The following is a 54,779-nucleotide window of genomic DNA, read 5'->3' as shown; positions in this document are numbered from 1 at the left end:
GGCCGCCAGGCCCAGCGCCGCTGCGTCGAGCCGGTGGCCGGCGGCCAGCACCGTGCTGCCCTGCTGCACATCCTCGCCACGGCGGCGTATCCATTGGCCGGCCTTGACTTCAGCGTTGACACGCACCGCAGCCAGACCTTCACCGGGCACGGCCTCGCACTGCTCCTGCATCACCACCGCATCGGCGCCCAGCGGGATCTGCGCACCGGTGAAGATGCGCGCGGCCGTACCGGGCTGATGGACCGCGCCGACCACGCCGGCCGGCACCCGCTGCGCGACCGGCAGCACCGTGCCAGGTCTTGCCACATCGGCGGCGCGCAGCGCATAGCCGTCCATGCTGGTGTTGTCGGCCGGCGGCACGTCCAGGGCCGAGACCACATCGGCGGCCAGCACGCGGCCCAGGGCCTCGGCGGTCGGCAGCGTGTCGACCGCAGCCAGCGGCTCGACCGCGCCCAGCAGGCGCTGCAGTGCCTCGGCCAGGCTTTGCAGCGCGGGACGCATGGCTTCAGACATGGGCTTGGATGAAAGCTTTGACGGCTCCGGTATCGACCGGCATCACCGTGACGCGCTTGGGCAAGGCCTCGATGTTCTCGAGACCGGCCGGACGTGGCGGTTCGATGTCCAGCGCCTCGCGGATGGTGGCAGCGAACTTGGCCGGCAGCGCGGTCTCCAGCACCAGCATCGTGATGCCGGGCTGGCGATGTTCGAGCGCCACCTTCAGGCCGTCGGCCGTATGGGTGTCGATCAGCTGGCCGTAGCGCTGGTGGCACAGGCGTATCGTCGCCAGACGGTCGGCGTGTCGACTGGAGCCGGAGACGAAACCGAAGTCGGCGATATGGGCCTTCTCCTGGGCGTTGAGATCAAAACCACCGGCACCGAACAAGGCCTGGACCCGCGCGCCATCGCGGCCCAGCAGATCGAACACAAAACGCTCGAAGTTGCTGGCCTTGGAGATGTCCATAGACGGGCTGGAGGTCTCGTGCGTGTCGGCCGTGCCGCGCGGGCGGTAGACGCCGGTGCGGAAGAACTCGTCCAGCACATCGTTCTCGTTGGTCGCCACCACCAGCTGCGCGATCGGCAGGCCCATCATGCGCGCCACATGGCCGGCGCAGACATTGCCGAAATTGCCCGAGGGCACGGTGAAGCTGACTTTCTGCTCGTTGCTCGTCGTGGCCTGGAGATAGCCGGCGAAGTAGTAGACGACCTGGGCCAGCAGGCGCGCCCAGTTGATCGAGTTGACGGTGCCGATCTTGTGACGACGCTTGAAGTCCAGGTCGTTGGACACCGCCTTGACGATGTCCTGGCAGTCATCGAACACGCCTTCGACGGCGATATTGTGGATATTGGCGTCCTGCAGGCTGAACATCTGGGCCTGCTGGAAGGGGCTCATGCGGCCGTGCGGCGAGAGCATGAAGACATTGACGCCGGCCTTGCCGCGCATCGCATACTCGGCCGCGCTGCCGGTGTCGCCCGAGGTGGCGCCCAGGATGTTGAGCGTCTCGCCGCGCCGGCCCAGCTCGTACTCGAAGAACTGGCCCAGCAGTTGCATCGCCATGTCCTTGAAGGCCAAGGTCGGGCCGTTGGACAGGGCCTGCAGCGCCAGACCCGGCTCCAGGGCTTTGAGCGGCGTGATCTGCGGGGTGCCGAACACGGCCTCGGTATAGGTGCGGCGCGTGATCGCGCGCAGGTCCTCTGCCGGGATGTCATCGATGTACAGCGACAGGATCTCGAAGGCCAGATCGGCATAGGCCAGGCCGCGCCACTTCGTCAGCGTCGCGTCATCGACCTTCGGATATTGCACGGGCAGATAGAGCCCGCCATCGGGCGCCAGGCCCTCCAGCAGGATCTCGCAAAAGCGGCGCTCGCTGGATTTGTCATTCAGGTCGCCACGGGTGCTGATGTACTTCATCAGGCGAGTTCCTCTTTGCGGATGCGCACGATGGGCGCCAGCACGGTCGTCAGCGCCTGCATCTGAGCCAGGGCCTTGTTCATCCGGCCCTCGACGGTGTCGTGGGTCAGGATGATCAGGTCGGTCTGCTTCTCACCCTCGGCCGATTCCCGCTGCAGCACGGCGTCAATCGAGATGTCGTTCTCGGCCAGGATGGTGGTGATGCTGGACAGCACACCGGCCTGGTCGGCCACGCACAGGCGCAGATAGAAGGCGGTCTGCACCTCGTCCATGGCCAGGATGGGCGTGTCGTTCATCGCATCGGGGCGGAAGGCCAGATGCGGCACGCGGTGCTCGGGGTCGGCGGTGTGCAGCCGGGTGATATCCACCAGATCGGCGATCACGGCCGAGGCGGTGGGCTCGGAACCGGCGCCCTTGCCGTAGTACAGCGTGGTGCCGACGGCATCACCCTGCACCACCACGGCATTCATCGCGCCTTCGACATTGGCGATCAGGCGATTCGTCGGGATCAGCGTCGGATGCACGCGCAGTTCGATCCCGTTGTCACGGCGGCGGGTGATGCCCAAGAGCTTGATGCGGTAACCCAGTTGCTCGGCGTACTTGATGTCGGCGGCCTGCAGCTTGGTGATGCCCTCGACGTGCGCCTTGTCGAACTGCACCGGGATGCCGAAGGCGATCGCGCTCATGATCGTCGCCTTGTGCGCGGCGTCCACGCCCTCGATGTCGAAGGTCGGGTCGGCCTCGGCATAGCCCAGGCGCTGCGCTTCCTTCAGCACCACGCCGAAGTCCAGGCCCTTGGAGCGCATCTCCGACAGAATGAAATTGGTCGTGCCGTTGATGATGCCGGCGATCCACTCGATGCGGTTGGCGGTCAGGCCTTCGCGCAGCGCCTTGATGATGGGAATGCCGCCGGCCACGGCCGCCTCGAAGGCGACGATCACGCCCTTGGCGTGCGCGGCGGCAAAGATCTCGGTGCCATGCACGGCCAGCAAGGCCTTGTTGGCCGTGACCACATGCTTGCCGGCGGCAATCGCCTCCAGCACCAGGGCCTTGGCCACACCGTAGCCGCCGATCAGCTCGATGACGATGTCGATCTCGGGGTTGGCGATGACCTTGCGCGCATCATCGACCACTTCGATGCTGTCGCCGACGATGCTCTTGGCGCGTGCCACATCGAGGTCGGCCACCATGGCAATCTCGATGCCACGGCCGGCGCGGCCGCGAATCTCTTCCTGGTTGCGGCGCAACACATTGAAGGTGCCGCTGCCCACGGTGCCAATGCCCAAGAGGCCGACTTTGATCGCTTTCATCTGGTATCTCAATTCTGGATTAGGTTCGTTCAACGCCCGGCACGCTTGCGGTAATGCGCCAGGAAACGCTCGATGCGGCCCACCGCTTCCTTCAGGTCGTCGGAATTGGGCAGGAACACGAGGCGGAAGTGATCGGGGGCTGTCCAGTTGAAGCCCGTCCCTTGCACGATCAGCACCTTTTCCTCGGCCAGCAGCTCGTAGGCGAACTGTTGGTCGTCCTCGATCGGATAGATCTTGGGGTCCAGGCGGGGGAACATGTAAAGCGCCGCTTTCGGCTTGACGACGCTGACGCCGGGAATCTGGCTCAGCAGCTCGTAGGCGAGATCGCGCTGGCGGCACAGCCGGCCGCTCGGTGCGACCAGGTCCTTGATGCTCTGATAGCCGCCCAAGGCCGTCTGGATCGCCAACTGGCCCGGCGTGTTGGCGCACAAGCGCATCGAGGCCAGCATGTTCAGACCGGTGATGTAGTCCTTGGCATGGCGCGTCTCGCCCGAGACCACCATCCAGCCGGCCCGGTAGCCGCAGGCGCGGTAGTTCTTCGACAGGCCGTTGAAGGTCAGGCACAGCACATCGTCGGCCAGCGAGGCGATGCTGGTGTGGACGGTGCCGTCGTACAGCGTCTTGTCGTAGATCTCGTCGGCCATGATGATCAGCTGGTGCTGACGGGCGATCTCGACGATTTCCTTCAGCAGCTCGATCGGATACAAGGCCCCGGTCGGGTTGTTCGGGTTGATGACGACGATGGCCTTGGTGTTGGGTGTGATCTTGGCCTTGATGTCGGCGATGTCGGGGAACCAGTCGCTGCTCTCGTCGCAGATGTAGTGCACAGGATTGCCACCCGACAGCGCCACCGCAGCGGTGTAGAGCGGGTAGTCGGGCGCCGGCAGCAGCACCTCGTCGCCGTTGTCCAGCAAGGCGTTCAGCGCCATCACGATCAGCTCGGAGGCGCCGTTGCCCAGATAGACATCGTCGACCGTGACGCCATGGATCTGCTTTTCCTGGCAGTAATGCACCACCGATTTGCGCGGCGCGAACAGGCCCTTGGAGTCGGTGTAGCCGGCCGCAGCGGGCAGGTTGCGTATCATGTCCTGGACGATCTCGTCCGGCGGTTCCAGGCCGAAGGCGGCGATATTGCCGATATTCAGCTGGATGATCTTCTGGCCCTCTTCCTGCATCTGGCGCGCCTTGTCGAGCACGGGTCCGCGGATGTCGTAGCAGACATTGGCCAGCTTGCTGGACTTGGCGATGGGCTTCAAGACGGGACTCCTGGGGGCTTGGGGCTGCAAACGTAGAATTTAAACACAGGGTTTGCACCCGCCCCGGCCGACAGTGCCCGCACAACAGCATGAAGTTCCAACTTGATGAGCCGCAAGGCGGCAACAGCATCTCCCGCCACGACGGCCAGAACGTCTGGGTCAATGGCCAGCAGCATGGCGAGAGCCTGCTGGTGCCCTGGCGCGGCGAGGTGCAGGCCTGGGGCCTGGCGCGCTTCGAGGATCTGAGCGAAGCGCATTTCGAACAGATCCTGGCGCTCAAGCCCGAGCTGGTGATCTTCGGCAGCGGTGCCAGGATCCGTTTTGCCCGCCCGTCGCTCTACCGCAGCCTGATTGCCGCGCGCATCGGCGTCGAAACCATGGATCTGGCCGCGGCGTGCCGCACTTACAACGTGCTGGCCAGTGAAAGTCGCACGGTCCTGGCCGCCTTGTTGATAGAACGCCCCTGAGAGGCGGCCAAACCCGCTATGCTGGCAATCCCCCTCAGTGGCGACAAGAGGGCTTGCGGTTCAACGTATAATTGGCGGCTATGCCCACCCGGGCACACATCTTTACAGAACGCCACATGACGCCAGCGCTCAACAAACCTCTCCCGGACATTGAAGCTCTTGCCACCGGCGGCGTGAAGTTCACACCGCAAGCCTTTCTCGGTCAAGCCGTGGTGCTGTACTTCTACCCGAAGGACAACACGCCGGGTTGCACCACCGAAGCGATGCAGTTCCGTGACCGCCACAAGGACTTCGTCAAGGCCGGCGCCGTGGTGCTGGGCGTGTCGCGCGACAATATGGTGTCACACGACAAGTTCAAGCAGAACCTGGAACTGCCCTTCGAGCTGATCGCCGACACCGAAGAGAAGCTCTGCCATATGTTCGGCGTGGTCAAGAACAAGATCATGTACGGCAAGAAGGTCAAGGGCATCGAGCGCTCGACCTTCCTGATCGACGCCGCCGGCGTGTTGCGTGCCGAGTGGCGCGGCATCAAGGTCGCCGGCCATGTCGACGAGGTGCTGAAGGCCGTCAAGTCCTTCAAGAAGGAAGCCGCCTGAACCTTCCGGCGAGCTCTGCAGTATCCACGCGAAGCCGGCCCGGAGAGTCTTTCTGGCCGGCTTTGTTGCATCTTTGCCGCGCTGCAGCACCTGCCTCGGCCGTCATGAGGCTTTGTGCATAATGGCTTCCATGCCCGGTAGCCACGCAGCCAGATCCCCCCAAAGCCGCACAGCAGCCTGTGCGGCTTTTTGCTTTTTCGGCCCGGACATCTATCTTTTGCCTTTGACCTCCAGACCGTAAACGCGGCCTGCTCCACACCTCATGCCACTGCCCAAGCCTCCGACCAAACGCGCCAGCCTCCTCGAGCCCTCCGCCTTTGCCTCCACGCTGGCGGTCAGCAAAACACCCCAAACGATTCCCAGCCGCGCTGCGGCGATAGAGACGGTGGCCGCTCCCAGCGTCGTTGCATCCTCGACCAAGGCGCAGAACAGAGCGCCGACCAAGTCTGCGGCCAGGAAGCAGGCGCCGGCCGTCGCGCCGAGCCCGCAGCCCAGCCTGGCCCTGGTCACGCCCAGCCCGGCGCCGGTCTCGCAAAAAGCCGCCAAGCCCAAGGCCGCCGCCAAGCCGCGTATCGCCGGCCCGGCCAAGCTCTTCGTGCTGGACACCAATGTGCTGATGCACGACCCGATGTGCCTGTTCCGCTTCGAGGAGCACGACATCTATCTGCCGATGATCACGCTCGAAGAGCTGGACGGTCACAAGAAGGGCATGACCGAAGTGGCCCGCAATGTGCGCCAGGTCAGCCGCGACCTCGATGCGCTGGCCGCCAGCCTGCAAAGCAGCACGCTGGAAGAAATGGCCCAGGGCCTGCCGCTGGACCACACCGGCCACCGCGAGGCCGGTGGCAAGCTGTTCTTCCAGACCGGGCTGATCGACACGCCGCTGCCGCAAGGCCTGCCGCAGGGCAAGGCGGACAATCAGATCCTCGGCGTGGTGCAGGCACTGCAGCGCCAGCAGCCCGGCCGCGAGGTGGTGCTGGTGTCCAAGGACATCAATATGCGCATCAAGGCCCGCGCGCTGGGCCTGCCCGCCGAGGACTATCGCAACGACAAGACGCTGGAAGACTCGGACCTGCTCTACACCGGCGTGCAGGCGCTGCCGGCCGACTTCTGGGACCGCCATGGCAAGACCATGGAGAGCTGGCAGCAAGGCGGCATCACCTACTACCGCATCAGCGGTCCGCTGGTGCCCTCGCTGCTGATCAACGAGTTCATCTATCTGGAAGCCCCCGGCGCCGCGCCGCTGTATGCCAAGGTCACCGAGATCACCGGCAAGAGCGCCGTGCTGCGCACCCTGAAGGACTACGGCCACCAGAAGAACTCGGTCTGGGGCGTGACCGCGCGTAACCGCGAGCAGAACTTCGCGCTGAACCTCTTGATGGACCCGGACTGCGACTTCATCACGCTGACCGGTACCGCCGGCACCGGCAAGACCCTGATGACACTGGCCGCCGGACTGCAGCAGGTGCTGGACGAGCGCCGCTACTCCGAGATCATCGTGACCCGCGTGACCGTGCCGGTCGGCGAGGACATCGGCTTCCTGCCCGGCAACGAGGAAGAGAAGATGGGCCCGTGGATGGGTGCGCTGGACGACAACCTGGAAGTGCTGGCGCGCGGCGACAGCAGCTCCGGCGAGTGGGGCCGCGCCGCCACCAATGACCTGGTGCGCAGCAAGATCAAGATCAAGAGCCTGAACTTCATGCGCGGCCGCACCTTCCTGAACAAGTTCGTCATCATCGACGAGGCGCAAAACCTGACCCCCAAGCAGATGAAGACCCTGATCACCCGTGCCGGCCCCGGCACCAAGATCGTCTGCCTGGGCAATCTGGCCCAGATCGACACGCCTTATCTGACCGAGGGCAGCTCGGGCCTGACCTTTGCCGTTGACCGCTTCAAGGGCTGGGGCCACAGCGGCCACATCACGCTGGCGCGTGGCGAACGCTCGCGTCTGGCCGATTTCGCTTCCGAGGTCCTGTGACGCTGTATGTTTCGGATCTGGACGGCACGCTGCTGAACCCGCAGGCCGAGCTGTCCGCGTTCACCCGCGCCGGCCTGGTCCGGCTGCTGGACGAGGGCCTGTCCTTCACGGTGGCCAGCGCCCGCCATGTCTCGTCGATCGCCCGCATCCTTGGTAACCTGCCGCTGCGCCTGCCGGTGATCTCGGCCAACGGCGCCTATATCAGCGAGATGAGCAGCGGCCAGCATGAGCTGGTCCATGCGATGGACCCGGCCCTGGCCCAGGCCATCTTCGCGCTGATGCGCAGGCGCGGCTTCATGCCTTTTGCGGCCACCTACGGGCCGCGCGGCGACCGCCTGTTCTGGCAGTCGGTGCACAACGAAGCCCAGCTGGACTTCGTCGAGCAGCGCCAGCACAACGGCGACCCGCGGTTGCGCCACACCGACAATATCGGCGCCGAGCTGGTCGACCCGGTGGTGACGATGATTCTGATCGAGCGCGAGGCGCCGATGCGGGCGCTGATGGCCGAGATCCAGGCCCTGGCCGGTGACGCGATCGACATCCATCTGGCCGATGACCTCTACCGCCCCGGCTGGCCCTGGCTGACCCTGCATGACCGGCGCGCGACCAAGGACCAGGCGATCAAGACCCTGGCCCAGCGCTACAGCCTGCACGAGCGCGAGATCGTCGTGTTCGGCGACCAGGTCAACGACATCACCATGCTGCGTGCCGCACATCGCGGCATCGCGGTCGAGAACGCGATCGCCGAGGTCAAGCAGGAGGCCCATGCGGTGATAGGCCCCCACCACGAGGACAGCGTGCTGCGCTTCATCGAGACCGACTGGCGGCGCAGCCGCTGAGTGCTCAGCGGCGCAGCAACTGCCCCAGCAGCCCGCCCAGATCCACGCCGCCGCTGGGCAGCTGGCCATTGGGCGTCAGCTGGTCGACGATTTGCGGCAGCCACTGGCTCAGCTGCGCACCGGCCTCGCTGGTGGAGACGCCGGCCTGGCCGGCCAGCTGGCCCAGCAGATCGCCGCCCAGGGCCGAGCCCAGCTGTTCGCCCGAGACCGGCAGATTGGCGCCGGTCGAGACCCAGCTCTGCACCTGCTCGCCCAGGCCGGCGGCCTGCAGCTGCTGCAGGATGCCGGCCAGCCCGCCCTGGCCCGAGCCCTGATTGGCCAGCAGCGTGCCGATCAGGCTGACCCAGTCGACGCCGCCCTGCCCTTGCTGACCGTTCAAGGCCTGCTGGGCCGCGCCCAGCAAAGAATCCATCAAGCCCATGATTGCTCCCACAGCGCGGCGCGATCCGCCGCGCAGCAATTGTGGACGAAGCGCGTGACTATTCCTGCCCCATCGTGTCGCCGGCATCGGTCACACCCTCGTGGCGACGCAGCTGGGCAAAGATGAAGGCCGCCAGCGCCGCCATCACGCCGATCGACAGATAGGTGGCCTGGAAGGCCAGCAGCAGATCCGCACTGCGCTCGGCCCCGGAATAGAGCAGCAGGAAGGCGCTGGAGGTGGCCACGCCCAGACTCATCGACAGCTGCATCACCACCGACAGCAGGCTGTTGCCGCTGCTGGCGGTCTGCGCGTCGAGGTCGCCCAGGGTCAAGGTGTTCATCGCGGTGAACTGCATGCTGTTGACCATGCCGAACAGGCCCAGATGCAGGGCCAACCAGAGGTGCGAGGTGTCGCGGTCGACCAGGGCAAAGCTCGCGATCATCAGGCCCAGCAGCACCGTGTTGACGACCAGCACGCGGCGGTAGCCGGCCCGGCGTATCAGCTTGATCGCGACGGTCTTGGTCAGCATCGCGCCGAGCACCGTCGGAATCATCGACAGCCCGGCCACGCTGGGCGAAAAGCCCAGGCCCAGCTGCAGAAACATCGGCGTCAGAAAGGGCGTGGCGCCGCTGCCAAGGCGGGCGAACACATTGCCGATCAGCCCGATGCGGTAGGTCGGGATCGCGAACAGCCGCATATTGAACAGCGGCGCCGGCGCACGCGCCGCATGCAGCCAGTAAGCCATCATGCTGGCCATGCCGGCCACCACCAGCACGATGCTGACCGCGACGCTGATCACATGCTCGCCGAAACCCTGCAGCCCGACCGACAACAGCATCAGCCCGAGGCTGAACAGCACAAAGCCACTCCAGTCGAAGCGGCCGGGCGCTGCGCTCCTGAGCTGGGGCATATAGCGCAGGCTGGCCGCCACACCCAGCGCCCCGACCGGCAGATTGATCAGAAAGATCCAGTGCCAGCTGGCGTACTGCACCAGCAGGCCGCCGAGCGCCGGGCCGATCAGCGGCCCGATCAGGCCCGGCAAGGCGATGAAGGTCATCACCGGCAGGAACTCCTCCTTCGGAAACGCGCGCAGCACCGCCAGCCGCCCGACCGGCACCAAGAGCGCGCCACCGACCCCTTGCAGCACCCGCGCCGCCACCAGCACCCGCAGCGAAGGGCTCAGCGCGCAGGCCAGCGAGCCCAGGCTGAACAGCACGATGGCCCAGATGAAGAGCCGGCGCGTGCCGAAGCGGTCCGCCAGCCAGCCCGAGGCCGGGATCAGCAGTGCCACGGTCAGCATATAGGCGACCACGGCCGACTGCATGCGCAGCGGGTTCTCGCCCAGATCGGCCGCCATACCCGGCAGCGCCGTGTTCAGGATGGTCGTGTCCAGCGTCTGCATGAAGAAGGCCAGCGCCACCAGCCAGGGCAGATAACGGCGCGTGGCCGGGTCCAGGGTGATGCGTTCGGCGTTCTCGGGCATGGCCCCGAGTATCGACAAAAACAAACGCCCGCACCGGCGGGGCCGGGGCGGGCGTTGCGAGCAGCGAACGCGACGTGCTTGCTACTTGCGCAGATAGTCGAAGAAGGCCTTGGCGTTGGGCTCGCGCTTCAGGAACTCATGGACCAGCTCCGGCGCGGGCTTCTGGCCGCCATTGCCCAGCACGATGTCGCGGTAGCGACGGCCGGTCTCGGGGTTGAGCTTGTCGGCCTTGAACTCGGTGCGCAGATCCATCGCCAGCACCAGGCTCCACAGATAGCCGTAGTAGCCGGCGCCGTAGCCGCCGGCCACATGGCCGAAGCCGGCCGGGAACATCGTGCCCGCCACATGGCCCAGCGGCGTCGCGCCTTCCATCTTGGCCCACAGCGCCATCGGCTCGGGCACGTCCGGGCCGTGCAGGGCCAGGTCGTAGCCGGCATACAGATGCTGGCGGCCATACTGCGAGCCCTTGGCAAAGTCCTTGGCCGCCTGGGCCTTGTCGACCAGCGCGTCCGGCACCGGCTTGCAGCTCGCGCAGACCTCGGCCATCAGCTTGAGCACCTGCTTGTCATAGACCCAGTCTTCCAGCATCTGCGACGGCGCCTCGACGAAGTCATGCATCACCGAGGTGCCGCCCTGGCTGGCATAGCGGGTCTCCGACAGATTGTTGTGCACCGCATGGCCCAGCTCGTGCAGCAGGGTCTCGACCTCGTCCAGGGTCAGGCCCTTGCGGTCGAAATTGACCACCAGCGCCGCGGTCGGCGTGCGGCCCAGGCGGGTCGCGCTGGAGCGCAGCGGCCAGACCGCCGCATGGTTGTACTTGCCCTCGCGCGGGTAGAGGTCCACATACATGGTCGCCAGCGCCTTGCCGGTGGCCGCGTCGCTGACCGCAAAGGCCTGCACCTCGGGGTGCCAGAGCTGAGCCTTCACCGGCGTGTAGCGCACGCCCATCATCTTCTCGACGATGCGCATCGTGAACAGCAGACTCTCCTGGGGCGGGAAGTACTGGCGGAAGGCCTCCTGGTCGACGCTGTAGCGCTGCTGGCGGATGCGCTCGCTGTAGTAGCTGGCGTCCCAGCGCTGCACCGTGGTCGCCTCGGGCGCGCTGCCCAGTTGCTCGGCCTTGGCGGCGCGCAGCTCCAGCAGGTCGGCGCGCTCGCCCTCGGTGACCGTGCTCTTGACCTCGTCGAGGAACTTCCAGGCGGTGGCCGCGTCCTTGGCCATCTTGCGGCGCAGATTGAAGTCCACATAGTTCGTGAAGCCGAACAGCTTCGCGTACTCGTGCCGCGCCTGGATGATCTCGGCCAGCAGCTTCAGATTGGCCGCCCCGCCCTCATTGGTCTTGGCCCGCCACATGCGCTCGCGCGCCGCTGCGCTGTCGGCGCTCTGCAGCACCGGGCCATAGCTCGGGTAGTCGACACCCAGCACGATGCGGCCCTCGGCATCGCGCGGCGCGCTCTTCCACACGCCCTCGGGCACACCCTTCAGCTCGGCCTCGGTGAACGCCACCTTGACGCCGGCATCGCGGATGTTCTTCTCGAAGTTCTGGTTCAGCTCGCTGAGCTTGTCGAGGATCTGCTTGGCGCGCTTGCGCTGCGCGGGCGGCAGGGCCACGCCGCCGTCCTCGAAGCCGCCCAGGCCCACCCGCACCAGCTCGCGGTCGATCGCATCGGCGGCGGGCGCGGACTTCAAGGCCCGGTAGATCTTCTCGTTCTGGCCGTAGCTGGAGCTGAAATCGGCCCAGCGCAGCGAGCAGGCCTGCGCCGCCTCGCGCACCGGCTTGTCGGGATGGACGTTGAGCACGAATTCGATCGGGTACTGGGTGTCCTCGATGAAGGCATAGAAGTCATCGTAGGCGGCCAGCCAGCCGGCATCGACCTTGCGGCGCTCCAGGCCGGACAGGCGCTGGCGGGCCGCGCTCAGGCCCTTGTCGCAGGCCGTCTTGATCTGGGCAGCGTTCTTGTACTGCGGGAAGGCCGGGCCGGGCAGGCCCGTGGCCTGAGGGGTCTGCGCCGAGGCGCTCAGGGCCAGCAGGCCGGCGGCCAGCAAGCAAGTCTTGTGAAGCTTCATGCGGTCATCTCCATTGACTGTGGCCGCGATGGCGGCGCGCGCGGATTGTGCAGCCTTGGCCGCCCGGTTGACGCAGTGATGCGATGAAGCACGAGGTCGAGGGGGCCAAGCGCGGACTCGGCGCGTCTCGGAACAGTTGGCAGGCGCGACTTCAATCACAGCCGATGCACAAGTTACCAATGCTTGCGCCAGCGCAAGCCCGCGCACAGGGGGATTGCCAGCAAAGCTGTGGTCCAATCCGGGTTAGTACCGACTTTGCACTGAAACGCCCCCGGGCTTACCCGTGAGCACTGCCCTTCTCGCTTGACACCTTTGACAGCCCCCCCATAAGCTGCGCGCCGACATCCATGTTCGACGCCAGCCGCCGCCCCCCTCACAGCACCCGATGGCAGCGCCTCTTGACGGCCTGCGGTCTGCTGCTGGCCGTCGCTGCGGCCCAGGGTCAGGCCTTGCCGCAAGCCCCGGCCCCGGCCGCCTCGCAGCCGGCGGGCGACGCCGTCAGCCGCTTCCTGCAGGAACGCGGCCTGCTGGGCCAGGTCTCGGTCGAGAGCGGCGGCCTGCTGGACCAGGTGCGCGACAAGGCCTCGGACCTGGTGCTGGCCTCGATGAATTTTCTCGGCGTGCCCTACAAGCGCGGCGGCAACTCGGCCGAAAGCGGTTTCGATTGCAGCGGCTTCACCCGCCACATCTTCGAGATGAGCGTGGGCCTGGTGCTGCCGCGCCGCGCCGACGAGCAGGCCAAGCTCTCCAGCCTGGCCCCGGTCAAGAAGACCGAACTCAAGCCCGGCGACCTGGTGTTCTTCAACACCATGCGCCGCACCTTCTCCCATGTCGGCATCTATGTCGGCGAAGGCAAGTTCATCCACGCACCACGCTCCGGCCAGAAGGTGCGGGTGGAGGACATGCGCGAGGCCTACTGGGCCAAGCGATTCACCGGTGCGCGGCGGGCCGACCTGGGCAGCGCTGCTGATGCCGGCGGCAACGCCAACACGCCGTCGCTGAACTGAGGCTGCGCGAGCGCTGGCCGTGCACCTGGGCTAGGTCCTTGCCTTCCAGTACCCCGGTCGCCTGCTGTGGTGAGCGATGGCGCTGATGCGTACCACGCCCTCTTCCGCTCGGTACAGGATGGAGAAGGGATACCGCCCGATCGGAAACAAACGTCGCCCTTTGGAGGTCGCTGTACCCAAGCCGGGGAAATCGGCAATCAGACGCAGCTTCGACTCGAAGGTCCTGAGAAAATCCTCAGCAGTAGCCGTGCTGAACTGCCGAACACAGAACGCCACCGCGCTTGCCAGTTCGGCTTCGGCCTCCGGCGTGAGGAGATAGTTCACTTCAGCGTGGCACGAATCCGAGATAGCGCTTCCGGCCCATCAACCCAGCTCGCTTGGCCATTGTCGATCCGCGCCTCGCGCTGATCAGCCTCGTCAGCCCAAGCCTCCTCCCACTCACGGTCATGACCGAGGCTGGCAAGCAGCCTGTCCACAATCCGGGAACGATCTGCCTGAGGCAGACTCAGCAGCTCCGCTTCAAGAACATCGACTGGGATAGGCATGACAAGACTCTTCAAGCTGGTGACGGTCTCAAGCATGCCACAAGAGGACGAAGCCAACTTGGCCGCCTCCACACACGCAGTCTAGATGGCAATGCGGGCATGAGTCCCCGCATGCTCACGCAGCAGGTACAACAATCCGCCACCATCGATCAGCTCAAGCGGCTTGTCTTTGGAAAAGTTGTACGCATCGACGCCATAGCCACTTGTGCAGACAAGGATGCCTTTGCTGGCACCTTCGTTGAGCATCGTGCCGTACAGATCCCTCACCGCGCTGACGCCGACCGTGTCCCTGTAGCGTTTGGCTTGGATCACCACCTTGCCGCCCAGTACCGGCCGTGTATCGAAGGCGACAGCATCAACGCCGCCATCGCGCGAAGAGCGCGTGAGCTTGGTCTCCAGCCCCATCTTGCCAAACAGGTTCGACACCAGGATTTCAAATTCGCTCGGCGTGAGGTCCATCAGATTCGGGCGTGACTCCAGCCCAGAGAGTGCGTCGCCTTGTTCGATAAAGCGCTTGTCGACCATGTTGAATTCGACAATAGGCTTGACCGCCTGGAGTTCGTCCGGGCGACTCGAAACCTGTGCACCCAGGTTGCGCAGGCAGGCAATCTTGTCCACCTTATCCAGGCGGATGTGCTCAAACTCGGCTTTGGTGGCACGCACCGAGACCACCGGCACGCGCACCTCACGGCCATTCGCCGGGTCAATCGTGTCCAGGATACCGGTGAAGGTGACCAGGTTCAGCGCCTGAGCTTGGTCCGCCTCGAAGAGCTCATGCAGTGTGCGCAGCGTTACCGCTGCGACCAAGTCCTGGTAAAGCTGCTTGGTCTCCGAAGCTTTTCGGTCCTTCGCCTCGATCACATCACGAGACTTGACGTAGCGGTACTCGGCTTCGGCGGGAACTACAGACACCAGGGGAAGCTCGTATTCGACGACCAACTCGGACGCCGCTGGGTTGTATGCCAGGCGAAAGCCCTGTGGAAACCCTTCCTCCGGGTACTCCGAGCGCGTGAGCACCATCTCGTTGTAAGCCACGATCGCCTCGGGCTCCTTGGACAAGTAGTCCGCCTCGAATTCGTCGACTTCAGCATTGCGACGCTGCTGATCCGCTTCGAACTCGGCCTTGCGTCGCTCATGATCATCCCTGGCCTTGGCGGCCTCTGCCTGCTTGACGGCCTCGGCACGATGAAAACTGGCCAGGTCAGCTTGGTGCTCAGACCGTGCCTGCTCGATCAATCGAGCCTGACGTGATGCCGCTCCAGGCACAAGTTTCTGAGCCCACGAAAGCGGCGGCACAGCACGCTCCTGAGAGGGCGTCGCTGGAGTTAGCTCCGTTGGCAGCTTGAAAGCCGCGAACCGGGTGCGGATCCGCAGAGACTCGAAACTGATCCGATCATCCGTACCGAGGGTATGGGCCAGGATGCTCTGGATCGCGTCGATCCGCTCCTTCACCTCGGCGTTGAGATCGTCAACTTCGCCTTGGCGATCTTGCAGGTACTGGGCTTTCGCCTGCTTAGCAGCCGTAGCATCCTCGCGTGACTGCTGCGCTAGTGCCATTCGCTGCTGACGCTCGACCTGCCGCCCCTGCGTCGCCGCTGCACGGACTGAGCGCTTGCGTTCGCGCTCGGCCGCAGCCATGGCGCGACCAGCCGCGCGCAGAAACCCCTCTACTCCCGACCTGCGTCCCATCCCGTAGCTCCTTGCCGCCGTCAGCGCAAAAGTACATTGGATGTGCGCCGGGCCGGCGCGTCAATCGCAGTTCATCCTTAGGCGCAAGCCCTCAGGCCGCAGGGCTGAGCAGGTGCGCAGGATCAGGTCTTTCATCTGCAATCAAGACCTGCCCCTATCTCCCCGATGAGCCTCGACCCTGCCCTCACCCAGGTGAGATGCCGCCTCCTCAGAACGCCGCAATCCCCGTCATCGCCCGACCGAGTATCAGCGCATGGATGTCATGCGTGCCCTCGTAGGTGTTGACCACCTCTAGATTGACCAGATGGCGGGCAATGCCGAACTCGTCGGAGATGCCGTTGCCGCCCAGCATGTCGCGGGCGACGCGGGCGATGTCCAGGGCCTTGCCGCAGCTGTTGCGCTTCATGATCGAGGTGATCTCCACCGCAGCCGTGCCCTCGTCCTTCATGCGGCCCAGGCGCAGGCAGCCCTGCAGGCCCAGCGTGATCTCGGTCTGCATATCGGCCAGCTTCTTCTGCACCAGCTGGTTCGCGGCCAGCGGCTTGCCGAACTGCTTGCGGTCCAGCGTGTACTGGCGGGCCTTCATCCAGCAGTCCTCGGCGGCGCCGAGGGCGCCCCAGGCGATGCCGTAGCGCGCGCTGTTCAGGCAGGTGAACGGGCCCTTCAGGCCGCGCACCTCGGGGAAGGCGTTCTCCTCGGGGCAGAACACCTCGTCCATCACGATCTCGCCGGTGATCGAGGCGCGCAGGCCCACCTTGCCGTGGATGGCCGGCGCGCTCAGGCCCTTCCAGCCCTTCTCCAGCACAAAGCCCCGGATCTGGCCGCCATCATCCTTGGCCCAGACGACGAAGACATCGGCGATCGGGCTGTTGGTGATCCACATCTTGGCGCCGCTGAGCGAGTAACCGCCGTCGACCTTCTTGGCCCGCGTGATCATCGAACCGGGGTCCGAGCCATGGTTGGGCTCGGTCAGGCCGAAGCAACCGATCCACTCGCCGCTGGCCAGCTTGGGCAGGTATTTCTGCTTGGTGGCCTCGGAGCCGAACTCGTTGATCGGCACCATCACCAGCGAGCTCTGCACACTCATCATCGAGCGGTAGCCGGAGTCGACGCGCTCGACCTCGCGGGCCACCAGGCCATAGCAGACATAGTTCAGGCCGGCGCCGCCGTACTGCTCGGGAATGGTCGGGCCCAAGAGGCCCAGCTCGCCCATCTCGCGGAAGATGCCGGCATCGGTCTTCTCGTGGCGGAAGGCCTCCAGCACGCGCGGCGCCAGGCTGTCCTGGCAGTAGGCGCGGGCGGCGTCGCGCACCGCGCGTTCGTCGTCCGTCAGTTGCTGCTCCAGCAAGAGCGGGTCGTCCCAGTGAAATTGGGCCTTGGCCATGGTCAGTCTCCTTTAGATACTACAAAAACTCGGGGCCATCCTAGCCCTGCACAGGCAACACCGCTGTCACCTCGATTTCAACCTTCGCACGGTCCTCCATCAGCCCGGCCACCTGCACCGCGCTCATCGCGATCCCGTATTCCTGGCCCAGAACCTCGCGGTAGGCCTGGCCCACCTCACGGCCGCGCGCGAGGTACTCGCGCTTGTCCAGCAGATACCAGGTCATCCGGGTGATGTGCTCGGGGCCTGCGCCGGCCTCGGCCAGCACGGCCTTGATGTTCAGCAGGGTCTGGCGCACCTGGGCGATGAAGTCGTCGCTCTCGAACTGGCACTGGCCGTTCCAGCCGATCTGGCCGGCGACGAAAATCTGCCGGCCCATGGCCGCCACACCATTGGCATAACCGCGCGGCGCGGCCCAGCCGGCGGGTTGAAGGATTTGCTTCGTCATGGTTTCTTGTCTCCTGCGGCTCGCTCCAGCGCGGCGCGCAAATCATCGGGAAAAGGGGTGGACTGATGCGTGTCCAGCGAGGTGCAGACCAGCACCTGCTCGAAGGCCACACGCTGGCCGTCGGGCCCGTCGAAGGAAATGGCCAGGCTCAGCGAGCTGCGGCCCAGCTTCTGAATCGCGATGCGCTGCGTCAGCACATCGCCCATGCGGCTGATGCGCTTGAAATCGCTGCTCAGATGCACGGTCGGCATACCGACGCGGCGCGGCCCCAGCAGCTGTGCATAGTCGACGCCCAGACCCTGGGTGAACCAGTCCTCGACCAGCGCATTTAGCATCTCGAAGTAGCGCGGATAGAACACGATGCCGGCCGGGTCGCAATGGCCGAAGCGCACCAGTTCCTGCCGCTCGAACACACAGGCGTTTGTCATTCGCTCAGACCCCCAGATAACGCTGCCACAGGCCGTGGTCGGCATCCAGCGCGGCCGAGTCGCCGGCCCAGACCACCTTGCCGCGCTCCAGGATGCTGTGCCGGTCGGCCAGGCGGATCAGGCGCCGCACATACTTGTCCACCACCAGAATCGTCTGGCCGGCCTCGCGCAGCCGATCCAGGCAGCGCCAGATCTCCTCGCGTATCAGCGGGGCCAGGCCCTCGGTGGCCTCGTCCAGAATCATCAGCTTGGGGTTGGTCACCAGCGCCCGGCCGATGGCCAGCATTTGCTGCTCGCCGCCGGAGAGCTGGTTGCCCATATTCGAGGCCCGCTCGCGCAACCGCGGGAACAGCTCGAACACCCGCTCGACATCCCAGGGCTGGCTCGCGCCGCTGCGGTTGCCGGCAAAGGCCTGCAGATGCTCGCGCACCGACAGGTTGGGGAAGATCTGCCGGCCCTCCGGCACGATGGCCAGGCCCAGGCGCGCGATGCGGTCGGCACTCCAGCCGGTGACGTCCTGGCCAGCGAAGCGGATGCGGCCCTGGCTCGGGGCCATCCAGCCGGTCAGGCAGCGCAGCGTGGTGCTCTTGCCCATGCCATTGCGGCCCAGCAGGGTCACGACCTCGCCGGCCCTGATCTGCAGGTCCAGGCCGAACAGCACCTGGCTGCTGCCGTAGCAGGCTTCCAGCCCGCTGATCTCGAGAATGGCTTCGCTCACAGCGCCGCCTCCATCTCATCACCCAGATAGGCCTTCTTGACCTCGGGATGCTCGCGGATCTCGGCCGGCGTGCCGCTGGCGATGACCTTGCCAAAAACCAAAGTGGAGATGCGGTCGGCCAGCCGGAACACCGCGTCCATGTCATGTTCCACCAGAAGCAGGGTCAGGTCTTGCGCGCGCAAGGATTGCAGCAGCTCGACCATGCGCTCCGATTCGTCCGGCCCCATGCCCGCCATCGGCTCGTCCAGCAGCAGCAGGCGCGGCCGCGCGGCCAGGGCCAGGCCCACTTCCAGCTGGCGCTGCTCGCCATGGCCCAGGCTACCGGCAGGTCGGTCTGCATGCCGGCCCAGGGCGATGCGCTCCAGCAGCGCAGAAGCCTCGGCATAGGCGGCTTCGTCCTTGACGGCCGCACGCCACCAGCTCGGCTGACCCGGCCGGCGCGCCTGCACCGCCAGCGCCAGGTTGTCCAGCACCGAGAAGCGCTTGAAGATGCTGGTGATCTGGTAGGAGCGCACCAGGCCGGCGCGCACTCGGGCGGCCATGCCGACAGGGGTCAGGTCTTGCCCGGCAAAGTGGATAAGGCCGGCATCCGAGGCCATCGCCCCGGAGATCTGGTGTATCAAGGTGGTCTTGCCGGCGCCGTTCGGGCCGATCAGCGCATGGACCTCGCCGGCGCGCACCTCGAAGGAGGCATGGTCGGTGGCGGCCAGCGCGCCGAAGCGCTTGACCAGGGACTCGACTTTCAGCAGCGGCTCAGCCATGGGCGGTCTTCCTTCTACGCTTGAACATCCCGACCAGGCCCTGGGGCGCGAACAGCACCACGCCCAGCAACACCACGCCCAGCGCCATCTGCCAATGCAGGGTGTAACCGGCGAGCACTTCTTCCAGCAGCAGGAAGGCCGCCGCGCCCAGCGCCCCGCCCCAGAGCGAACCGGCGCCGCCGAGGATGACCATGATCATCAGCTGGCCCGATTGCGACCAGTGCATGGTGTGCGGCGTCACCAGGCCGTTCAGATTGGCCAGCAGCGCGCCGGCCAACCCGGCGATCGCGCCGGCCAGCACGAAGGCCTGCCACTGCACCGCAAACACGCGGGCGCCGACCGCGCCCATGCGGGTCTCGTTTTCCTTGATGCCCTGCAGCAGCCAGCCGAAGGGCGAGTTGACCAGGCGCTGCAGCAGGCCCATCACCGCAACAAACAGCGTCAGCACGACCCAGAAGAAGATCGCGTCGTCCTTCAGATCGACACCCAGGGCCGAGCGCGCGGGCAGCGGCAAGCCGTCCTCGCCGCCATAGGCCTTCAGCGAGATCACCAGGTAATAGAACATCTGGGCGAAGGCCAGCGTGATCATGATGAAGTAGACGCCCCGGGTGCGCAGGCTGATCGCGCCGATCAGCGCGGCGGCCAGGCCCGACACCAGCATCGCCGCCGGCCAGGCAATCCAGGCCGAGGCCACGCCGGCGTCCATCAGGATGCCCACCGTGTAGGCACCCAGGCCGACAAAAGCCGCATGGCCGAAACTGACCATGCCGCCAAAGCCCAGGATCAGGTTCAGGCTGGACGCGGCGATCGCGAAGATCAGCAGCCGGCTGGCCACGCCGATATAGAACTCCAGGCCGAATGCCGTCAGCAGCGGCGGCAGTGCCGCCAGCAGGGCCAGCAAGGGCCAGGTCCACAGACCCAGGCCGCGATGATGGAGTTGACTGATCCGCATATTCATCATCATCCTCGGGCAGGGAACAGGCCCTGCGGCTTCCAGAACAACACCGCCGCCATCAAGACATAGATCAGGATCGACGCCAGCGCCGGTCCCAGATTCGAGGCCACCTCGGCCGAAGCCAGTTGGCGCAGCAAGGCCGGCAGCAAGGTGCGGCTGCAGGTATCGACCAGGCCCACCAGCAGCGCACCGACCAGGGCGCCACGGATCGAGCCGATGCCGCCGATCACGATCACGACAAAGGCCAGGATCAGGATGCTCTCGCCCATGCCCACCTGCACCGCCAGGATGGGCCCCAAGAGCGAGCCGGCCAGCGCGCACAGTGCCGCGCCGAAGCCGAACACCGCCGTGAACAACCAGCGGATATTGACCCCCATCGCGGTGGCCATCGCGCGGTTCGAGGCCCCGGCACGCACCCACATGCCGATGCGGGTGCGCGTGACCAGCAGGTAGAGCAGCCCCGCCACTGCCAGCCCGACACCGATGATCAGCAGCCGGTAGGCCGGATACATCAGGCCGGGCAGCAACTCGACCGGGCCCGACAGCGCGGCCGGCGTGTTCAAAAGCACCGGCTGCGCACCCCAGATCATGCGCACGCCCTCGTTGCAGATCAGGATCAGCGCGAAGGTCGCCAGCACCTGGCTCAGATGATCGCGGGCGTAGAGCCGGCGCAGCAGGCTCACCTCCAGCAGCATGCCAAAGGCGGCCGTGCCGACCAGCGCCGCAGCGATGCCCAGGCCGAAGGACCCGCTGGCCTCGGTCACGGCCGCCATCAGATAGGCGCCGACCATGTACAGCGAACCATGGGCCAGGTTGATCATGTCCATGATGCCGAACACCAGCGTCAAGCCGGCGGCCAGCAGGAACAGCATCAACCCGAACTGCAGGCCGTTCAAGGCCTGCTCGACAACGAGGATCCAGTCCATCCGAGGCTTACTTCATCTTGCAGCTGCTTGCGTAGGCATCCGCATGGTTGCTGAAGATCTTGCCGAGTGTCTTGTTGGTCACACGGCCCTGCGTGTCCTTGGTGATCACGCGCAGGTAGTAGTCCTGTACCGGGTACTGGTTGTTGTTGTACTTGAAGGGCCCGCGCACCGAGTCGAACTTGGCGGCCTTCAATGCCTTCAGCACCGCGTCCTTGTCCTCGATCTTGCCCTTGACATCCCGCACTGCGGCGGCAATCGACTGCGCCGCGTCATAGCCCTGGCTGGCATACAGCGAAGGCATGCGGCCGTAGTCCTTCAGGAAGTCGGCAACGAACTTCTTGTTGGCCGGGTTGTCCATGTCGTGCGCCCAGTGCGAGCTGTTGAACATGCCCAGCATCGGCTCGCCGACGGCCTTGATCACATCCTCGTCGGCCGAGAAACCGGGGCCGAACAGGGTCACATCCTTGGACAGGCCGGCGCCGACGAACTGCTTGATGAAGTTGATGCCCATGCCGCCCGGCAAGAAGATGTACATCGCATCAGGCTTGGCGGCGCGAGCCTGGGCCAGCTCGGCCGAGTAGTCCAGCTGGCCGAGCTTGGTGTAGATCTCATCGGCCACCGCGCCCTTGTAGAAGCGCTTGAAGCCGGTGATCGCGTCCTTGCCGGCCGGATAGTTGGGCGCCAGCACGACGACCTTCTTGAAGCCCTTGTCCGTCACCGTCTTGCCGACGGCCTCGTGCAGATTGTCGTTCTGCCAGGCGACGTTGAAGAAGTACGGGTTGCACTGCTCGCCGGCGTACTGCGAGGGGCCGGCATTGGCTGATACATAGGGCGTCTTGCTGTCGAACACGCTGGGGCCTACCGCCAGCATGATGTTGGAGAACACGATGCCGGTCATGAAGTCGACCTTGTCGCGCTTGAGCAGGCGCTCCGAGGTCTGCTTCGCGACATCGGGGTTCTGCTGGTCGTCGGCCGTGATCACCTCGACCGGCAGACCGCCGAACTTGCCACCCGCATGCTTGACGGCCAGATTGAAACCGTCGCGAATATCCACGCCCAGGCCGGCGCCGGGGCCGGACAGCGTGGACAGCAGGCCGATCTTGACCTTGTCCGCCGCCCAGGCGCTGCCGCCGGCTGCTGTCAGTCCCAACATCATCGCGGCATACAGAACAGCAAGGTTTTTCTTCTTCATACCAATCTCCGTAGGGGTGGGGTGGATGGTTCAGCCTTCTTGGCGCAGACGGAATCGTTGCAGCTTGCCGGTCTCGGTGCGTGGCAGGCTGGCGCGGAACTCTATCGCACGGGGGTATTTGTAGGGGGCGATGTTCGCCTTCACATAGTCCTGCAGCTCGCGCACCAGAGTCGGGTCTTGCCCCAGCTGCTCCTGCACACCGGGACGCAGCACGACAAAGGCCTTGACGATCTGGCCGCGCTCGGCATCAAGCACGCCGACCACGCCGCACTCGGCCACCTTGGGGTGGGCCAGCAAGGCGCTCTCGACCTCGGGGCCGGCGATGTTGTAGCCGCCCGAGACGATCATGTCGTCGGTGCGGGACTGGTAGACGAAGAAGCCCTCAGCGTCGATCAGATAGGCGTCGCCAGTCAGGTTCCAACCGTTCTTCACATACTGGCCCTGGCGGGCGTCGGCCAGGTAGCGGCAGCCGGTCGGCCCCTGGACGGCCAGCTTGCCGATCTGCCCCGGGGGCAAGACCTGGCCCTCGTCGTCCATCACGCAGGCGCGGTAGCCGGGCACCGGTGTGCCGGTGGCGCCGGGCTTGGCCTGCGCCTCGGTGTGCGAGATGAAGATGTGCAGCAGCTCGGTGGCGCCGATGCCGTCGATCATCTCGATGCCGGTGGCCTCCTTCCACAGCTGCCGGGTGGCGGCCGGCAGCGCCTCGCCGGCGCTGACGCATTTGCGCAGGCTGGCGATATCGTGCGCGCCCACTTGGGAAGCCATCACCCGGTACGAGGTCGGCGCGGTGAAGCAGACGGTGGCGCGGTACTGGGCGATGGCCGGCAGCAGGGCGTCGGGCCCGGCTTTTTCAAGCAGCACGGTCGAGGCGCCGACGCTCATCGGGAACAGCACCAGGCCACCCAGGCCGAATGTGAAGGCCAGCGGCGGGCTGCCGATGAAGATGTCCGACGCCACGGGCCGCAAGACATGGGGCGGCCAGCAGCGGCAGATCGCCATCACATCGCGGTGGAAGTGCATCGTGCCCTTGGGCTCGCCGGTCGTGCCCGAGGTGAAGGCGATGATGCAGCAGTCGTCGGCGGCGGTATCGACGTTGGTGAACTGAACGCTCTTGGTCGCCGCCATGGCTTCAAGACCGTCCATATCCTCGCTCCGATAAGGAGTCCACGTCACCACAGTCGGGCAATGCTCCAGCGCTTGGAGCAACTCATCCCATAGTCTTGAATCACACAAGGCATGACTGATCTCCGCCTTCTGTATGACCTGGCAAAGCTCCTTGGCGCGCAGCAGCGGCATCGTCGCGACCGCGATGGCGCCGACCTTCATGATCGCAAACCAGCAGGCCGCCATCTGCGGTGTGTTCGCACCGCGCAGCAGCACCCGGTTGCCGGGCACCACGCCCAGATCCTCGACCAACACGCGGGCGATGCGGTTGGCCTGGGCTTGCAGCTCTGCATAGGTCCAGCGCACCCCAGCGCCTTGCATGCACAGCCGCTCGCCCTGCCCCTGCTCGACCCAGCGGTCCAGCAGTTCGTGCGCGCAGTTCAGCCGCTCGGGAAATTGCAGCTCGGGCAGATCGAACACCAGCTCCGGCCACTGGTCCTTGGGCGGGAGGTTGTCGCGTGCAAAGGTATCCAGGTGGGCGGTGTAGCTCATGTCGTCTTCTCTTCAACCGTTTTTCAGTAGGTCTCGACCGATGATCAACTGCTGTACTTCGCTGGCCCCCTCGTAGATCCGCAGCGCGCGGATCTCGCGGTACAGCGACTCGACGATCTCGCCGCGCCGCACACCGCAGCCACCATGCAACTGCACGGCCGCGTCGATCACCTGCTGCGCGCCTTCGGTGGCCATCAGCTTGGCCATCGCCGCTTCGCGGGTGATGTTGTGGCCTTGGTCGCGCTGCCAGGCGGCGCGGTAGACCAAGAGGGCCGAGCTGTCCACCGTGCAGGCCATCTCGGCCAGCTTGGCCTGCGTCAGCGGGAGGTCAGCAAGAGTCGCGCCAAACATCTGCCGCTCGTGCGACTGGCGCAAACCTTCCTGCAAGGCGCGCCGCGCAAAGCCCAGCGCGGCGGCGGCCACCGAGGTGCGGAACACATCCAGCGTGCGCATCGCCACCTTGAAGCCCTCGCCCGGCGCGCCGATCATCTGGCTCTTGGCCACGCGGCAGTTCGTGAACTTCAGCCGCGCCAGCGGATGCGGGGCGATCACGTCGATGCGCTCGGCGATCTCGAAGCCAGGCAGGCCTGCGTCGACGATGAAGGCGCTGATGCCGCGCGAACCGGGCGCCTCACCCGTGCGCGCGAACAGCACATAGAAATCCGCGATGCCCCCGTTGGAAATCCAGGTCTTCTCGCCGTTCAGCAGATAGCCGTCGCCGTCTTCGGTGGCGCTGCACAGCATCGCCGCGACATCGGAGCCCGCCTCGGGCTCGGACAGCGCAAACGCCGCCAGCGCCTCACCCCGGGCCACACGGGGCAGATAGCGCTCGCGCTGCGCCGGCGTGCCCATCAGCGAGATCGCGCCCGAGCCCAGGCCCTGCATCGCGAAGGCGAAATCGGCCAGACCGTTGTAGCGCGCCAAGGTCTCGCGCAGCAGGCAGATCGCCCGCGTGTCGATGGCCTCGCCCTCGCCGGCCACCGCGTGGTTCAGCCAGCCGGCCGCGCCCAGGGCCTTGACCAGTTGCTTGCACTGGGCGTCGACATCGTCCTCCCCGTGTGCATGATCCAGGTGCGTGGCGCACCAGGCATCCAGCTCGCGTGCCAGTGCACGGTGCTTGTCGTCGAAGAAGGGCCAGGCCAGGTGTTTCTGATGCATCTCAGTTGCCCTCGAAGACGGGTCGCTGCTTGGCGACAAAGGCGTGATACGCACGATGAAAATCCCGGGTCATCATGCAGATCGCCTGGGCCTGTGCCTCGGACTCGATCGCCTCGTCGACGCCCATGGCCCATTCCTGGTGCAGCATCTTCTTGGTCATCGCATGGCCGAAGCCCGGCCCTTCGGCGATCTGTGCGGCCCAGGCCAGCGCGGTCGCTTCCAGCGCTTCGGGCTCGGCCAGCCGGTTCATGAAGCCCCAGCTCAGGCCCTCCTCGCCGCCGAGGCTGCGGCCCGAATACAGCAGGTCCGAAGCGCGACCCTGGCCGACGATGCGCGGCAGGATGGCGCAGGCGCCCATATCGCAGCCGGCNCCGAGGCTGCGGCCCGAATACAGCAGGTCCGAAGCGCGACCCTGGCCGACGATGCGCGGCAGGATGGCGCAGGCGCCCATATCGCAGCCGGCCAGGCCGACGCGGGTGAACAAAAAAGCGGTCTTGCTGCGCGCGGTGCCGAGGCGCAGGTCCGAGGCCATCGCGATGATGGCGCCGGCGCCGGCGCAGACGCCGTCGATGGCCGAGATCACCGGCTGCGGGCAGGCGCGCATCGCCTTGACCAGATCGCCCGTCATGCGGGTGAAGGCCAGCAGATCCGGCATGCTCATCTTTGTCAGCGGGCCGATGATCTCGTGCACATCGCCGCCGGAGCAGAAATTGCCGCCAGCGCCCTGCACGACGATGACGCCGACCTCGTCCACATAGCTCAGCGTGCGGAACAGATCGCGCAGCTCGGCATAGGACTCGAAGGTCAACGGATTCTTGCGCTCGGGCCGGTTCAGCGTGATCACGCCAACCGCGCCCTCCTGGCGCCAGCCAAAGTGCTGCGGCGCAAAGCCCGCCAGGCTGCGGCGATTGCCGGTTATCAAGTGCTTGTCCATATCGCTCACTTCCTCGTTGTCTCGGCCAGATGGGTCTTCAGACCCGCCAGTAGTGCATAAACCTGGGCCTTCTCCTCGGCGCTCCAGCCGCTGAGGAGCTCGACGATCCAGCCCTCGTGAGTCGCAGCCATGCGCTTGAACTGGCGCTTGCCGGCCGGCGTCAGCTTGACGGTGTAGGAGCGGCGGTCGGTCGCATGGGGCTCGCGCTGCACCAGGCCTTCGGCCTCCAGCTGGTCGGTGATGCCGGTGACATTGCCGCCGGTCACCATCAGGCGCTGCGAGAGCTCGCGCATCGCCAGGCCTTGCGGGTGCCGTTCCAGCTGTGCCAGCAGATCGAAGCGCGGCAAGGTGGTCGCGAAATCGTGGCGCAGGCGCTGGCGGATCTGGTCCTCGATGCGCGTCGTGCAGGCCAGCAAGCGCAGCCACAGCTTCAGCGCCTGGTGGTCCTGGTCATTGACGCGCGACTCGATGTCGGGGCTCTCATCCAGCATCACATCAGCTCCCCGCCGCAGACCGCGATCGCCTGGCCGGTGATCGCAGCACTGTCGCGCCGCGCCAGCCACAGCACGCTGGCGGCCACTTCCTCGGGCTGCACCAACCGACCCTGTGGATTGCTGGCGGCCAACTCGGCACGCGCGGCCTCGGCGCTGCGGCCCGTCTTCTCGCTGATCGTCGCCACCGCCTGAGCGACGATATCGGTCTCGGTATAGCCGGGGCAGACGGCGTTAACCGTCACGCCCTTGCGAGCCAGCTCCAGCGCCATCGCCCGCGTCAGCCCGAGCACGCCATGCTTGGCCGCGCAATAGGCCGCCACATAGGCATAGCCCTTCAGCGCGGCGGTGCTGGCCACATTGATGATGCGGCCGAAGCCGCGCTCGCTCATGCCCGCCATCACCTCGCGCGAGCACAGAAAAGTGCCGGTCAGATTGACATTGAGCATCTGCTGCCACAACGCCAGGCTGGTGCGATGCAAGGGCGCGGTCTCGACCTGGCCGGCGTTGTTGACCAGGATGTCGACCGGCCCTACCGCGGCAAAGGCCGCTTTCACGCTGGCCTCGTCGCCGATGTCGACGGTCTGCGGCACGACATCGCCACCCAGCACGCGCTGTTGCGCCTGAAGCTTTTCCAGATTGCGGCCCATCAGCGTGACGCGCGCACCCGCCGCCAACAGGCGCGCCGCCACCGCCGCGCCGATGCCGCTGCCGCCGCCGGTCACCACCGCATGCAGACCTTGAAGTTCAGTCACATCAAACTCCCAAGGCCTTGTTGACCTGCTCCAGCGCCGACATGCCCGCGCCGGCCGCCGCCTGGGCCCGCTGCCGCTCGAACTCGCGCTCCATCTGCAGCTTGCCGGACTGGTACTGCTGCGGCCAGTCCACCCCTTGGGCGCCCAGGTAGCCGATGCGCGCTGCTTCGGTCAGCGTCCAGGCCGGGTTGGCCAGATGCGGGCGGGCGATCGCGCACAGATCGGCACGGCCGGCCGCGATGATGCTGTTGACATGATCGGCCTCGGAGATCGCACCGACCGCGATCGTCGCGATGCCGACGCGGTTGCGGATGCTCTCGGAGAACGGCGTCTGCCACATGCGGCCATAGGTCGGCTTTTCCTTCTTGCTGACCTGGCCCGAGGACACGTCGATCAGGTCGGCGCCGGCCGCTTTGAAGGCCGCAGCGATCTGCACTGCGTCTTCAGGAGTGATGCCACCCTCGACCCAGTCGTGCGCCGAGATCCGCACCGACATGGGCCTGTCTTGCGGCCAGATCGCGCGCATCGCGGCGAACACCTCCAGCGGATAGCGCAGGCGGTTTTCCAGCGCGCCGCCGTACTCGTCGCTGCGCTGGTTGGTCAGCGGCGAGATGAAGCTGGAGAGCAGGTAGCCGTGGGCGCAATGCAGCTCCAGCCAGTCGAAACCGGCCGCCAGCGCGCGTTTGGTGGCGGAGACGAAATCATCGCGTACCCAGTCCATATCGGCGCGCGTCATCGCCCGCGAGACCTGGCTGACCCCGTCCAGATACTGCTGGGGCGAGGCGGAGATCAGCGGCCAGTTGCCACTCTCCAAGGGCTGGTCAATGCCCTCCCAGGCCACCCGGGTCGAGCCCTTGGCGCCGGCATGGCCGATCTGGATCGCGATCTTCGCCGTGCTGTGGGCGTGAACGAAATCGACGATGCGCTGCCACGCGGCGCCCTGCTCGTCGGTGTAGAGGCCCGGGCAGCCCGGCGTGATGCGCCCATCGGCCGATGGGCAGGTCATTTCGGCAAACACCAGGCCGGCACCGCCCATCGCGCGCGCGCCCAGATGGGTCAGGTGGTAGTCGCCGGGCAGGCCGTCAACGCAGGAGTACTGCGCCATCGGCGAGACGACGACGCGGTTTTTCAGCGTCAGGCCCTTCAGCGTGAACGGCGTGAACATCGGCGGCACGGCCTTGGCGATGCCGCTGCGCTGACCCAGCCACTGCTCGAAGCGCTCGACATAGCCGGCATCGCGCAGCCGCAGGTTCTCATGCGAGATGCGCTGCGATCGGGTCAGCAGCGAGTAGGCGAACTGTTCGGGCTCGAGATTCGCGTGGCGGGCTACGTTCTCGAACCACTCGGTCGAATTGCGCGCGGCGTTCTGGATGCGCAGCACCTCGATGCCGCGGGTGGCCTCGTAGTGCTGCAGCGCCGCTGTCAGGTCGCCGCCGTGGGCGCCGATGTCCCGCGCCAGGCCGATGGCATCCTCCAGCGCCAGCTTGGTGCCGGAGCCGATCGAGAAATGCGCGGTGTGGGCCGCATCGCCCATCAGCACCACCGGCGCGCGGCCGTTGTAATGCACCCAGCGCTTGCAGACCACGCGTGGGAAGCGTATCCACTGCGCCGAGCCGCGCAGATGCGAGGCGTTGGAGATCAGTGGGTGGCCGTCCAGCACCTTGGCGAACAGTTTTTCACAGAAGGCAATGCCCTCCTCCTTGCTCATCGCTTCCAGGCCGGCGGCCTGCCAGACCGACTCGGGCGCCTCGACGATGAAGGTCGAGTGTGTCTCGTCGAAGCGGTAGGCATGGGCCTGGAACCAGCCCCACTGGGTTTGCTGGAAGTCGAAGGTGAAGGCGTCGAAGAGCTTGGTCGTACCCAGCCACACAAAGCGGCACTGGCGCAGATCGATATCGGGCTGGTAGGTGGCGGCGTATTTCGTGCGCACCCGGCTGTTCAGACCGTCGGCCGCGATGATCAGGTCGGCGTCGATATCGGCGTCATCCTGCACATCGCTCTGGTAGCGGATGTTCACCCCCAGCTCGGTACAGCGGTCCTGCAGGATATTCAGCAATTTCATGCGGCCGATGCCGCAGAAGCCGTGGCCGCCCGAGACCTGGGTGCTGCCCTTGATGTGGACGGCGATATCGTCCCAGTGGTTGAAGGCGTCGAGGATCTGCCCGGCCGTCTTGGGGTCGGCCTCGCGCAGCGCCGCCAAGGTCTGGTCGGAGAACACCACGCCCCAGCCGAAGGTGTCGCCGGCTCGGTTGCGCTCCAGCACGGTGACCTCGTTGGCCGGGTTCTGCTGCTTCATCAGCAGCGCGAAATACAGACCGGCGGGACCGCCGCCTATGCAGGTGATGCGCATTCCTGGATCTCCAGAGTTGCGCCAACTTTAGGCATCGATAGTTTAGGTGTCAATTACTTTCGGCCTGTGCCAAACTCGGGACTTACCCGCGATGCCAGGCTGTGAAACATGCGACGGATCACGTCTTTCCGTCCTGTTGGAATTAACCGACACCACGGTCACAGCCGCCTTGTTAAGGTGCCGCCGCTGTTGAAAAGGAGTCCTCCATGAAACGACGCCTCTGGGATATTTCCCCCGTCGTGGCGAGCGATTCGCCCATCTTCCCGGGCGACGAGCCCTATGCGCTGCGCTGGACCGCGCGGCTGTCGACGCTTGAGCCGGTTTGTCCGGTCAATCTGAGCGCGATCACGATGTCGCCCCATGTCGGCGCGCATGCCGACGCACCGCTGCACTACGCGGACGGCGTGGCCAGCGCGGCCGAGGTCGATCTCGACGCCTATCTGGGCCCCTGCCGCGTGATCCATGCCATCAATTGCGGACCGCTGATCCGCATAGCCCATCTGCAGCATGCGGCGGCGGACCTGCCGCCGCGCGTGCTGGTGCGCTGCTGCGAGAAGGCCGACAACGTCTGGAACCCGGACTTCACCGCCTACGCCCCAGACACCGTCGAATGGCTGGCCGCGCAGGGCGTGCGCCTGATCGGCCTGGACACACCCTCGGTCGACCCGGCCAGCAGCAAGAGCCTGGACAGCCACCAGCAGCTGCTGCGGCTGGACCTGCGCGTGCTGGAGAACCTGGTGCTCGACGAGGTGGCCGAGGGCGACTATGAATTGATCGCGCTGCCGCTGAAGCTGGCCGGCGCCTGTGCATCCCCCGTGCGCGCCGTCCTGCGCGCACTTTGAAGCTGGAGTTGACGATGAAGACAAGAGATGAAGCGCTGGCGCGCGACGCCGCCGATCCGCTGCGCGGCCTGAAAGCCCAGTTCGATCTGCCCGCCGGCGTGATCTATCTGGACGGCAATTCGCTGGGCGTGCTGCCGAAGGCCACCGCCGCCCGCGTGCAGGATGTGATCACCCGGGAATGGGGGCAGGACCTGATCAAGAGCTGGAACACGGCCGACTGGATGCACCTGCCCGAGCGGGTCGGCGACAAGATTGCCCGCCTGGTGGGCGCGGCGCCGGGCGAGCTGATCGTTGCGGACTCGACCTCGCTGAACCTCTACAAGGTGCTGGCCGCCGCGATCCGCATCGCGCAGGCCGACGCCCCTGAGCGCAAGCTGATCGTCTCCGAGCGCAGCAATTTCCCGACCGATCTCTATATCGCCGAGAGCCTGTGCGCCCAGCATGGCCTGACCTTGAAACTGGTGGACAGCGTGGACGAGATTCCGGCGACGCTGAACGCCGAGTTGGCCGTGCTGATGCTCACCGAGGTCAACTACCGCACCGGTTACCGCCACGATATGGCGGCGCTGACCGCCGCCGCGCAAGCCGCCGGCGCGCTGACCGTCTGGGACCTGGCCCATTCGGCCGGCGCGGTGCCGGTGGACCTGAACGGTGCCAATGCCGACTTCGCAATCGGCTGCGGCTACAAATACCTGAACGGCGGCCCCGGCGCGCCGGCCTTCGTCTGGGTTCACCCGCGTCACACCGACCGTTTCTGGCAGCCGCTGTCGGGTTGGATGGGCCATGCCGCGCCCTTCCAGTTCACGCCCGGCTATCAGCCCGCGCCCGGCGTGCGGCGCTATGTCTGCGGCACGCCCTCGGTGATCGCGACCTCGGCGCTGGAATGCGGGGTCGACACCGTGCTGGCGGCCGAGCCGCTGGGCGGCATGGCGGCACTGCGCGAGAAGTCGCTGGCGCTGACCGAGGCCTTCGCGGCACTGGCCGAGCAGCGCTGTGGCGCCAAATCCGACAAAGACTTGGGCGTCTACGTCGTCTCGCCGCGCGAGCCGGCACGGCGCGGCAGCCAGGTCTGCCTGGCGCTGAAGGCACCGCTGGAGCAGGCCGGTTACGCCGTGGTCCAGGCCCTGATTGCGCGCGGCGTGATCGGCGATTTCCGCGCCGGTGATCCGGCCCGGCTGGACCAGGTGCCGCACATCCTGCGCTTCGGCTTCACGCCGCTGTACATCGGCTTCGCCGAGGTCTGGGACGCCATCGAACATCTGCGCCAGGTACTGGCCAGCGGCGAATGGCAAGAGGCACGTTTCAACGAGAAGTCGGCGGTCACATGAGTTGCCCTCTCCATCACACCGAAAACGTCGTCAAGGAAGAAGGCGCCCAGCTCGACTTCTCCAAGGACATGAGCTACGGCGACTATCTGCACCTCGACCAGGTGCTGTCCGCCCAGCATCCGCTGTCGCCCGACCACAACGAGATGCTCTTCATCGTCCAGCACCAGACCTCGGAGCTGTGGATGAAGCTGATGCTGCACGAGCTGCATGGCGCCGTGCGCCATGTCGCGGCCGACCAACTGCCCGAGGCCTTCAAGATGCTGGCCCGGGTCTCGCGCATCATGGAGCAGCTGGTCCATGCCTGGGATGTGCTCGGCACGATGACGCCGCCCGAGTACAGCGCGATCCGGCCCTATCTGTCCAATAGCAGCGGCTTCCAGAGCGCGCAGTACCGGCAGATCGAGTTCATGCTGGGCAACAAGAACGCGGCCATGCTCAAGCCCCATGCGCACCGGCCCGATCTGCTGGCCGCCGTGCAGCAGGCCTACGAGATGCCGTCGCTGTACGACGAGGTCCTGCGCCTGATGGCCCGGCGCGGCATCGCCCTGCCCGCCAGCCACACCGCGCGCGACTGGACCCAACCCTATGCGGCCGACGAGGGCGTGCAGGCCGCCTGGCTGCAGGTCTACCGCGACCCGAAGGCCTATTGGGATCTGTACCAGATGGGCGAGGAGCTGGTCGATCTGGAAGACGCCTTCCGGCTCTGGCGCTTCCGCCATGTGACGACAGTGGAGCGGGTGATCGGCTTCAAGCGCGGCACCGGCGGCACTGGCGGCGTCAGCTATCTGCGCAAGATGCTGGACGTGGTGCTGTTCCCCGAACTCTGGACCCTGCGCACCGAGCTCTAGAATCGCGGCTCAGCCCACAACGGCGCTCACGAGGCGCCATGCCGGAGACATCATGGACACCCGCAGCTCCCCCATCACCCTGCGCATCGAGCGCGTGCGCGACGCCCTGCGTGCCAGCGGCACCCATGCCGCCCTCGTGCCCTCGGCCGACCCCCATCTGTCCGAGTACCTGCCCGAGCGCTGGCAGGGCCGGCAATGGCTGTCGGGCTTCAGCGGCTCGATGGGCACGCTGGTCGTGACGCTGGAGCGAGCTGCGGTGTTCGCCGACAGCCGCTACTGGTCGCAGGCCGAGCGCGAACTTGCCGGCACCGGCGTCGACTTGGTCAAGATTCCGACCGGAGCGGCCACCCACTACATCGAGTGGATCGCCGAGCAGCTGCAGCCGGGCCAGGCCCTGGCGGTGGACGGCCAGGTGCTGGGCCTGGCGCTGGCCCAGCAGCTGCGCGCCGCGATGCTGCGTGCCGGCATCAAGCTGCGCACCGATGTCGATGTGGTCGAGTCCGCCTGGGAGGGCCGGGCCGGCCTGCCCGCTGCGGCCATCTATGAACACCTGCCGCCGCACGCGGCCGTCAGCCGCGCCGACAAGCTGGCCCAGGTGCGCGCCGGCATGGCGGCCAAGGGTGCCAGCCATCACTTCATCTCGACCGTCGACGATGTCGCCTGGCTGCTGAACCTGCGCGGCGCCGACGTCGACTACAACCCGGTTTTCCTGGCCCATCTGCTGCTCGATGCCCACAGCGCCACGCTGTTCGTCGGCGCCGGCAAGCTGCCGGCCGAGCTGCAGGCCCGCCTGGCGGCCGACGGCGTCGGCCTGGCCGACTATGCCCAGGCGCCGCAGGCCCTGGCCGCCCTGCCCGCCGAGGCCGTGCTGCTGCTGGACCCCAAGCGCGTGACGCTGGGCCTGCGCGAGGCGGCTCCCGACCAGGTGCGCGTGGTCGAGTCCATCAACCCCAGCACCCTGGCCAAGAGCCGCAAGACTGCGGCCGAGGCCGGCTTCGTGCGCGAGGCCATGGCACAGGACGGCGCCGCGATGTGCGAGTTCTACGCCTGGTTCGAGGCGGCGCAGGCGCGCGGCGAGCGCATCACCGAGATCACCATCGACGAGAAGCTGACGGCCGAGCGGGTCAAGCGCCCCGGCTTCGTGGGCCTGAGCTTCCCGACCATCGCCGGCTTCAACAGCAATGGCGCGATGCCGCACTACCGCGCCACGCCGGAGTCCCATGCCGAGATCCGGGGTGACGGCCTGCTGCTGATCGACTCCGGCGCCCAGTACCTGGGCGGCACGACCGACATCACCCGGGTCTGGCCGATCGGCCAGGTCAACGCCGCGCAGAAGCGCGACTACACGCTGGTGCTTAAGGGCATGATCAACCTCAGCCGCGCGGTGTTCCCGCGCGGCACGCTGAGCCCGATGCTGGATGCGCTGGCCCGCGTGCCGATGTGGGAGCATGGCCTGGACTTCGGCCATGGCACGGGCCATGGTGTCGGCTACTTCATGAATGTGCATGAGGGTCCGCAAAGCATCTCCAAGGCCGTGCCCGACGCGAACATGGCGATGGAGCCCGGCATGATCACCTCCAACGAGCCCGGCGTGTACCGCCCCGGCCAATGGGGCGTACGCATCGAGAACCTGATCCTCAACGTCCCACACGACACGCCCGAGCAGGGCCAGTTCGGCGAGATGCTGCGCTTCGAGACGCTGACCCTGTGCCCGATCGACACACGCTGCATCGACCTGAGCCTGATGCGCAGCGACGAGATAGCCTGGCTCAACGACTATCACGCCGACGTCCGCCAGCGCCTGAGCCCGCTTTTGGCTGGCGACGCACTGGCCTGGCTGCAGCTGCGCACCCAAGCGATCTGAGGACCGCCAACACCACCAGCAAGGGGCCTCGCGGCCCCTTTTTTTCGTTTCAGCCGCCAATCGCGGTAGCAATTGCTGACAGCCGCAGTCCTACAGGCACAAGCGCCACCTTCCGATTCTTCTGTCCCGGTCAGAAGCCTAGATTTGAGTCAGGCCCAACGGCCTTCTGTTGACGAAGCCCTCAGAACCTCAATCAAGGAGTAATGACATGAAAGTCTCGAAAACCCTGACGACGATTTCTGCTGCAGCGGCCCTGGTCGGCGCCATCGGCCTGGCCTATGCGCAGACCTCGGAACAGACCCCGGCGAGCACCAACAGCCAGACCCTGCCGACGCAGCCGGCAGCAGGCACCCAGCAACCGTCGACGCAAACCCCGCCGGTCGACAACAGCACGCCGGCGCCCATGAGCACAAGCCCGGCATACAACAGCGGCACCAGCAATGACAACGCGCCGCTGACCGAGCGCGCCCCGCGCGCTGATCGCAACTGAGCGCTGTGTTCATGATCTTCGGCCGCCCGCTCTGAGCAGCGTCGGTTGAACAAGGTCCCCAAGCCTCCCGGATCCGATTCCGCTGCGCTTCGGGACCTTGTTTTCTTCGCGCCCCACGCTCTGCCCCTTTGCGCACCGTGTACAAACCTTACCGCCCTCCCCCTCGCTTCGAGTTGCCGCCGCGTGCCGAACTGCTGGGCGGGCTCCGTCAGGGTCTGCTGCTGGGCACCGCCATCCTGGCCTTGATACTGCCACCGGACGGCTCGGGGCTGCGCAAGAGCAATGCCTTTGTCGGCACGCCGCTCGCCCAGCCAGCATCGCCCTCCGACGTTGCGCCCCGCCTGGCCGACTTCAGAGCCCAGCCGGCCTCCGAGCCCGCCCGCCGGGTCGCCAACTGGGCCGTCGCCTCGGGTGACCATGGCGCGATGTCCTTCGTCATCCTGGACAAGCTTGAGGCCCGCGTCTTCGTGTTCGACGCCCAGGGCCGTCTGCTCGGCGCCAGTCCGGTGCTGCTCGGCGCGGCGGTCGGTGACGACAGCGTGGCCGGCATCGGCAAGCGCCCGATTGCCGAGGTGCGGCCCGAGGAACGCACCACCCCGGCCGGGCGCTTCATCGCCGAACCGGGTCGCAATACGATGGGCGAGGATGTGATCTGGGTGGACTATGACGCGGCCGTGTCCATGCACCGGGTGCGCGCGCTCGAGCCCAGCGAGCGCCGGCTCGAACGCCTGGCCTCGCCCAGCCCGGCCGACAACCGCATCTCCTACGGCTGCATCAATGTGCCGCAGCGCTTTTACGAGGCCGTGCTGCGCAAGACCTTCCGCAGCCAGCGCGGCGTTGTCTATGTGCTGCCCGAGCTCAAGGCGCTGGACGCCGTGTTCGACAAGCTTCCCAGCCAGCGCGCCCCTGTCACGACGGCCCAGCTGAGCCGGAGATAAGAGGCCTTGGCCTGCTTGATCCCGTCTTGATCAGCCCGCCGCCTGCATACCATTGCCGCTATCGATACCGGGCCGAGCCCGGTTTGCGGCAACGCAGCAGACGACGGGGGCGGAAATGGGGTTCAGAGCCTGGATGGGCGTTTTTTGCATCGCTGTGCTCGCTGGCACCTGCCATGCCGGCGCTGACTTTGCCGGGGAGTCCGCCTCGCCGGCGGCCCGCAGCCAGGCCGACTGGGTGCTGAGCCAGCACGATCACCAGGGCCGCCCTTTCGCCATCGTCGACAAGCGAGACGCCCGGCTGTATGTGTTTGCCGGCAACGGCCGATTGCTGGGCGCCGCAGCGGCGCTGCTGGGTTCGGCGCCGGGTGACCATGCGGTGCCCGGCGTGGGCCAGCGCGCGCCGTCCGAAATCCTCCCCTTCGAGCGCACCACGCCGGCGGGCCGTTTTGCGTCCGAACCCGGCCGCAATCTGCAGGGCGAACAGGTGGTCTGGTTTGACTACGAGGCCGGTCTGGCCATTCATCGCGTGCGCCCCGCTGCGGCCAGCGAGCGTCGCCCCCAGCGGCTGCGATCGGGCACGCCCGAAGACAACCGGATCTCGCTGGGCTGCGTGGTGGTCGCGGTGGACTTCTACGAGACCGTGGTCGGCCCGGTGCTGGGCCGGCAGCGCGGCATCGTCTATGTGCTGCCCGAGAACCGGCCGGCGCTGCTGGCAGGCGGCGCGCTGGAAGCGGCAGCCCCGGCCCACTAGCGACCGGGCCCCTACATCTGCCGGAACAGGTGCAGATAGCTGCGGCTGACCGGCAGCACCTCGGCGCGGCCGCGCAGATGCAGATCGGCCGTTTCATTCGGACCGCGGGTCACATGGCTGATCGCGCGCATGCTCACCACCACCGAGCGATGCACCTGCACGAAGACCTGCGGGTCCAGCTGCTCGATCAACTCGCGGATCGGCGTGCGTATCAGGGCCTCGCCCTCGTTCCAGACCACCAGGGTGTACTTCTCGTCGGAGCGCATGAAGATGATGTGCTCGACCGGGATCAGCTTCAGGCTGGCGCCCACCGAGGCCCGCAGCCATTGCAGATAAGCCGGCGCCGGTGCCGCTGCCGCCACAGGCGTGCGCAGCCGGTCGGTCAGCTGCGCAATGGCGGCCTCCAGCGCCGCGTCGACCCCGGCGGCCGGCGCCGCGCCGCGCAGCCGCTCCTGCAGCCGACCCACCGTATCGGCCAGGCGGGCCGACTCGACCGGCTTGACCAGATAGTCCAGCGCGCCCTGCTCAAAGGCCTGGACCGCGTATTGCTCGTAGGCGGTGACGAAGACCAGATGGGCCCGCCGCGCCATCGCCCGGGCCGCCTCGACCCCGTTCAAGCCCGGCATATGCACATCAAGAAACACGATATCGGGCTGCAGGCGCTCGAACAGCGCCACCGCCTCGCGCCCGTTGCGCGCCTGCCCCAGCACCTGCAACTCGGGCCAGGCCTGGGCCAGGCCTCGCGCCAGGCTGTCGCGCAGCAGGGGTTCGTCGTCGGCAATCAGGGCGGTGGGTGCACGTAGGGTCATGGGCTGAACTGAATCTCGGCACGCAGGCCTCGGGGCAGATTCTCGGTCAGATCCAGGCGGGCCGAGGCCCCGTACACCACCTGCAGGCGCTCGCGCAGATTGCGCAGTCCGGTGCCCGCCCCCATCGGCTGAACCAGGCCGACGCCAGAGTCGCTGACCCACAGGCACACCGGCCCGTCGGGATCCAGCCGGTGGCCCGAGACCTCGATGCTGCCCCCCTCCTCGCTCGGGTCGATGCCATGCCGCACCGCGTTCTCCACCAGGGTCAGCAAGGCCATCGGCGGGAAACGCAGGCCCAGCAGCGCCGCAGGCACCTGGATCCCGTAGTTGAGCCGATCCGGCATGCGCAGATGCATCAGCTCCAGATAGGCCCGCACCAGAGCCAGCTCGTCGCCCAGGCTGGCCGCCTCGTCATGCAGGCGCGGCATCGCGGCGCGCAGATAGGCGATCAGGCTGCCCAGCACCGGCGCGGCCTGGGCCGAGCCGGTTTCGACCAGGGCACGCACATTGGCCAGCGTGTTGAACAGAAAGTGCGGCTCCACCTGGGCCTGCAGCAAGCGCAGCCGGGCGTCCAGGGCCCTGCGCTCCAGCTCGCTGCGCTCCAGCTCGAAGCGCAGGGCCTGGCTGCGCGCCTCGGCATCGCGTTGCCGGTACAGCGCCCCCATGGCCAGCAGCGGCCCGATCAGCAGGCCCGAGCCGGCGATCCACAGAAAGCCCAGCAGCCGCCCCTCGCTGCGCAGCAGGCTGCCGATATCGCCACCCACCGCCACCAGATAGACCAGCAAGGTGGCCACCGGCACGCTGAAGCCGACCACCAGCACCTGGAACAACCAGCGCGCCAGCCAGCTGGGCAGGCGTCGCGGCCATTGCCCCGCCGCCGAGAAGGCCAGCAGGGCCAGCAGGGCGACGAACAGCGTGCGCCCCAGCAGCACCGGCAAGGGCGTGATGAAAAGCGGCGTCAGCAGCAAGGCGGCGATCACGGCCACACCCGAGGCCAGGCCCAGGCGCCACGGCGTCAGGTAGGCGAGGAAACCCAGCCAGGCCTGGCGCTGGCTGGGCAGGGTCGGCCGCGTGGCTAGCTCGGGAAGATGTGCCTCATACATGCCCACACGATAGCGGGCGCCGGGTGTCGGACCAAGCCCGCGCGAGGCTTGACGCGACGAAGCACGGAATGACGGTACTTAGCGACGGATTTGCCGACCGCCTGGATCAGGCCCGCGCGGCGGACAGCGAGCCGCCGCCACACATCACGACATCGCGCCCGGCATTGACCGCAAAACGCAGCGCGTCGGACGGCGAGGCCCAGCCATAGCCGCCGGCCAGGTTCTCATCGCGAAAGGCTTCCTGACGCGGCGCCTGGCCACGCACCCGCATCACCACCACGGCGGCGACATAGCCAAAGGTGCGGGGCCGCTCGATCGCGCCGGCGTAGATGCGGAAATCTCCCGCGTCAACTTCCTCAAAGTGCATGTGATGCTCCTTTGCGGCGCCCACCGCCGCTGTGTGGGCATGACTATCGGTCCGACGGCCCTCGACGCCTATACGACTGAAGGGGGCCCTCGAAAGGGGGAGTCCCAGCGACAAGGACGACCACAAAGCAAAAAGCCAACCCTGGTGGGTTGGCTTTTGCATGATTCACCAGGTGAATCTTGGAGGAGAGGGGGGGATTCGAACCCCCGAGACGTTTCCGTCCGCCTGATTTCGAGTCAGGTACATTCAACCACTCTGCCACCTCTCCGAATTCTGGTGTCCCAGCAAGCTTGTCTTGCTGCGAGTTGAGCCCGCTAGTATAGCGGACTTTTTTCGGTTTCCAAGTCTTTGCTGGCTTTTCAGCCGCGCAAGACCTCGGCACCGCCCAGATAGGGGCGCAACACCTCGGGCACCGTGATGCTGCCGTCGGCGTTCTGATAGTTCTCCAGCACGGCCACCAGGGTGCGGCCGACCGCCAGACCGGAGCCATTGAGCGTGTGCACCAGCTCGTTCTTGCCCTGGGCGTTCTTGAAGCGGGCCTGCATGCGACGGGCCTGGAAGCCTTCGCAGTTCGAGCAGGAGCTGATCTCGCGGTAGGTGTTCTGTGCCGGCACCCAGACCTCGAGGTCGTAGGTCTTGGTCGAGCCGAAGCCCATATCACCGGTGCACAGCGTCAGCACGCGATAGGGCAGGCCCAGCTTCTGCAGGATGGCCTCGGCGTGGCCGACCATCTCCTCCAGCGCCTCATAGCTCTTGTCCGGATGGGTGATCTGCACCATCTCGACCTTGTCGAACTGATGCTGGCGGATCAGGCCGCGGGTGTCACGGCCGGCACTGCCCGCTTCCGAACGGAAGCAGGGGCTGTGGGCGGTCAGCTTGATCGGCAGCGCGGCCTCATCCAGCACCTGCTCGCGCACGGTATTGGTCAGCGAGATTTCCGAGGTCGAGATCAGGTACTGCTCGGCCGCCTCCTCGTCACCGCCACGCAGCACCCAGAACATGTCTTCCTTGAACTTGGGCAGCTGGCCCGTGCCTTCCAGCACCTCGCGGTTGACGATGTAAGGCGTGTAGCACTCGGTGTAGCCGTGTGCCTCGGTCTGCGTGTCCAGCATAAACTGCGCCAGCGCCCGGTGCAGCTTGGCGACCTTGCCGCGCATAAAGGTGAAGCGCGAGCCGCTGAGCTTGGCCCCTAGCTCGAAGTCCAGGCCCAGGGCCGCGCCCAGGTCCACATGGTCCTTGAGCTCGAAGTCGAAGGTCCGGGGACTGCCCCAGCGGCGCACTTCCACATTGCCGCTCTCGTCAGCCCCGACCGGCACGCTCTCATGCGGCAGATTGGGCACGCTCATCAGCATGGTGTTGAGTTCCTGCTGGATCGCGTCCAGGCGCTCGGCGCCGGCCTTGAGCTCATCGCCAATGCCGCCGACCTCGGCCATCACGGCCGAGGCGTCTTCACCCTTGCCCTTGAGCATGCCGATCTGCTTGGACAGGCTGTTGCGACGGGCCTGCAGTTCCTCAGTGCGCATCTGCACGCTGCGGCGCGAGGTCTCCAGCGCCTGATAGCGCTCGACATCGAGAAAGGCTTGCGGGCTCTTGCGGGTGTTCAGGCGCGCGACCACGGCGTCGAGGTCTTTGCGCAGCAGGGTGATGTCCAGCATGGGGGTGTCCTTGGTGTTCGTTCGATTCTATGAAAGCAAAACGGCGCCTCGTGCAGGCGCCGCGTCATGCGATAGGCGCCCGCTTCAAGATCGGGAGGAACTGTGCTCGGCCATCGACTTGTCGCCCAGGCCCAGCGGCAGCGGGAAGCGCACATGCTCCTCGACGCCGGGCAGGCTGCGCACCGCAGTGGCGCCCAGCGCTCGCAGGCGCGTGATCACCGCCTGCACCAGCACATCGGGGGCCGAGGCGCCGGCCGTCAGGCCCACACGCGAGCGGCCTTCCAGCCACTCGAGCCGCAGATCCTCGGCCGCATCGACCATATAGCCGGGCGTGCCCAGGCGCTCGGACAGCTCGCGCAGGCGGTTGCTGTTGGAGCTGGTCGGGCTGCCGACCACGATCACCACATCGACCTGGGGCGCCAGCACCTTGACAGCATCCTGGCGGTTCTGCGTGGCGTAGCAGATGTCCTGCTGCTTGGGCTCGCGCACCTGCGGAAAGTGCCGCTTGACCGCCGCCAGGATCTCGGCGGCATCGTCGACGCTCAAGGTGGTCTGGGTCACGACCGCCAGCTTGGCGGGGTCCTTGACACGCACATGGGCCACGTCACCGACCTCCTCGACCAGATAGATGCCGTCGCTGAGTTGGCCCATCGTGCCCTCGACCTCGGGGTGTCCCTTGTGGCCGATCATGATGAACTCATAGCCCTCGCGATGCAGCTTGGCCACCTCGACATGGACCTTGGTCACCAGCGGACAGGTCGCGTCAAAGACCTGGAAGCCGCGCTGGGCTGCCTCCTGGCGTACCGCCTGGCTGACACCGTGGGCGCTGAACACCAGGGTGGCACCGGGCGGCACCTCGGCCAAGTCCTCGATGAAGATCGCGCCGCGCGCCTTCAGGTCGTTGACCACATAGGTGTTGTGCACGAGCTCGTGGCGCACATAGATCGGCGAGCCGAACTTGACGTGCGCGCGCTCGACGATCTCGATGGCCCGATCGACACCGGCACAGAAGCCGCGCGGTTCGGCCAGGATGACTTCTTGGGGTTCGATCGGGCTCATCACAGCACTCCGATCACATGGACTTCGAAGCTCACCGGCTGGCCGGCCAGCGGGTGGTTGAAGTCGAACAGCAGCCAGTCCTCGCCCAGCTCGCGCACCACGCCGCCATAGCCGCCCCGGCCGTCGGGCGTCGGGAACTGCACCACGTCGCCGATGCTGTACTCCTCGTCCGGATCACCGAGCTCGCGCATCAGGCTGCGCTTGATGCGCTGCAGCAGCTCCGGATTGCGTTCGCCAAAAGCCTCGCCCGGCGCCAGCTCGAACTGGGTGCGCGTGCCTTCGGGCAGGCCGATCAGGCGCGCCTCGATGGCCGGCGCGAGCTCGCCGGTCCCCAGCGACAAGGTGGCGGGCTTGTCGTCAAAGGTATTGATCAGGTCGCCGCCATCGGGCCCTGCGAGTCGGTAATGCAGGGTCAGAAAGGATCCGGCTTGGATAAGGTTCATGGCACTTTGTTCGATAGACTCGCCGGATTTTAAGGCCCCGCGCCCCTGCCCTGCCCGCCATGCCGCTCAATCACCTGCCGCCCGACGCGCGCCCGCGCGAAAAGTTGCTCGCGCGCGGCCCCCAGGCGCTGGCCGATGCCGAGTTGCTGGCCCTGCTCTTGCGGACTGGCATCCAGGGCCTGCCGGTGCTGCAGCTGGCGCAGCAGCTGCTCGACGACTTCGGTGGCTTCAGCGGGCTCTTGCATGCCGGCGTGGCCGATCTGGCGTGCGTCAAGGGCCTGGGCCCGGCCAAGCGCGCCGAGATTGCTGCCGTGCTGGAGATCGCGCGCCGTTCGCTGCTGCAGGAACTGGCGCAGCGGCCGGTGTTCGACGCCCCCGAGGCCGTCAAGCACTACCTGCGACTCAAGCTCGCGCCCCTGGGCCATGAGGTCTTCGCGGTGCTGTTTCTCGACGCCCAGCACCGCCTGATCGCGATGGAGGAAATGTTCCGGGGCAGCCTGACCCAGACCAGCGTCTACCCGCGCGAGGTCGTCAAGCGCGGCCTGGAGCTGGGCGCGGCCGCCGTGATCCTGGCCCACAACCACCCCTCCGGCGTGGCCGAGCCCTCGCGGGCCGACGAGCTGATGACCCAGGGGCTGAAGTCGGCGCTGGCGCTGCTGGACATGCGGGTGCTGGACCATTTCGTGGTGGGCAGCGCCGAGGTGATCTCGATGGCCGAGCGGGGCTTGCTGTGATGAATGGCAAGTCGCTGCGCAGCCTGCAGGATCTCAAAAGCCTGCAGCAAGAGCTGGCGCTGGCGCGTCGGCTGGCCGAGGAGCGCGCCGAACGGGCGGCCGCGCAGGCGCGGTTGCTGGACCAGGAGCGGCGCATCTTCGAGCTGACGGTCGGCGATGTCATCGCGCTCAAGCCGACGCAGCAGCGGGTGCTGCACGAGCGCCGCCCCCCTGCCCCGGAGCCGCTGCAGCGCGAGGCCGACGAGCGGCTGGCGCTGCAGCAGGCGCTGTCGGACGATTTCGATGTCGACACCCTGCTGGAGACCGACGAGACCCTGTCCTTTCGCCGCCCCGAGATCAGTGCCGAGGTGGTGCGCAAGCTGCGCCGCGGCCACTGGGCCCTGCAGGCGCAGATCGATCTGCATGGCCTGCGCCGCGATCAGGCGCGCGAGGCCCTGGGCGGCTTTGTGCACGAGAGCGCGCGGCGCGGCCTGCGCTGCGTGCGTGTCGTCCACGGCAAGGGTAATGGCTCGCCGGGCCGCGAGCCGGTGCTGAAGGCCAAGGTCAGGCGCTGGCTGGTGCAGAAGCAGGAGGTGCTGGCCTTTGTGCAGGCGCGGGCCAGCGATGGCGGCAGCGGGGCGCTGATGGTGCTGCTGCAACAGGCCGGCTGATCAGAAGCCGATCAGATATTGCGCATCCAGTCGGCGGTGCCCATGAACGACTCGGTCAGGCGCTGCTGCAAGGCAGGATCGAGCTCGCACTCGGCCATCGCCTGCGCCATGCAGGCCACCCATTGGTCGCGCTCGGCGATGCCGATCTTGAAGGGCATGTGGCGGGCGCGCAGGCGCGGGTGACCGAAGCGCTCGATGTAGTGGTCGGGCCCACCCAGCCAGCCGCACAGAAACCAGAACAGCTTGTCGCGCGCGCTGTCCAGGCCGCCCGGATGCGCGGCGCGCAGCTGGGCATAGCCGGGCTCCAGGTCCATCAGGTCGTAGAAGCGGTCGACCAGGCGGCGCACCGCCGCCTCGCCGCCGACCCACGCGAAGGCCGTGGCCGGGGTGTTGTCGGAGTCCATCACGCCCTCAGCCGAGCAGTTTCAGCGCCAGTGCCTTGATGCCCTGGGCCGCCTCGCTGCCCGGGAAATGCTCGAGCAACAGCTGGCGCTTGAGCACCGCCTGGCGCACCGAGACATCGTTCCTGACCTCGCCCTGCAGCTCCAGCTTGAAACTCTGGCCGGGGATGGCGGCGACAAAGCGTTGCAGCACCTGCTGCAGCTGGCCGCAAATCATCTTGCCCTCGCCGGCACGCGAGGCCTGGTTGACGACCAGGCCCACATGGCGGCGGTCCTGCTGGGTGGCCAGCACCTTGATGGTGGCGTAGGCGTCGGTCAGCGAGGTCGGCTCGGGCGTCGCCACCACCAGCACATCGCTGGCCAGCGAGACCGCAAACAGCACCACATCCGAGATGCCGGCGCCGGTATCCAGCAGCACCCCGTCGAAGCGCGGCTTGACCAGCTCGACGATGGGGAGGAGCTTGTCGCGCACCTCGGGCGTCAGCCGCGAGTACTCGACCATGCCCGAGCCGGCCAGCAGCACCGAGAAGCCGCCGGGCGCCGGCAGGATGGCCTGGTCCAGCGTGGCCTTGTCGGTGAAGACGTCGTGCAGGGTCAGCTTGGGGTGCAGGTTCAGCACCACATCCAGATTGGCCAGGCCCAGGTCGGCGTCCAGCACCAGCACCTTCTGGCCGCGGGCGGCCAGCGCGGCGGCCAGATTGGCCGTGACGAATGTCTTGCCCACGCCTCCCTTGCCGCTGGTGACGGCCAGCGTGCGGGCACCCGGGCGCAGCCTGGCGCCGGACGGGTTTGCAGCAGGTGTTGTTGTATTCATTCACTATCCTGTTGCGTTACAGCGAACAACATGCCTTTTTCCTCGGCACTGACCAGGGAGTCGGTTTGCGGCTCCAGGCAGGCGCGGTTGCGGCCTTCGGCCTTGGCCCGGTAGAGCTGGCGATCGGCCCGCTCTATCCACAGCAGGGACGAGGAACGCACCCATTGCGGTGCAAAAGCACCGCCTAGGCTGACCGTGACCTGCAGCATCTGGCCCGTTGCCACCTCGACTTTCTGCTCGGCCACGCGCTCGCGCAGCCGCTCGGCCACAGTCGCGCCATAGGTGCTGGGGCAGTTGGGCAAGATGATGGCGAACTCTTCGCCGCCGACCCGTGCCACCGTGTCCATCGGCCGCACCGTCTGCGCGATGCTGCGCGCTACCGCCTGTATCACCATATCGCCGGCCACATGGCCGTAGCTGTCGTTGACGGCCTTGAAATGATCGATATCCACCATCAGCAGCAACGCAGGCTCGCCCGAGCGCGCAACCCGATCGACCTCGCGCGACAGCGACATCTCGAAGCTGCGGCGGTTGACCAGGCCGGTCAGCGCATCCTTGCTGGAGAGATCGCACAGCGCGTCCAGCAGGCCTTGCAACCATTCGGCGCTGTAGGGCTCGGCCTCGGGCAGCAAAGCGCCGGCCTGCTGCAGCAGCTGCAAGGCCAGGTCAAGCTGCAGATCGCGAGCATCGATCAGCGAAGGGGGGTGTAGGCTTGAGTCCAAGAGGCTCCCGAAGGTGTGGCGGCAGTCTAGCAGGGGGGTTATCCCGAAGAGGGGCGGAAATAGTGAGGGGTTCACCCGGCTGTTCACACTATCTTGGGCACTGGCCACCACAGACACTGGCGGCGGATGCAAAATCAATCCAGCGTGCGCGGTGCGCACAAAACCAATGACAACCATGGCCGCTTCACCCAATAACGCCTCATCCACCGAAGCCATCGACCATGAGTTCAATTTCAGCCGCGCTGACTTTGACCGGGTGCGCCCGCTGAGCTATAAACACGCCGGCATCAGCCTGCACGACGGCATGCATGCAATGGTTTACAGCCGGCTCTCGCGCCGGCTGCGCGACACCGGCCACCGCAGCTTCGCCAGCTATCTGCAGTGGCTGGAGGCGGCCACCGGCCCGCAGGCGGACCAGGAATGGCAGGAGTTCGTCAACTGCCTGACCACCAACCTGACCTCCTTTTTCCGCGAAGACCATCACTTCCATGCGCTGGCCGAGGACCTGAAGCCACTGGCCGGCAAGCCGCTGCGCATCTGGTGCTGCGCCGCCTCGACCGGCGAGGAGCCTTACTCGATCGCAATCAGCTGCAGCGAAGCGCTTGGCAGCAGTGCCTCGGTGCAGATCGTTGCCAGCGACATCGACACCAATGTGCTGAACACCGCGCGGCGCGGCGTCTATACCGCCGACGCCCGCGGCCTGTCGCCGCAGCGCCTGAAGAACTTCTTCATGCGCGGCACCGGCGCCAACGAGGGCCGCATCCGCGTCAAGCCCGAGTTGCAGAAATGGATAGAGTTCCGCAGCCTGAACCTGATGGACCAGCAATGGTCGCTGGGCGACCCCTTCCAGATCGTGTTCTGCCGCAATGTGATGATTTATTTCGATGCGCCCACGCAGCGCAAGGTGCTGGAGCGCATCCACCGGGTCATGAAACCCCATGGCCTGCTGTTCGTCGGCCATTCGGAGAATTTCACCGAGTCGCGCGATCTGTTCCGGCTGCGCGGCAAGACGATCTACGAAAAGGTCTGAGCGCGCGCCGCTCAAGAACTCCCCACCCTGGCCGATAAAGAATGATGAGCACGCCCCAGACCCAAGCCGGCAACGCCGGTGTGATCTCCAGCGGTGCAGGCGCGGCGCGCGTGGCGCAACTGAAGGCGCAGACGCGCAAGCAGGGCGAAGCCTCGTTCTTCTTCTACGACGCCCACTTCAAGAATGCGGCGGTCAAGATCCTGCCCGGCGAGTATTTCGTCGACAACGAAGACATCCTGGTGATGACCACGCTGGGCTCCTGCATCGCCGCCTGTCTGTGGGACCGGCATGCGATGGTCGGCGGCATGAACCACTTCATGCTGCCCGAGGGCGCCGGCGACTCGGGCCGCTACGGCTCGTTCGCGATGGAGTTGCTGATCAACGAGATGATGAAGCGCGGTGCAGCCAAGAGTCGGATGGAAGCCAAGATCTTTGGTGGCGGCGCGGTGATTGCCGGCATGAACACCATCAATGTCGGCGAGCGCAACACCAATTTCGTGATCGACTATCTGAAGACCGAGCGCATCCCCATCGTCTCCAAGGACGTGTTGGACGTCTATCCGCGCAAGGTCTGCTTCCTGCCGCACAGCGGCAAGGCCATGGTCAAGCGCCTGGCCCCCACCAATACCGATGCGCTGGTCCAGCAGGACCGCGCCGCCGCCCAGAAGGCTCAGCCGGTGGTCGCCACGGGCGGCTCCGTCGATCTGTTCTGAGCTCGCGACCCCGAGGAGAAGTAAATGGCCAAGACCAAAGTGGTGGTGGTGGATGATTCGGCGCTGGTGCGCTCCATCCTCACCGAGATCATCAATCGCCAGTCCGATATGGAGTGCATCGGCGCCGCCGCCGACCCGCTGGTGGCGCGCGAGATGATACGTAACCTGAACCCGGACGTCATCACGCTCGATGTCGAGATGCCCAAGATGGACGGGCTCGACTTCCTGCAGCGGCTGATGCGCTTGCGGCCGATGCCGGTCGTGATGGTGTCGACGCTGACCGAGCGCGGCGCCGAGGTCACGATGAAGGCGCTGGAGCTGGGGGCGGTGGACTTTGTCGCCAAGCCAAAAATCGGTGTGGCCGACGGCATCCGCCAGCTGGCCGACGACATCACCGACAAGATACGCATCGCGTCCAAGGCCCATATCCGTCGGGCACCGGCCGCCGCCGCGCCGACGGCCGGTGGCGCGCCGGCGGCGCCGGCCAAGCCGGTGACGATGGCCAGCCTGGGCCGCATGTCGACCGAGAAGATCATCTTCATCGGCGCCTCCACCGGCGGCACCGAGGCGACCAAGGACGTCTTGATCAATCTGCCGGCCGACTGCCCAGCCGTCGTGATCACCCAGCACATGCCGCCGGGCTTCACCAAGAGCTATGCGGCGCGGCTGGACGGCCTGTGCCGCATCCGCGTCAAGGAAGCGCAGGACGGCGAGCGCATCCTGCCCGGCCACGGCTATATCGCGCCGGGCGGCTTCCATCTGAGCGTCGAGCGCTCGGGCGCCAACTACATCGCCCGCGTGCAGGACGGCGAGCCGGTGAACCGCCACAAGCCCTCGGTCGAGGTGCTGTTCCATTCGGCGGCCCGCGTGGTCGGGCCGAACGCGCTGGGCGTGATGCTGACCGGCATGGGCGCCGACGGTGCCAAGGCGATGAAGGTCATGAAGGACGCCGGCTCCTACAACTTCGTGCAGGACGAGGCCACCTGCGTGGTGTTCGGCATGCCGCGCGAGGCGATCGCCGCCGGCGCGGCCGACGAGGTGCTGCCGCTGCAGCAGATCGCACCGCGCCTGATCGAGCGCCTGCGCAGCACCTCGGGCATGTCGCTGAACCGGGTTTGACCGGCGCTGCGCTCAGGCGTCGAGAAACAGCGACTGCAGATCGCTCAGGAAGTCAAAGCCGCGCGCGGTCGGCGTCAGCCGTGCCGGGTCGGCTTCGAGCAGGCCCTTGGCACGCGCCTGCTCCAGCGCCTTGGCGATGCTGGACGGCGGCAAGCCGGTGCGCTCCAGGTACTGCGTCAGCGGCACGCCCTCGCGCAGGCGCAGCGCATTGAGCATGAACTCGAAGGGCAGCTCGCGGCGGCCGACCTCGTTTTCATTCGATACCGCCTGGCCCTCGGCGGCCTTGGCCATATAGGCGGCCGGCTCGCGCCAGCGCACCTGGCGCAGCACGCGGTGCGGGAAGCTCAGCTTGCTGTGCGCGCCGGCACCTATGCCCAGATAGTCGCCGAACTGCCAGTAGTTCAGGTTGTGGGCGCAGCGGTGCGTCGGCTTGGCATAGGCCGAAACCTCGTAGCGCTCCATGCCCAGCGCGCCGGTGCGTGCGGTGATCAGGTCCAGCATCTCGCTGGCCAGATCGGGGTCGGGCAGCTGCTCGGGCGGCCGCGTCGCGAACACCGTGTTCGGCTCTATCGTCAGGTGATAGACCGACAGATGTGGCGGCGCATAGGCCAGCGCGGTATCGAGTTCGAGCGCCAGCTCGTCCAGGCTCTGGCCCGGCAGCGCATACATCAGATCGATATTGAAGGTCTCGAAGCAGTCGGCCGCCTCGGCAATCGCGGCCTTGGCCTGGTCGGCGTTGTGCACGCGGCCCAGGGCCTTCAGCTTGGCATCGTCAAAGCTCTGCACGCCGATCGACAGCCGCGTCACGCCGGCCTCGCGAAAGCCCTTGAAGCGGTCACGCTCGAAGGTGCCCGGGTTGGCCTCCAAGGTGATCTCGCAGCCGGGCTCCAGCGGCAGGCGGGCGCGCAGGTCCGAGATCAACTCGGCAATCTGCTCCGGCGCGAACAGGCTGGGCGTGCCGCCGCCGATGAAGATGCTGACGACCGGGCGGCCCCAGATCAGCGGCAGCGCCGCCTCGAGATCGGCGCGCAGGGCCGCCAGGTACTCGCGTGCCGTCTCGGCCGGCAGTTCCTTGCCGCCCTGCCATTCATGCGAGTTGAAATCGCAGTAAGGGCATTTGCGCAGGCACCAGGGCAGGTGCACATAGAGCGACAGCGGCGGCAAGGCGGCCAGGCTCAGGGTGCCAGGGCGCATCAGCTTGATCACATCAGCCATCGCGTCAGCCCAGGTGCCAGCTCTCGCGCATCTGCGTCGCCAGATCGGCGGCGGCCAGGGCCCGGTGGCTCAGCGCGTTCTTCTCCGCCGCGCTGAGCTGTGCGACGCTGCGGCCCAGCGAGGGGATGAAGAGCAGCGGGTCATAGCCGAAACCGCCCTCGCCGCTCAAGGCCGGCAAGACCTGACCCTGCCAACGCCCCATCGCGATCAGCGGCTCGGGATCCTGCGCCGAGCGCACCGCCACCAGCGCGCAGACAAAACGGGCCGCGCGCTGCTCGACGCCGGCCAGCTGCTCCAGCAGCACGGCATTGTTCTCGGCATCGCTCTTGGGTCGGCCGAACAGCGTCGCATAGCGGGCCGACAGCACGCCCGGCGCGCCACCCAGAGCCTCGACCGCCAGGCCCGAGTCGTCGGCCAGGGCCGGCAGGCCGCTGAGATTGGCCGCATGGCGGGCCTTGGTCAGCGCGTTCTCGACGAAGCTGTCGAAGGGCTCATCGGCCTCGGGGATGCCCAGGCTGCCCTGCGTGACGAGTTCGACGCCCAGCGGCGCGAACAGCGCCTGCAGCTCGGCGAGCTTCTTGGCGTTGTTGGACGCCAGCACGATCGTCTTCATGCCGCCAGCGCCGCCTTCTGTGCGGCCAGCAGCTCGCGGATGCCCTTCTCGGCCAGGTCGAGCAAGGCGTTCATCTCGGCGCGGGTGAAGGCCACGCCCTCGGCCGTGCCCTGCAGCTCGACAAAGCCGCCAGCCCCGGTCATCACCACATTCATATCGGTGTCGCAGCTCGAATCCTCGGTGTACTCGAGGTCCAGCAGCGGCCGGCCCTCCAGCATGCCCACCGAGATTGCGGCCACCGCGTCCTTGATGGGCGAGGTGCTGATCTTGCCCTGGCCGATCAACCAACTGACCGCGTCATGGGCGGCCACATAGGCGCCGGTGATCGCGGCGGTGCGGGTGCCGCCATCGGCCTGGATCACATCGCAGTCCAGCGAGATGGTGCGCTCGCCCAGCAGCTTCAGGTCGAACACGCAGCGCAGCGAGCGGCCGATCAGGCGCTGGATCTCCTGGGTGCGGCCGCTTTGCTTGCCGCGCGCGGCCTCGCGGTCGCCACGGCTATGGGTGGCGCGCGGCAGCATGCCGTACTCGGCGGTGACCCAGCCCTCGCCGGAGCCGCGCTTGTGCGACGGCACTTTTTCCTCGACCGAGGCGGTGCACAGCACCTTGGTCTCGCCGAACTCGACCAGCACCGAGCCCTCGGCATAGCGGGTGTAGTGGCGCGTCAGGCGCACGGGGCGCAGCGCATCGGCCGCGCGTCCGGCGGAGCGCGGCGCGTCGTTGATCTTGCTCATCGAAAATCCTTCAGGTTCTACTTTTGCTTGGAGGCGCTGCGCTGCCGGGCCTGGGCAATGGCCTCGTTGATCTCGCGCACCGATCGGTCGATCTCGGCCTCGTCCAGCTCGCCGCTCTTGCGCTCCTGCGCCTGGAGGGCGGCGGCCGCAGCCTGTATTGTCGAGGCGAAGCCCTCATCGCCGAGGTCCTGGGTGGAGATGGCGCCCTCGGGCTCATCCTCGCCCTCCCATTCGACGGCCAGCGCGGTGACATTGTCGCAGCGCGGCCCGCCATTGCGCAGCGCCTGCTCGACCAGCTCCGGCACCGCATCGGCAATCGGCAGTGCGGCCAGCTGCGTCACCAGCTCCGGGTCGCCCACCGTGCCCCACAGACCGTCGGAGCACAGCAGCAGCCTGTCCCCCGGCTCCAGCGCCAGCGGCCCGCTGATGTCCACCATCGGCTTGCCCGGGCTGCCCAGGCAGGTGAACAGCACATTGCGATTGAAGCGCTCGGCCCCGCTCGCGCTGCGGCCCAGCGCCTCCTGCAGCTCGGAATAGGAGTGGTCGCGGGTACGGGCGATCAGATGGCCGGCGCGCACCATATAGAGCCGCGAGTCGCCGCAATGGGCCCAGAACACATAGCCCCCCTGCAGCACGCAGGCGACCACGGTGGTGCGCGGCGTGTCGCCCAGGTTCTTGTCGGTGCCGTAGCGCAGCAGGGTCTGATGCGCGATCAGCACCGCGTCTTGCAGAAAGCGCGCCGGGTCGGCCAGGGTCGGCTTGGCATCGCGCTGGAACATCGCCGCCAAGGTCTGCAAGGTGATCTGCGCGGCCACCTCGCCCTCGGGGTGGCCACCCATGCCGTCGGCCAGCGCGAACAGGCCGGCCTCGCGGGTGTAGCAGTAACCCATGCGGTCTTCGTTCTTCTCCCGGCCCCCGCGTCGGCTGACCTGGTAGATGCCGAATTTCACGCCTTCGCCCCGGTCTTGAGATTCTCGAGCTGCAGCTTCAAGCGTTCGCTGAAGCTCAGCTTGGTGTAGCGCCTCTCGGTCTCACGGGCCAGTTCCTTTTGCAGCGCGAACACGCTTTGCGGCCGCGACAAGGGGTCCAGCGACATGCACCACTCCGTCACCTCGATCAGGTTGTCGGAATAGACATTGCGCAAGCGCGACAGGCTCAGCGCCAGCCGGTCCTTCTCCAGGCGCTGCGGCGCATCGTTGGGCGGATAGCCCTGCATGCCGGCGTAAATGCAGGCACCGATCGCGTAGATGTCGGTCCAGGGGCCCAAGGAGCCATCGCGGCGGTACATCTCGGGCGCGGCGAAGCCGGGCGTGTACATGGGCCGGATGAAATTGCCTTCCTTGCTCAGCACCTCTCGCGCGGCGCCAAAGTCCAAGAGCACGGCCTTGTTGTCATTGGTGATGAAGATATTGGCCGGCTTGATGTCCAGGTGCAGCATCTTGTGCTGATGGACGATGCGCAGGCCGCGCAGGATCTCGTCGTAGAGGCTGCGGATGGTTGACTCGCGGAACACCTTGTCGCGCTTGAGGTCGCGGGCGGTGACGATGAAATCCTGCAAAGTGTCGCCCTGCAGATAGTTCATCACCATATAGACGGTTTCGTTCTCGCGCAGGAAGTTCAGCACCGAGACCACGCTGGGATGCGAGATCTGCGCCAGCGAGCGGCCTTCCTCGAAGAAGCTGCGCAAGCCGAGTCGGTACAGCGGCTGCTTCTCGGGCTTGACGCGCGGCGTCAGTTCTCCGGGCGAGCGCTCGGCCAGGCTGGAAGGCAGGTATTCCTTCAGGGCAACGAGGTGGTGCTCGGGGTCTTCGGCCAGATAAACAACACCGAATCCGCCTGCTGCCAGCTTCTTGATGATCTGGTAGCCCCCTACCACCGTACCCGCAGGCAAGGGCGCCGGTTTCGGCTTTGACATAATCGCGTTTTGATTGCTACACCGATTGCGAGATGCCAGTCTACAGCATGACGGGTTATGCCAGCGCCAGCTCGCAACCCTCTTCCCACAGTGAAACCGGCACTCAAACCGGCGCGAGCGTGACGGTTGAACTCCGATCGGTCAATGGGCGTTTTCTCGACCTTGGCTTTCGCATGCCCGAGGATTTGCGCGGCCTGGAGCCGGCGCTGCGCGAGCTGCTGACCGCAGGATTGAAGCGCGGCAAGGTCGAGATGCGCATCAACACCCAGCGCGAGGGTGACAACACCTGGCCCCAACCCCAGCCCGAGCAGCTCAACCGGCTGGCCCGCCTGGAGTCCACCGTGCAGGGCTGGCTGCCCAAGGCCCAAGGGCTGTCGGTGCACGAGATCATGCAATGGTGCAAGGGCGGCGGCGTCACCGAAAAACTGGACGAGGCCACCTTGGAGGCCGCGCGCCGCTGCGTGTCAGGTCTTGCCGAGGCGCGCGAGCGCGAGGGCGAGAAGCTGGTTGCCATCCTGATGGAGCGCATCGGCCGGCTGCGCGAACTGGCCACCCAGGCCGAGCCGCTGGTGCCGGCCGTGGTGCAACGCCAGCAGCAGCGCTTTCTGGAGCGCTGGCAGGAGGCCCTGGTCGCGACCGGTGCGGGCCAGAGCATCCCGGAAGACGCGCTGCGCGAGCGCGCCCTCAACGAGGCTGCCGCCTACGCGATCCGCATCGACGTGGCCGAGGAACTGGCCCGCCTGCGCGCCCATCTGGAAGAGATCGCACGGCTGCTGAAAAAAGGCGGCGAGATCGGCAAGCGGCTTGACTTCCTGATACAGGAGTTACATCGCGAAGCCAACACCCTGGGCTCGAAATCCGCCGCGCTGGAGCTGACCAATGTCTCGGTCGAGATGAAGGTGGCGATCGAGCAGATGCGCGAGCAGGTTCAAAACATTGAATAAGCAGGCTGATATGGAATACCCCGGCAATCTCTTCGTCGTCGCCGCGCCCAGCGGCGCCGGCAAATCCAGCCTGGTCAAGGCCTTGCTTGAACTCGATGCCAAGCTGGCCGTCTCGATCTCGCACACCTCGCGCGCGCCGCGCGGCCAGGAGCAGCATGGCCGCGAGTACTGGTTCATCACGCCCGAGGAGTTCCGCGCCAAGGTCGAGCACGGCGACTTCTTCGAGTGGGCCGAGGTGCATGGCAATCTCTACGGCACCTCGCGCGCCGCGATCGAGGCGCGCATGGCGGCCGGCGATGATGTCGTGCTGGAGATCGACTTCCAGGGTGCGCTGCAGATCAAGCAGCTGTTCCCCTATGCGGTGCTGGTCTTCATCCTGCCGCCGTCCTGGGAGGAATTGCAGCAACGCCTGAATCGCCGTGGCGACACCGAGGCCGCCGTGATCGAGCGGCGCATGGCCAATGCGCGCATCGAGGTGGCTCAGGCGCACCGCTTCGATTTCGTCGTCGTCAACGCAGTGTTTGACACCGCTGTTTTCGACCTGAAAGCTATCGTCCACGCACAAAGGTTAAAATACGCTGCTCAGCGCCGGAATCGCTCCGCCGTCTTCCGCGCTCTTGATCTTCCCTGAACCACCCGTACTGGAAACAAAATGGCCCGCATCACTGTCGAAGACTGTCTGACCAAGATCCCGAACCGCTTCCAGTTGGTGCTTGCCGCAACCTATCGCGCCCGCATGCTGAGCCAGGGCCACACGCCCAAGATCGAGAGCAAGAACAAGCCCGGCGTGACCGCGCTGCGCGAGATCGCCGCCGGCGAAGTGGGCATCGAGATGCTGCGCAAGGTGCCGGTCTAAGCCCTCGCTGCACCCGCAAAAAGGCGCCTCAGCAGTCCGTGTCAATACTCTGACGCTAAGCTGAAGGCCTGAAGACAATGCCCTGCAACGCAAGTTGCA

57 protein-coding genes, 1 tRNA gene and 1 pseudogene are annotated in these 54,779 nt (G+C 66.5%); 20 read left to right on the top strand and 39 right to left on the bottom strand.

Going from position 1 to position 54,779, the window contains the following annotated elements; all coding sequences use genetic code 11:
- The 4 genes and pseudogenes from PO768_RS08845 to PO768_RS08830 form a co-directional block, all read right to left on the bottom strand.
- Positions 1–513, bottom strand: a pseudogene (locus PO768_RS08845) (molybdopterin molybdenumtransferase MoeA); the annotation flags it as partial.
- Positions 506–1,909 (bottom strand): threonine synthase, encoded by a 1,404-nt coding sequence (gene thrC, locus PO768_RS08840; protein ID WP_272645758.1) that lies wholly within the window; start codon positions 1,907–1,909, stop codon positions 506–508. The gene thrC and the pseudogene PO768_RS08845, both read right to left, overlap by 8 nt.
- The gene (locus PO768_RS08835; RefSeq protein ID WP_272645757.1) at positions 1,909–3,219 is read right to left on the bottom strand and encodes a homoserine dehydrogenase; all 1,311 of its coding nucleotides are present in this window, start codon (positions 3,217–3,219) and stop codon (positions 1,909–1,911) included. Before PO768_RS08835 ends, thrC begins: the two co-directional genes overlap by 1 nt.
- Before the next feature lie 29 nt (positions 3,220–3,248).
- Complete coding sequence (locus PO768_RS08830; RefSeq protein WP_272645756.1) at positions 3,249–4,475, bottom strand: pyridoxal phosphate-dependent aminotransferase; 1,227 nt, start codon at positions 4,473–4,475, stop codon at positions 3,249–3,251.
- A gap of 89 nt (positions 4,476–4,564) precedes the next feature.
- Here PO768_RS08830 and PO768_RS08825 point away from each other — a divergent pair, with 89 nt between their 5' ends.
- From PO768_RS08825 to PO768_RS08810, 4 genes are all read left to right on the top strand, one after another.
- A complete protein-coding gene (locus PO768_RS08825) occupies positions 4,565–4,942 on the top strand; it encodes an Mth938-like domain-containing protein (RefSeq protein WP_262967999.1) in 378 nt (125 codons plus the stop codon).
- 116 nt (positions 4,943–5,058) lie between these two features.
- Positions 5,059–5,538 carry a peroxiredoxin gene (locus tag PO768_RS08820; RefSeq protein WP_137942299.1) on the top strand — a complete coding sequence of 160 codons (480 nt, stop codon included), beginning with the start codon at positions 5,059–5,061 and terminating at the stop codon, positions 5,536–5,538.
- Between the two features lie 262 nt (positions 5,539–5,800).
- Positions 5,801–7,516: a PhoH family protein gene (locus PO768_RS08815; RefSeq protein ID WP_272645755.1), complete on the top strand. Its 1,716-nt coding sequence runs from the start codon at positions 5,801–5,803 to the stop codon at positions 7,514–7,516.
- A complete protein-coding gene (locus tag PO768_RS08810) occupies positions 7,513–8,355 on the top strand; it encodes an HAD family hydrolase (protein ID WP_272645754.1) in 843 nt (280 codons plus the stop codon). Before PO768_RS08815 ends, PO768_RS08810 begins: the two co-directional genes overlap by 4 nt.
- A gap of 4 nt (positions 8,356–8,359) precedes the next feature.
- Here PO768_RS08810 and PO768_RS08805 read toward each other — a convergent pair whose 3' ends face one another.
- The 3 genes from PO768_RS08805 to PO768_RS08795 form a co-directional block, all read right to left on the bottom strand.
- The gene (locus PO768_RS08805; protein WP_262967996.1) at positions 8,360–8,776 is read right to left on the bottom strand and encodes a YidB family protein; all 417 of its coding nucleotides are present in this window, start codon (positions 8,774–8,776) and stop codon (positions 8,360–8,362) included.
- 58 nt (positions 8,777–8,834) lie between these two features.
- The gene (mdtD, locus tag PO768_RS08800; RefSeq protein ID WP_272645753.1) at positions 8,835–10,259 is read right to left on the bottom strand and encodes a multidrug transporter subunit MdtD; all 1,425 of its coding nucleotides are present in this window, start codon (positions 10,257–10,259) and stop codon (positions 8,835–8,837) included.
- An 81-nt stretch (positions 10,260–10,340) separates the two neighbouring features.
- Positions 10,341–12,326, bottom strand: coding sequence for a M3 family metallopeptidase (locus PO768_RS08795; protein ID WP_272645752.1), 1,986 nt, complete (start codon positions 12,324–12,326; stop codon positions 10,341–10,343).
- A 347-nt stretch (positions 12,327–12,673) separates the two neighbouring features.
- On the opposite strand from PO768_RS08795, the gene PO768_RS08790 reads away from it, so the two are divergent.
- Complete coding sequence (locus PO768_RS08790; protein ID WP_272645751.1) at positions 12,674–13,333, top strand: C40 family peptidase; 660 nt, start codon at positions 12,674–12,676, stop codon at positions 13,331–13,333.
- A 30-nt stretch (positions 13,334–13,363) separates the two neighbouring features.
- Here the strand turns inward: PO768_RS08790 and PO768_RS08785 are convergent, their stop codons facing one another.
- The 17 genes from PO768_RS08785 to PO768_RS08705 form a co-directional block, all read right to left on the bottom strand.
- Positions 13,364–13,657 carry a type II toxin-antitoxin system RelE/ParE family toxin gene (locus tag PO768_RS08785; RefSeq protein ID WP_272645750.1) on the bottom strand — a complete coding sequence of 98 codons (294 nt, stop codon included), beginning with the start codon at positions 13,655–13,657 and terminating at the stop codon, positions 13,364–13,366.
- Positions 13,654–13,914: an addiction module protein gene (locus PO768_RS08780; RefSeq protein ID WP_137942288.1), complete on the bottom strand. Its 261-nt coding sequence runs from the start codon at positions 13,912–13,914 to the stop codon at positions 13,654–13,656. Before PO768_RS08780 ends, PO768_RS08785 begins: the two co-directional genes overlap by 4 nt.
- A gap of 45 nt (positions 13,915–13,959) precedes the next feature.
- Positions 13,960–15,516: a restriction endonuclease gene (locus PO768_RS08775; RefSeq protein ID WP_272645749.1), complete on the bottom strand. Its 1,557-nt coding sequence runs from the start codon at positions 15,514–15,516 to the stop codon at positions 13,960–13,962.
- Between the two features lie 259 nt (positions 15,517–15,775).
- Entirely contained in the window at positions 15,776–16,951 is a 1,176-nt protein-coding gene (locus PO768_RS08770) for an acyl-CoA dehydrogenase (RefSeq protein ID WP_262967988.1), read from the bottom strand.
- Positions 16,952–16,991: 40 nt separating this feature from the next.
- Entirely contained in the window at positions 16,992–17,399 is a 408-nt protein-coding gene (locus PO768_RS08765; RefSeq protein WP_272645748.1) for a RidA family protein, read from the bottom strand.
- Complete coding sequence (locus PO768_RS08760) at positions 17,396–17,827, bottom strand: acyl-CoA thioesterase (RefSeq protein ID WP_269840862.1); 432 nt, start codon at positions 17,825–17,827, stop codon at positions 17,396–17,398. Before PO768_RS08760 ends, PO768_RS08765 begins: the two co-directional genes overlap by 4 nt.
- Positions 17,828–17,831: 4 nt before the next feature.
- The gene (locus tag PO768_RS08755; protein WP_440402480.1) at positions 17,832–18,545 is read right to left on the bottom strand and encodes an ABC transporter ATP-binding protein; all 714 of its coding nucleotides are present in this window, start codon (positions 18,543–18,545) and stop codon (positions 17,832–17,834) included.
- Positions 18,542–19,306, bottom strand: a complete 765-nt coding sequence (locus PO768_RS08750; protein WP_272645747.1) for an ABC transporter ATP-binding protein — start codon at positions 19,304–19,306, stop codon at positions 18,542–18,544. The genes PO768_RS08755 and PO768_RS08750 overlap by 4 nt, the downstream gene beginning before the upstream one ends.
- Positions 19,299–20,264: a branched-chain amino acid ABC transporter permease gene (locus PO768_RS08745; RefSeq protein WP_442953202.1), complete on the bottom strand. Its 966-nt coding sequence runs from the start codon at positions 20,262–20,264 to the stop codon at positions 19,299–19,301. The genes PO768_RS08750 and PO768_RS08745 overlap by 8 nt, the downstream gene beginning before the upstream one ends.
- Positions 20,265–20,266: 2 nt before the next feature.
- Positions 20,267–21,187 (bottom strand): branched-chain amino acid ABC transporter permease, encoded by a 921-nt coding sequence (locus PO768_RS08740; RefSeq protein ID WP_272645746.1) that lies wholly within the window; start codon positions 21,185–21,187, stop codon positions 20,267–20,269.
- A 7-nt stretch (positions 21,188–21,194) separates the two neighbouring features.
- The gene (locus PO768_RS08735; protein ID WP_272645759.1) at positions 21,195–22,343 is read right to left on the bottom strand and encodes an ABC transporter substrate-binding protein; all 1,149 of its coding nucleotides are present in this window, start codon (positions 22,341–22,343) and stop codon (positions 21,195–21,197) included.
- A gap of 66 nt (positions 22,344–22,409) precedes the next feature.
- Complete coding sequence (locus PO768_RS08730) at positions 22,410–24,035, bottom strand: AMP-binding protein (protein WP_272645745.1); 1,626 nt, start codon at positions 24,033–24,035, stop codon at positions 22,410–22,412.
- 12 nt (positions 24,036–24,047) lie between these two features.
- Positions 24,048–25,193 (bottom strand): acyl-CoA dehydrogenase family protein, encoded by a 1,146-nt coding sequence (locus PO768_RS08725; RefSeq protein ID WP_272645744.1) that lies wholly within the window; start codon positions 25,191–25,193, stop codon positions 24,048–24,050.
- A 1-nt stretch (position 25,194) separates the two neighbouring features.
- Positions 25,195–26,127: an enoyl-CoA hydratase family protein gene (locus PO768_RS08720; protein WP_272645743.1), complete on the bottom strand. Its 933-nt coding sequence runs from the start codon at positions 26,125–26,127 to the stop codon at positions 25,195–25,197.
- Between the two features lie 5 nt (positions 26,128–26,132).
- Complete coding sequence (locus PO768_RS08715) at positions 26,133–26,618, bottom strand: MarR family winged helix-turn-helix transcriptional regulator (protein WP_272645742.1); 486 nt, start codon at positions 26,616–26,618, stop codon at positions 26,133–26,135.
- Positions 26,618–27,373, bottom strand: a complete 756-nt coding sequence (locus PO768_RS08710) for an SDR family NAD(P)-dependent oxidoreductase (RefSeq protein ID WP_272645741.1) — start codon at positions 27,371–27,373, stop codon at positions 26,618–26,620. The genes PO768_RS08715 and PO768_RS08710 overlap by 1 nt, the downstream gene beginning before the upstream one ends.
- 1 nt (position 27,374) lies before the next feature.
- Entirely contained in the window at positions 27,375–29,723 is a 2,349-nt protein-coding gene (locus tag PO768_RS08705) for a bifunctional salicylyl-CoA 5-hydroxylase/oxidoreductase (protein ID WP_272645740.1), read from the bottom strand.
- Between the two features lie 206 nt (positions 29,724–29,929).
- On the opposite strand from PO768_RS08705, the gene kynB reads away from it, so the two are divergent.
- The 7 genes from kynB to PO768_RS08670 all read left to right on the top strand — a co-directional run bounded on the left by kynB (position 29,930) and on the right by PO768_RS08670 (position 36,784).
- On the top strand, positions 29,930–30,565 hold the full coding sequence (gene kynB, locus PO768_RS08700) for an arylformamidase (protein ID WP_272645739.1): 636 nt from the start codon (positions 29,930–29,932) through the stop codon (positions 30,563–30,565).
- Positions 30,566–30,579: 14 nt separating this feature from the next.
- Positions 30,580–31,893 carry a kynureninase gene (gene kynU / locus PO768_RS08695; RefSeq protein ID WP_272645738.1) on the top strand — a complete coding sequence of 438 codons (1,314 nt, stop codon included), beginning with the start codon at positions 30,580–30,582 and terminating at the stop codon, positions 31,891–31,893.
- The gene (gene kynA, locus PO768_RS08690) at positions 31,890–32,741 is read left to right on the top strand and encodes a tryptophan 2,3-dioxygenase (protein ID WP_272645737.1); all 852 of its coding nucleotides are present in this window, start codon (positions 31,890–31,892) and stop codon (positions 32,739–32,741) included. The genes kynU and kynA overlap by 4 nt, the downstream gene beginning before the upstream one ends.
- Positions 32,742–32,793: 52 nt before the next feature.
- Entirely contained in the window at positions 32,794–34,605 is a 1,812-nt protein-coding gene (locus PO768_RS08685) for an aminopeptidase P family protein (protein ID WP_272645736.1), read from the top strand.
- Between the two features lie 208 nt (positions 34,606–34,813).
- A complete protein-coding gene (locus tag PO768_RS08680) occupies positions 34,814–35,095 on the top strand; it encodes a hypothetical protein (protein ID WP_272645735.1) in 282 nt (93 codons plus the stop codon).
- A gap of 137 nt (positions 35,096–35,232) precedes the next feature.
- A complete protein-coding gene (locus PO768_RS08675) occupies positions 35,233–36,033 on the top strand; it encodes a hypothetical protein (RefSeq protein WP_272645734.1) in 801 nt (266 codons plus the stop codon).
- 133 nt (positions 36,034–36,166) lie between these two features.
- Positions 36,167–36,784: a L,D-transpeptidase gene (locus PO768_RS08670; RefSeq protein WP_272645733.1), complete on the top strand. Its 618-nt coding sequence runs from the start codon at positions 36,167–36,169 to the stop codon at positions 36,782–36,784.
- 11 nt (positions 36,785–36,795) lie between these two features.
- Here the strand turns inward: PO768_RS08670 and PO768_RS08665 are convergent, their stop codons facing one another.
- The 7 genes from PO768_RS08665 to PO768_RS08635 form a co-directional block, all read right to left on the bottom strand.
- A complete protein-coding gene (locus tag PO768_RS08665) occupies positions 36,796–37,593 on the bottom strand; it encodes a LytR/AlgR family response regulator transcription factor (protein WP_272645732.1) in 798 nt (265 codons plus the stop codon).
- Complete coding sequence (locus PO768_RS08660; RefSeq protein WP_272645731.1) at positions 37,590–38,696, bottom strand: sensor histidine kinase; 1,107 nt, start codon at positions 38,694–38,696, stop codon at positions 37,590–37,592. Before PO768_RS08660 ends, PO768_RS08665 begins: the two co-directional genes overlap by 4 nt.
- A 106-nt stretch (positions 38,697–38,802) precedes the next feature.
- The gene (locus tag PO768_RS08655) at positions 38,803–39,063 is read right to left on the bottom strand and encodes a hypothetical protein (RefSeq protein WP_137942266.1); all 261 of its coding nucleotides are present in this window, start codon (positions 39,061–39,063) and stop codon (positions 38,803–38,805) included.
- Positions 39,064–39,243: 180 nt separating this feature from the next.
- Positions 39,244–39,331: transfer RNA gene (locus PO768_RS08650), tRNA-Ser, on the bottom strand.
- Between the two features lie 91 nt (positions 39,332–39,422).
- Positions 39,423–40,718, bottom strand: coding sequence for a serine--tRNA ligase (gene serS / locus PO768_RS08645; protein WP_272645730.1), 1,296 nt, complete (start codon positions 40,716–40,718; stop codon positions 39,423–39,425).
- A gap of 84 nt (positions 40,719–40,802) precedes the next feature.
- Positions 40,803–41,777 carry a 4-hydroxy-3-methylbut-2-enyl diphosphate reductase gene (gene ispH / locus PO768_RS08640; RefSeq protein WP_272645729.1) on the bottom strand — a complete coding sequence of 325 codons (975 nt, stop codon included), beginning with the start codon at positions 41,775–41,777 and terminating at the stop codon, positions 40,803–40,805.
- Positions 41,777–42,220, bottom strand: a complete 444-nt coding sequence (locus PO768_RS08635) for an FKBP-type peptidyl-prolyl cis-trans isomerase (protein WP_137942263.1) — start codon at positions 42,218–42,220, stop codon at positions 41,777–41,779. Before PO768_RS08635 ends, ispH begins: the two co-directional genes overlap by 1 nt.
- Before the next feature lie 59 nt (positions 42,221–42,279).
- Here PO768_RS08635 and radC point away from each other — a divergent pair, with 59 nt between their 5' ends.
- The gene (gene radC, locus PO768_RS08630) at positions 42,280–42,954 is read left to right on the top strand and encodes a RadC family protein (protein WP_269840909.1); all 675 of its coding nucleotides are present in this window, start codon (positions 42,280–42,282) and stop codon (positions 42,952–42,954) included.
- Positions 42,954–43,604 (top strand): Smr/MutS family protein, encoded by a 651-nt coding sequence (locus PO768_RS08625; protein WP_272645728.1) that lies wholly within the window; start codon positions 42,954–42,956, stop codon positions 43,602–43,604. The genes radC and PO768_RS08625 overlap by 1 nt, the downstream gene beginning before the upstream one ends.
- Positions 43,605–43,615: 11 nt before the next feature.
- Here the strand turns inward: PO768_RS08625 and PO768_RS08620 are convergent, their stop codons facing one another.
- The 3 genes from PO768_RS08620 to PO768_RS08610 are packed head-to-tail and all read right to left on the bottom strand — an operon-like array spanning position 43,616 to position 45,541.
- Complete coding sequence (locus tag PO768_RS08620; RefSeq protein WP_272645727.1) at positions 43,616–44,008, bottom strand: group II truncated hemoglobin; 393 nt, start codon at positions 44,006–44,008, stop codon at positions 43,616–43,618.
- A gap of 7 nt (positions 44,009–44,015) precedes the next feature.
- Positions 44,016–44,819, bottom strand: coding sequence for a MinD/ParA family protein (locus PO768_RS08615; protein WP_272645726.1), 804 nt, complete (start codon positions 44,817–44,819; stop codon positions 44,016–44,018).
- Entirely contained in the window at positions 44,816–45,541 is a 726-nt protein-coding gene (locus PO768_RS08610; RefSeq protein ID WP_272645725.1) for a GGDEF domain-containing protein, read from the bottom strand. Before PO768_RS08610 ends, PO768_RS08615 begins: the two co-directional genes overlap by 4 nt.
- A 166-nt stretch (positions 45,542–45,707) precedes the next feature.
- Between PO768_RS08610 and PO768_RS08605 the strand changes: the two genes are divergently transcribed.
- From PO768_RS08605 to PO768_RS08595, 3 genes are read left to right on the top strand one after another with little or no spacing between them, the layout of a single operon-like run.
- Entirely contained in the window at positions 45,708–46,571 is an 864-nt protein-coding gene (locus tag PO768_RS08605; protein ID WP_272645724.1) for a CheR family methyltransferase, read from the top strand.
- 44 nt (positions 46,572–46,615) lie between these two features.
- Positions 46,616–47,284, top strand: a complete 669-nt coding sequence (gene cheD, locus PO768_RS08600) for a chemoreceptor glutamine deamidase CheD (RefSeq protein ID WP_262967966.1) — start codon at positions 46,616–46,618, stop codon at positions 47,282–47,284.
- A 24-nt stretch (positions 47,285–47,308) separates the two neighbouring features.
- Complete coding sequence (locus PO768_RS08595; RefSeq protein WP_137942255.1) at positions 47,309–48,403, top strand: protein-glutamate methylesterase/protein-glutamine glutaminase; 1,095 nt, start codon at positions 47,309–47,311, stop codon at positions 48,401–48,403.
- 12 nt (positions 48,404–48,415) lie between these two features.
- Here PO768_RS08595 and hemW read toward each other — a convergent pair whose 3' ends face one another.
- From hemW to PO768_RS08570, 5 genes are read right to left on the bottom strand one after another with little or no spacing between them, the layout of a single operon-like run.
- Positions 48,416–49,618 (bottom strand): radical SAM family heme chaperone HemW, encoded by a 1,203-nt coding sequence (hemW, locus tag PO768_RS08590; RefSeq protein WP_272645723.1) that lies wholly within the window; start codon positions 49,616–49,618, stop codon positions 48,416–48,418.
- Positions 49,619–49,622: 4 nt separating this feature from the next.
- Positions 49,623–50,231 carry an RdgB/HAM1 family non-canonical purine NTP pyrophosphatase gene (gene rdgB / locus PO768_RS08585; protein WP_272645722.1) on the bottom strand — a complete coding sequence of 203 codons (609 nt, stop codon included), beginning with the start codon at positions 50,229–50,231 and terminating at the stop codon, positions 49,623–49,625.
- Positions 50,228–50,965, bottom strand: coding sequence for a ribonuclease PH (gene rph / locus PO768_RS08580; protein WP_272645721.1), 738 nt, complete (start codon positions 50,963–50,965; stop codon positions 50,228–50,230). Before rph ends, rdgB begins: the two co-directional genes overlap by 4 nt.
- A gap of 17 nt (positions 50,966–50,982) precedes the next feature.
- Positions 50,983–51,915, bottom strand: coding sequence for a PP2C family protein-serine/threonine phosphatase (locus PO768_RS08575; RefSeq protein WP_262967962.1), 933 nt, complete (start codon positions 51,913–51,915; stop codon positions 50,983–50,985).
- Complete coding sequence (locus PO768_RS08570) at positions 51,912–52,880, bottom strand: serine/threonine protein kinase (protein WP_137942250.1); 969 nt, start codon at positions 52,878–52,880, stop codon at positions 51,912–51,914. The genes PO768_RS08575 and PO768_RS08570 overlap by 4 nt, the downstream gene beginning before the upstream one ends.
- Before the next feature lie 32 nt (positions 52,881–52,912).
- On the opposite strand from PO768_RS08570, the gene PO768_RS08565 reads away from it, so the two are divergent.
- Genes PO768_RS08565 through rpoZ form a run of 3 tightly spaced genes read left to right on the top strand, consistent with a single transcriptional unit; the run spans position 52,913 to position 54,680 of the window.
- Positions 52,913–53,824, top strand: coding sequence for a YicC/YloC family endoribonuclease (locus PO768_RS08565; protein WP_262967961.1), 912 nt, complete (start codon positions 52,913–52,915; stop codon positions 53,822–53,824).
- 10 nt (positions 53,825–53,834) lie between these two features.
- Complete coding sequence (gmk, locus tag PO768_RS08560) at positions 53,835–54,455, top strand: guanylate kinase (protein WP_137941943.1); 621 nt, start codon at positions 53,835–53,837, stop codon at positions 54,453–54,455.
- Between the two features lie 21 nt (positions 54,456–54,476).
- The gene (rpoZ, locus tag PO768_RS08555) at positions 54,477–54,680 is read left to right on the top strand and encodes a DNA-directed RNA polymerase subunit omega (protein WP_124452325.1); all 204 of its coding nucleotides are present in this window, start codon (positions 54,477–54,479) and stop codon (positions 54,678–54,680) included.
- Positions 54,681–54,779: the final 99 nt, after the last annotated feature.

Origin of the sequence: Paucibacter sp. XJ19-41 (assembly GCF_028462495.1) — a bacterium.
Classification (GTDB): Bacteria; Pseudomonadota; Gammaproteobacteria; order Burkholderiales; family Burkholderiaceae_C; genus Roseateles_E.
This window is presented reverse-complemented; position numbering and strand designations above follow the sequence as displayed.

What these genes read in the sequence shown, in the direction of transcription:
- PO768_RS08745 (WP_442953202.1), bottom strand. Translation starts at nt 20,264, where the DNA reads ATGAATATGCGGATCAGTCAACTCCATCATCGCGGCCTGGGTCTGTGG.
- PO768_RS08655 (WP_137942266.1), bottom strand. Translation starts at nt 39,063, where the DNA reads ATGCACTTTGAGGAAGTTGACGCGGGAGATTTCCGCATCTACGCCGGC.
- PO768_RS08780 (WP_137942288.1), bottom strand. Translation starts at nt 13,914, where the DNA reads ATGCTTGAGACCGTCACCAGCTTGAAGAGTCTTGTCATGCCTATCCCA.
- rdgB (WP_272645722.1), bottom strand. Translation starts at nt 50,231, where the DNA reads ATGAAGACGATCGTGCTGGCGTCCAACAACGCCAAGAAGCTCGCCGAG.
- PO768_RS08820 (WP_137942299.1), top strand. Translation starts at nt 5,059, where the DNA reads ATGACGCCAGCGCTCAACAAACCTCTCCCGGACATTGAAGCTCTTGCC.
- PO768_RS08605 (WP_272645724.1), top strand. Translation starts at nt 45,708, where the DNA reads ATGACAACCATGGCCGCTTCACCCAATAACGCCTCATCCACCGAAGCC.
- PO768_RS08725 (WP_272645744.1), bottom strand. Translation starts at nt 25,193, where the DNA reads ATGCATCAGAAACACCTGGCCTGGCCCTTCTTCGACGACAAGCACCGT.
- PO768_RS08635 (WP_137942263.1), bottom strand. Translation starts at nt 42,220, where the DNA reads ATGAACCTTATCCAAGCCGGATCCTTTCTGACCCTGCATTACCGACTC.
- PO768_RS08775 (WP_272645749.1), bottom strand. Translation starts at nt 15,516, where the DNA reads ATGGCTGCGGCCGAGCGCGAACGCAAGCGCTCAGTCCGTGCAGCGGCG.
- PO768_RS08815 (WP_272645755.1), top strand. Translation starts at nt 5,801, where the DNA reads ATGCCACTGCCCAAGCCTCCGACCAAACGCGCCAGCCTCCTCGAGCCC.
- thrC (WP_272645758.1), bottom strand. Translation starts at nt 1,909, where the DNA reads ATGAAGTACATCAGCACCCGTGGCGACCTGAATGACAAATCCAGCGAG.
- PO768_RS08660 (WP_272645731.1), bottom strand. Translation starts at nt 38,696, where the DNA reads ATGTATGAGGCACATCTTCCCGAGCTAGCCACGCGGCCGACCCTGCCC.
- PO768_RS08730 (WP_272645745.1), bottom strand. Translation starts at nt 24,035, where the DNA reads ATGAGCTACACCGCCCACCTGGATACCTTTGCACGCGACAACCTCCCG.
- rph (WP_272645721.1), bottom strand. Translation starts at nt 50,965, where the DNA reads ATGAGCAAGATCAACGACGCGCCGCGCTCCGCCGGACGCGCGGCCGAT.
- ispH (WP_272645729.1), bottom strand. Translation starts at nt 41,777, where the DNA reads ATGAGCCCGATCGAACCCCAAGAAGTCATCCTGGCCGAACCGCGCGGC.
- mdtD (WP_272645753.1), bottom strand. Translation starts at nt 10,259, where the DNA reads ATGCCCGAGAACGCCGAACGCATCACCCTGGACCCGGCCACGCGCCGT.
- PO768_RS08805 (WP_262967996.1), bottom strand. Translation starts at nt 8,776, where the DNA reads ATGGGCTTGATGGATTCTTTGCTGGGCGCGGCCCAGCAGGCCTTGAAC.
- PO768_RS08760 (WP_269840862.1), bottom strand. Translation starts at nt 17,827, where the DNA reads ATGACAAACGCCTGTGTGTTCGAGCGGCAGGAACTGGTGCGCTTCGGC.
- PO768_RS08680 (WP_272645735.1), top strand. Translation starts at nt 34,814, where the DNA reads ATGAAAGTCTCGAAAACCCTGACGACGATTTCTGCTGCAGCGGCCCTG.
- PO768_RS08835 (WP_272645757.1), bottom strand. Translation starts at nt 3,219, where the DNA reads ATGAAAGCGATCAAAGTCGGCCTCTTGGGCATTGGCACCGTGGGCAGC.
- PO768_RS08795 (WP_272645752.1), bottom strand. Translation starts at nt 12,326, where the DNA reads ATGAAGCTTCACAAGACTTGCTTGCTGGCCGCCGGCCTGCTGGCCCTG.
- gmk (WP_137941943.1), top strand. Translation starts at nt 53,835, where the DNA reads ATGGAATACCCCGGCAATCTCTTCGTCGTCGCCGCGCCCAGCGGCGCC.
- PO768_RS08625 (WP_272645728.1), top strand. Translation starts at nt 42,954, where the DNA reads ATGAATGGCAAGTCGCTGCGCAGCCTGCAGGATCTCAAAAGCCTGCAG.
- PO768_RS08740 (WP_272645746.1), bottom strand. Translation starts at nt 21,187, where the DNA reads ATGGACTGGATCCTCGTTGTCGAGCAGGCCTTGAACGGCCTGCAGTTC.
- kynB (WP_272645739.1), top strand. Translation starts at nt 29,930, where the DNA reads ATGAAACGACGCCTCTGGGATATTTCCCCCGTCGTGGCGAGCGATTCG.
- cheD (WP_262967966.1), top strand. Translation starts at nt 46,616, where the DNA reads ATGAGCACGCCCCAGACCCAAGCCGGCAACGCCGGTGTGATCTCCAGC.
- PO768_RS08615 (WP_272645726.1), bottom strand. Translation starts at nt 44,819, where the DNA reads ATGAATACAACAACACCTGCTGCAAACCCGTCCGGCGCCAGGCTGCGC.
- PO768_RS08770 (WP_262967988.1), bottom strand. Translation starts at nt 16,951, where the DNA reads ATGGCCAAGGCCCAATTTCACTGGGACGACCCGCTCTTGCTGGAGCAG.
- PO768_RS08825 (WP_262967999.1), top strand. Translation starts at nt 4,565, where the DNA reads ATGAAGTTCCAACTTGATGAGCCGCAAGGCGGCAACAGCATCTCCCGC.
- serS (WP_272645730.1), bottom strand. Translation starts at nt 40,718, where the DNA reads ATGCTGGACATCACCCTGCTGCGCAAAGACCTCGACGCCGTGGTCGCG.
- PO768_RS08665 (WP_272645732.1), bottom strand. Translation starts at nt 37,593, where the DNA reads ATGACCCTACGTGCACCCACCGCCCTGATTGCCGACGACGAACCCCTG.
- PO768_RS08705 (WP_272645740.1), bottom strand. Translation starts at nt 29,723, where the DNA reads ATGCGCATCACCTGCATAGGCGGCGGTCCCGCCGGTCTGTATTTCGCG.
- kynA (WP_272645737.1), top strand. Translation starts at nt 31,890, where the DNA reads ATGAGTTGCCCTCTCCATCACACCGAAAACGTCGTCAAGGAAGAAGGC.
- PO768_RS08750 (WP_272645747.1), bottom strand. Translation starts at nt 19,306, where the DNA reads ATGGCTGAGCCGCTGCTGAAAGTCGAGTCCCTGGTCAAGCGCTTCGGC.
- PO768_RS08570 (WP_137942250.1), bottom strand. Translation starts at nt 52,880, where the DNA reads ATGTCAAAGCCGAAACCGGCGCCCTTGCCTGCGGGTACGGTGGTAGGG.
- PO768_RS08765 (WP_272645748.1), bottom strand. Translation starts at nt 17,399, where the DNA reads ATGACGAAGCAAATCCTTCAACCCGCCGGCTGGGCCGCGCCGCGCGGT.
- PO768_RS08685 (WP_272645736.1), top strand. Translation starts at nt 32,794, where the DNA reads ATGGACACCCGCAGCTCCCCCATCACCCTGCGCATCGAGCGCGTGCGC.
- PO768_RS08670 (WP_272645733.1), top strand. Translation starts at nt 36,167, where the DNA reads ATGGGCGTTTTTTGCATCGCTGTGCTCGCTGGCACCTGCCATGCCGGC.
- radC (WP_269840909.1), top strand. Translation starts at nt 42,280, where the DNA reads ATGCCGCTCAATCACCTGCCGCCCGACGCGCGCCCGCGCGAAAAGTTG.
- PO768_RS08735 (WP_272645759.1), bottom strand. Translation starts at nt 22,343, where the DNA reads ATGATGTTGGGACTGACAGCAGCCGGCGGCAGCGCCTGGGCGGCGGAC.
- PO768_RS08620 (WP_272645727.1), bottom strand. Translation starts at nt 44,008, where the DNA reads ATGGACTCCGACAACACCCCGGCCACGGCCTTCGCGTGGGTCGGCGGC.
- PO768_RS08715 (WP_272645742.1), bottom strand. Translation starts at nt 26,618, where the DNA reads ATGCTGGATGAGAGCCCCGACATCGAGTCGCGCGTCAATGACCAGGAC.
- PO768_RS08565 (WP_262967961.1), top strand. Translation starts at nt 52,913, where the DNA reads ATGCCAGTCTACAGCATGACGGGTTATGCCAGCGCCAGCTCGCAACCC.
- rpoZ (WP_124452325.1), top strand. Translation starts at nt 54,477, where the DNA reads ATGGCCCGCATCACTGTCGAAGACTGTCTGACCAAGATCCCGAACCGC.
- PO768_RS08790 (WP_272645751.1), top strand. Translation starts at nt 12,674, where the DNA reads ATGTTCGACGCCAGCCGCCGCCCCCCTCACAGCACCCGATGGCAGCGC.
- kynU (WP_272645738.1), top strand. Translation starts at nt 30,580, where the DNA reads ATGAAGACAAGAGATGAAGCGCTGGCGCGCGACGCCGCCGATCCGCTG.
- PO768_RS08595 (WP_137942255.1), top strand. Translation starts at nt 47,309, where the DNA reads ATGGCCAAGACCAAAGTGGTGGTGGTGGATGATTCGGCGCTGGTGCGC.
- hemW (WP_272645723.1), bottom strand. Translation starts at nt 49,618, where the DNA reads ATGGCTGATGTGATCAAGCTGATGCGCCCTGGCACCCTGAGCCTGGCC.